This window comes from Ornithinimicrobium humiphilum, assembly GCF_006716885.1.
GTDB classification, from domain to species: Bacteria; Actinomycetota; Actinomycetes; order Actinomycetales; family Dermatophilaceae; genus Ornithinicoccus; species Ornithinicoccus humiphilus.
Genome location: NZ_VFPU01000001.1, coordinates 516,854 through 574,524, shown reverse-complemented (window position 1 = coordinate 574,524; position 57,671 = coordinate 516,854). Strand labels below are relative to the sequence as shown.

49 protein-coding genes, 2 tRNA genes and 2 pseudogenes (2 of these 53 running past the window's edge) are annotated in these 57,671 nt (G+C 73.8%); 15 read left to right on the top strand and 38 right to left on the bottom strand.

What is annotated here, in order from left to right; all coding sequences use genetic code 11:
* The 4 genes from FB476_RS02605 to FB476_RS02590 form a co-directional block, all read right to left on the bottom strand.
* Window positions 1–2,047: the 5' portion of a hypothetical protein gene (locus FB476_RS02605; protein ID WP_141817394.1), read on the bottom strand. The gene continues 80 nt to the left of window position 1, outside the view; the window shows 2,047 of its 2,127 coding nt (coding positions 1–2,047); the start codon lies at window positions 2,045–2,047; the stop codon falls past the left edge of the window.
* Window positions 2,040–2,534, bottom strand: coding sequence for a SigE family RNA polymerase sigma factor (locus FB476_RS02600; RefSeq protein WP_141817393.1), 495 nt, complete (start codon window positions 2,532–2,534; stop codon window positions 2,040–2,042). Before FB476_RS02600 ends, FB476_RS02605 begins: the two co-directional genes overlap by 8 nt.
* 138 nt (window positions 2,535–2,672) lie before the next feature.
* Complete coding sequence (locus tag FB476_RS02595) at window positions 2,673–4,109, bottom strand: hypothetical protein (RefSeq protein WP_141817392.1); 1,437 nt, start codon at window positions 4,107–4,109, stop codon at window positions 2,673–2,675.
* Window positions 4,102–4,602 (bottom strand): SigE family RNA polymerase sigma factor, encoded by a 501-nt coding sequence (locus tag FB476_RS02590; RefSeq protein ID WP_141817391.1) that lies wholly within the window; start codon window positions 4,600–4,602, stop codon window positions 4,102–4,104. Before FB476_RS02590 ends, FB476_RS02595 begins: the two co-directional genes overlap by 8 nt.
* Window positions 4,603–4,817: 215 nt before the next feature.
* On the opposite strand from FB476_RS02590, the gene FB476_RS02585 reads away from it, so the two are divergent.
* From FB476_RS02585 to FB476_RS02575, 3 genes are all read left to right on the top strand, one after another.
* Window positions 4,818–5,429, top strand: coding sequence for a DUF4126 domain-containing protein (locus FB476_RS02585; protein ID WP_141817390.1), 612 nt, complete (start codon window positions 4,818–4,820; stop codon window positions 5,427–5,429).
* A gap of 73 nt (window positions 5,430–5,502) precedes the next feature.
* Window positions 5,503–6,474 (top strand): SPFH domain-containing protein, encoded by a 972-nt coding sequence (locus FB476_RS02580; RefSeq protein WP_141817389.1) that lies wholly within the window; start codon window positions 5,503–5,505, stop codon window positions 6,472–6,474.
* A 3-nt stretch (window positions 6,475–6,477) separates the two neighbouring features.
* The gene (locus FB476_RS02575; protein WP_238329521.1) at window positions 6,478–6,762 is read left to right on the top strand and encodes a type II toxin-antitoxin system antitoxin; all 285 of its coding nucleotides are present in this window, start codon (window positions 6,478–6,480) and stop codon (window positions 6,760–6,762) included.
* Window positions 6,763–6,768: 6 nt separating this feature from the next.
* On the opposite strand, the gene FB476_RS02570 is transcribed toward FB476_RS02575, so the two are convergent.
* From FB476_RS02570 to FB476_RS02550, 5 genes are all read right to left on the bottom strand, one after another.
* Complete coding sequence (locus FB476_RS02570; RefSeq protein WP_141817388.1) at window positions 6,769–7,200, bottom strand: hypothetical protein; 432 nt, start codon at window positions 7,198–7,200, stop codon at window positions 6,769–6,771.
* 92 nt (window positions 7,201–7,292) lie between these two features.
* Window positions 7,293–8,132 carry a 16S rRNA (cytidine(1402)-2'-O)-methyltransferase gene (rsmI, locus tag FB476_RS02565; protein WP_141817387.1) on the bottom strand — a complete coding sequence of 280 codons (840 nt, stop codon included), beginning with the start codon at window positions 8,130–8,132 and terminating at the stop codon, window positions 7,293–7,295.
* A 70-nt stretch (window positions 8,133–8,202) separates the two neighbouring features.
* Window positions 8,203–8,943: a succinate dehydrogenase/fumarate reductase iron-sulfur subunit gene (locus tag FB476_RS02560; protein WP_141817386.1), complete on the bottom strand. Its 741-nt coding sequence runs from the start codon at window positions 8,941–8,943 to the stop codon at window positions 8,203–8,205.
* The gene (locus tag FB476_RS02555; RefSeq protein WP_141817385.1) at window positions 8,940–10,925 is read right to left on the bottom strand and encodes a fumarate reductase/succinate dehydrogenase flavoprotein subunit; all 1,986 of its coding nucleotides are present in this window, start codon (window positions 10,923–10,925) and stop codon (window positions 8,940–8,942) included. Before FB476_RS02555 ends, FB476_RS02560 begins: the two co-directional genes overlap by 4 nt.
* 14 nt (window positions 10,926–10,939) lie before the next feature.
* Window positions 10,940–11,638, bottom strand: a complete 699-nt coding sequence (locus FB476_RS02550; protein ID WP_141817384.1) for a succinate dehydrogenase cytochrome b subunit — start codon at window positions 11,636–11,638, stop codon at window positions 10,940–10,942.
* A 66-nt stretch (window positions 11,639–11,704) separates the two neighbouring features.
* Between FB476_RS02550 and FB476_RS02545 the strand changes: the two genes are divergently transcribed.
* Window positions 11,705–13,309 carry a dolichyl-phosphate-mannose--protein mannosyltransferase gene (locus tag FB476_RS02545; RefSeq protein ID WP_141817383.1) on the top strand — a complete coding sequence of 535 codons (1,605 nt, stop codon included), beginning with the start codon at window positions 11,705–11,707 and terminating at the stop codon, window positions 13,307–13,309.
* Window positions 13,310–13,316: 7 nt separating this feature from the next.
* On the opposite strand, the gene FB476_RS02540 is transcribed toward FB476_RS02545, so the two are convergent.
* The 9 genes from FB476_RS02540 to FB476_RS02500 form a co-directional block, all read right to left on the bottom strand.
* Window positions 13,317–13,706, bottom strand: a complete 390-nt coding sequence (locus FB476_RS02540) for a tetratricopeptide repeat protein (RefSeq protein ID WP_202876879.1) — start codon at window positions 13,704–13,706, stop codon at window positions 13,317–13,319.
* Window positions 13,707–13,714: 8 nt separating this feature from the next.
* Window positions 13,715–15,322, bottom strand: a complete 1,608-nt coding sequence (locus FB476_RS02535) for a PH domain-containing protein (RefSeq protein WP_141817382.1) — start codon at window positions 15,320–15,322, stop codon at window positions 13,715–13,717.
* Window positions 15,319–15,858: a PH domain-containing protein gene (locus tag FB476_RS02530; protein ID WP_141817381.1), complete on the bottom strand. Its 540-nt coding sequence runs from the start codon at window positions 15,856–15,858 to the stop codon at window positions 15,319–15,321. The genes FB476_RS02535 and FB476_RS02530 overlap by 4 nt, the downstream gene beginning before the upstream one ends.
* On the bottom strand, window positions 15,855–16,865 hold the full coding sequence (gene argF / locus FB476_RS02525; RefSeq protein ID WP_141817380.1) for an ornithine carbamoyltransferase: 1,011 nt from the start codon (window positions 16,863–16,865) through the stop codon (window positions 15,855–15,857). Before argF ends, FB476_RS02530 begins: the two co-directional genes overlap by 4 nt.
* 186 nt (window positions 16,866–17,051) lie before the next feature.
* Window positions 17,052–17,127 (bottom strand) — tRNA-Ala (locus tag FB476_RS02520).
* Between the two features lie 64 nt (window positions 17,128–17,191).
* Entirely contained in the window at window positions 17,192–18,226 is a 1,035-nt protein-coding gene (locus FB476_RS02515; protein WP_141817379.1) for a hypothetical protein, read from the bottom strand.
* 121 nt (window positions 18,227–18,347) lie between these two features.
* Complete coding sequence (locus tag FB476_RS02510; protein WP_141817378.1) at window positions 18,348–18,971, bottom strand: GNAT family N-acetyltransferase; 624 nt, start codon at window positions 18,969–18,971, stop codon at window positions 18,348–18,350.
* On the bottom strand, window positions 18,968–19,456 hold the full coding sequence (gene moaC, locus FB476_RS02505; protein WP_272949387.1) for a cyclic pyranopterin monophosphate synthase MoaC: 489 nt from the start codon (window positions 19,454–19,456) through the stop codon (window positions 18,968–18,970). Before moaC ends, FB476_RS02510 begins: the two co-directional genes overlap by 4 nt.
* The gene (locus FB476_RS02500) at window positions 19,453–20,706 is read right to left on the bottom strand and encodes a molybdopterin molybdotransferase MoeA (protein ID WP_141817377.1); all 1,254 of its coding nucleotides are present in this window, start codon (window positions 20,704–20,706) and stop codon (window positions 19,453–19,455) included. The genes moaC and FB476_RS02500 overlap by 4 nt, the downstream gene beginning before the upstream one ends.
* Before the next feature lie 59 nt (window positions 20,707–20,765).
* Between FB476_RS02500 and FB476_RS02495 the strand changes: the two genes are divergently transcribed.
* Entirely contained in the window at window positions 20,766–21,398 is a 633-nt protein-coding gene (locus tag FB476_RS02495; RefSeq protein WP_141817376.1) for a 5-formyltetrahydrofolate cyclo-ligase, read from the top strand.
* A 25-nt stretch (window positions 21,399–21,423) separates the two neighbouring features.
* On the opposite strand, the gene FB476_RS02490 is transcribed toward FB476_RS02495, so the two are convergent.
* Window positions 21,424–24,111: a penicillin acylase family protein gene (locus FB476_RS02490; protein ID WP_141817375.1), complete on the bottom strand. Its 2,688-nt coding sequence runs from the start codon at window positions 24,109–24,111 to the stop codon at window positions 21,424–21,426.
* Window positions 24,112–24,131: 20 nt separating this feature from the next.
* On the opposite strand from FB476_RS02490, the pseudogene FB476_RS17150 reads away from it, so the two are divergent.
* Window positions 24,132–24,311 (top strand): annotated as a pseudogene (locus FB476_RS17150) (FmdB family zinc ribbon protein); the annotation flags it as partial.
* A 14-nt stretch (window positions 24,312–24,325) separates the two neighbouring features.
* Here FB476_RS17150 and FB476_RS17145 read toward each other — a convergent pair.
* Complete coding sequence (locus FB476_RS17145) at window positions 24,326–24,514, bottom strand: hypothetical protein (RefSeq protein WP_337678362.1); 189 nt, start codon at window positions 24,512–24,514, stop codon at window positions 24,326–24,328.
* Between the two features lie 30 nt (window positions 24,515–24,544).
* Between FB476_RS17145 and FB476_RS02480 the strand changes: the two genes are divergently transcribed.
* The gene (locus tag FB476_RS02480; protein WP_141817373.1) at window positions 24,545–25,231 is read left to right on the top strand and encodes an SAF domain-containing protein; all 687 of its coding nucleotides are present in this window, start codon (window positions 24,545–24,547) and stop codon (window positions 25,229–25,231) included.
* A gap of 124 nt (window positions 25,232–25,355) precedes the next feature.
* Window positions 25,356–25,766 (top strand): large conductance mechanosensitive channel protein MscL, encoded by a 411-nt coding sequence (gene mscL, locus FB476_RS02475; protein WP_141817372.1) that lies wholly within the window; start codon window positions 25,356–25,358, stop codon window positions 25,764–25,766.
* A gap of 12 nt (window positions 25,767–25,778) precedes the next feature.
* On the opposite strand, the gene FB476_RS02470 is transcribed toward mscL, so the two are convergent.
* Genes FB476_RS02470 through FB476_RS02460 form a run of 3 tightly spaced genes read right to left on the bottom strand, consistent with a single transcriptional unit; the run spans window position 25,779 to window position 30,879 of the window.
* The gene (locus tag FB476_RS02470) at window positions 25,779–26,003 is read right to left on the bottom strand and encodes a hypothetical protein (protein ID WP_141817371.1); all 225 of its coding nucleotides are present in this window, start codon (window positions 26,001–26,003) and stop codon (window positions 25,779–25,781) included.
* On the bottom strand, window positions 26,000–29,602 hold the full coding sequence (locus FB476_RS02465; RefSeq protein WP_141817370.1) for a hypothetical protein: 3,603 nt from the start codon (window positions 29,600–29,602) through the stop codon (window positions 26,000–26,002). Before FB476_RS02465 ends, FB476_RS02470 begins: the two co-directional genes overlap by 4 nt.
* A complete protein-coding gene (locus FB476_RS02460) occupies window positions 29,599–30,879 on the bottom strand; it encodes an MFS transporter (RefSeq protein WP_238329520.1) in 1,281 nt (426 codons plus the stop codon). Before FB476_RS02460 ends, FB476_RS02465 begins: the two co-directional genes overlap by 4 nt.
* Before the next feature lie 134 nt (window positions 30,880–31,013).
* Here FB476_RS02460 and FB476_RS02455 point away from each other — a divergent pair.
* A tRNA-Arg gene (locus tag FB476_RS02455) sits at window positions 31,014–31,086 on the top strand.
* Window positions 31,087–31,335: 249 nt separating this feature from the next.
* Window positions 31,336–32,668 (top strand): annotated as a pseudogene (locus FB476_RS02450) (ISL3 family transposase).
* 231 nt (window positions 32,669–32,899) lie between these two features.
* On the opposite strand, the gene FB476_RS02445 reads toward FB476_RS02450, so the two are convergent.
* Entirely contained in the window at window positions 32,900–33,958 is a 1,059-nt protein-coding gene (locus FB476_RS02445) for an ArsR/SmtB family transcription factor (protein ID WP_141817368.1), read from the bottom strand.
* Between the two features lie 130 nt (window positions 33,959–34,088).
* On the opposite strand from FB476_RS02445, the gene FB476_RS02440 reads away from it, so the two are divergent.
* Both FB476_RS02440 and FB476_RS02435 read left to right on the top strand, forming a co-directional pair.
* Window positions 34,089–34,781, top strand: a complete 693-nt coding sequence (locus tag FB476_RS02440; protein WP_202876878.1) for a hypothetical protein — start codon at window positions 34,089–34,091, stop codon at window positions 34,779–34,781.
* Between the two features lie 303 nt (window positions 34,782–35,084).
* Complete coding sequence (locus tag FB476_RS02435; RefSeq protein WP_141817367.1) at window positions 35,085–38,909, top strand: cell wall-binding repeat-containing protein; 3,825 nt, start codon at window positions 35,085–35,087, stop codon at window positions 38,907–38,909.
* Between the two features lie 69 nt (window positions 38,910–38,978).
* Here FB476_RS02435 and FB476_RS02430 read toward each other — a convergent pair whose 3' ends face one another.
* Genes FB476_RS02430 through FB476_RS02420 form a run of 3 tightly spaced genes read right to left on the bottom strand, consistent with a single transcriptional unit; the run spans window position 38,979 to window position 42,074 of the window.
* On the bottom strand, window positions 38,979–40,172 hold the full coding sequence (locus tag FB476_RS02430; RefSeq protein ID WP_141817366.1) for an FAD-dependent oxidoreductase: 1,194 nt from the start codon (window positions 40,170–40,172) through the stop codon (window positions 38,979–38,981).
* Between the two features lies 1 nt (window position 40,173).
* Window positions 40,174–40,875: a class I SAM-dependent methyltransferase gene (locus tag FB476_RS02425; protein ID WP_141817365.1), complete on the bottom strand. Its 702-nt coding sequence runs from the start codon at window positions 40,873–40,875 to the stop codon at window positions 40,174–40,176.
* Window positions 40,872–42,074 carry a type III polyketide synthase gene (locus FB476_RS02420; protein ID WP_141817364.1) on the bottom strand — a complete coding sequence of 401 codons (1,203 nt, stop codon included), beginning with the start codon at window positions 42,072–42,074 and terminating at the stop codon, window positions 40,872–40,874. Before FB476_RS02420 ends, FB476_RS02425 begins: the two co-directional genes overlap by 4 nt.
* 91 nt (window positions 42,075–42,165) lie before the next feature.
* On the opposite strand from FB476_RS02420, the gene FB476_RS02415 reads away from it, so the two are divergent.
* Window positions 42,166–42,636, top strand: coding sequence for an OsmC family protein (locus FB476_RS02415; protein ID WP_141817363.1), 471 nt, complete (start codon window positions 42,166–42,168; stop codon window positions 42,634–42,636).
* A gap of 45 nt (window positions 42,637–42,681) precedes the next feature.
* Here FB476_RS02415 and FB476_RS02410 read toward each other — a convergent pair whose 3' ends face one another.
* The 5 genes from FB476_RS02410 to FB476_RS02390 form a co-directional block, all read right to left on the bottom strand.
* On the bottom strand, window positions 42,682–43,611 hold the full coding sequence (locus tag FB476_RS02410) for a cation diffusion facilitator family transporter (protein ID WP_141817362.1): 930 nt from the start codon (window positions 43,609–43,611) through the stop codon (window positions 42,682–42,684).
* Between the two features lie 64 nt (window positions 43,612–43,675).
* Window positions 43,676–46,366: an AAA family ATPase gene (locus FB476_RS02405; RefSeq protein WP_141817361.1), complete on the bottom strand. Its 2,691-nt coding sequence runs from the start codon at window positions 46,364–46,366 to the stop codon at window positions 43,676–43,678.
* Window positions 46,363–47,712 carry a metallophosphoesterase family protein gene (locus tag FB476_RS02400; RefSeq protein WP_202876877.1) on the bottom strand — a complete coding sequence of 450 codons (1,350 nt, stop codon included), beginning with the start codon at window positions 47,710–47,712 and terminating at the stop codon, window positions 46,363–46,365. Before FB476_RS02400 ends, FB476_RS02405 begins: the two co-directional genes overlap by 4 nt.
* Window positions 47,713–47,802: 90 nt before the next feature.
* Window positions 47,803–48,162 carry a CrcB family protein gene (locus FB476_RS02395; protein ID WP_202876876.1) on the bottom strand — a complete coding sequence of 120 codons (360 nt, stop codon included), beginning with the start codon at window positions 48,160–48,162 and terminating at the stop codon, window positions 47,803–47,805.
* On the bottom strand, window positions 48,159–48,545 hold the full coding sequence (locus FB476_RS02390) for a fluoride efflux transporter FluC (RefSeq protein WP_141817360.1): 387 nt from the start codon (window positions 48,543–48,545) through the stop codon (window positions 48,159–48,161). Before FB476_RS02390 ends, FB476_RS02395 begins: the two co-directional genes overlap by 4 nt.
* A 113-nt stretch (window positions 48,546–48,658) precedes the next feature.
* Between FB476_RS02390 and FB476_RS02385 the strand changes: the two genes are divergently transcribed.
* Together FB476_RS02385 and FB476_RS02380 are read left to right on the top strand one after the other, a co-directional pair.
* Complete coding sequence (locus FB476_RS02385) at window positions 48,659–50,101, top strand: hemolysin family protein (protein WP_141817359.1); 1,443 nt, start codon at window positions 48,659–48,661, stop codon at window positions 50,099–50,101.
* Window positions 50,098–51,174, top strand: coding sequence for a hemolysin family protein (locus tag FB476_RS02380; RefSeq protein ID WP_141817358.1), 1,077 nt, complete (start codon window positions 50,098–50,100; stop codon window positions 51,172–51,174). The genes FB476_RS02385 and FB476_RS02380 overlap by 4 nt, the downstream gene beginning before the upstream one ends.
* A 205-nt stretch (window positions 51,175–51,379) precedes the next feature.
* Here the strand turns inward: FB476_RS02380 and FB476_RS16825 are convergent, their stop codons facing one another.
* From FB476_RS16825 to FB476_RS02350, 6 genes are all read right to left on the bottom strand, one after another.
* Window positions 51,380–52,201 (bottom strand): C40 family peptidase, encoded by an 822-nt coding sequence (locus FB476_RS16825; protein WP_238329518.1) that lies wholly within the window; start codon window positions 52,199–52,201, stop codon window positions 51,380–51,382.
* Between the two features lie 495 nt (window positions 52,202–52,696).
* On the bottom strand, window positions 52,697–53,383 hold the full coding sequence (locus FB476_RS02370) for an iron-dependent transcriptional repressor DtxR (protein WP_141817357.1): 687 nt from the start codon (window positions 53,381–53,383) through the stop codon (window positions 52,697–52,699).
* Between the two features lie 43 nt (window positions 53,384–53,426).
* Window positions 53,427–54,113 (bottom strand): pyridoxamine 5'-phosphate oxidase, encoded by a 687-nt coding sequence (gene pdxH / locus FB476_RS02365; RefSeq protein WP_238329517.1) that lies wholly within the window; start codon window positions 54,111–54,113, stop codon window positions 53,427–53,429.
* Window positions 54,114–54,118: 5 nt separating this feature from the next.
* Window positions 54,119–54,514, bottom strand: a complete 396-nt coding sequence (locus FB476_RS02360; protein WP_141817356.1) for a hypothetical protein — start codon at window positions 54,512–54,514, stop codon at window positions 54,119–54,121.
* Window positions 54,515–54,565: 51 nt separating this feature from the next.
* Window positions 54,566–56,326 (bottom strand): gamma-glutamyltransferase family protein, encoded by a 1,761-nt coding sequence (locus tag FB476_RS02355; RefSeq protein ID WP_141819755.1) that lies wholly within the window; start codon window positions 56,324–56,326, stop codon window positions 54,566–54,568.
* Between the two features lie 135 nt (window positions 56,327–56,461).
* Window positions 56,462–57,671: the 3' portion of an MFS transporter gene (locus FB476_RS02350; RefSeq protein WP_238329516.1), read on the bottom strand. It continues 86 nt past the right edge of the window; the window shows 1,210 of its 1,296 coding nt (coding positions 87–1,296); the start codon falls outside the window, past its right edge; the stop codon is at window positions 56,462–56,464.

Sequence of the window (57,671 nt, the reverse complement as noted above, 5' to 3'; positions counted from 1 at the left end):
GCTCGCCCTCGACGTCACCGACCCGCGGCCCAGGAGCACCGGCAGGGTGGACGGCGACCAGTGTCAGCTCTGCGGCGTCCGGACCGCCGGTGAGACGCAGCACGTCGTCGCCGGTACGGCCGGCCTGCAGCTCCTCAGGGTCCGTCGAGCCCTGCGGGTAGAGCAGCCACACGCCCTGGTCCGCCGCGACGGTGACGACCGCCCCCGGGTCGATGACCACATGGGCCGAGACGGCACTGCCGGCCAGCGCCCAGCTGTTCGCGGCGTCCCCCGACCCTCGCTGCACGGCCCCGCCCAGAACGACGGAGCGGCCCTGCTGCGCCAGGCTCACGCTCACCCGCAGGACCGTCAGGGGCTGGCCGCCCAGCTCGACGACGTCCTGGTCCAGGACGGCCTCGGGTGCGGGGCGGACCTGCCCGTCCGACTCCCCGACCAGGGGCACAAACGCCTCACCGGCACCGGTACCCGGCACCACCAGGTAGTCCGCACCCGACCAGGACGCCCCGGCGTAGTGCCGGACACCTCCGAGGGAGCCGTCGTCGAGCCGCTCCAGCGGGCCACCGTCGTGGGGCACCGGCTCGCCGTCCAGCAGACGCATCTCCACGCCACCGACCGTGGTGACCGGAGGCGTCCAGCGCTCGATCTCCCCGCCGACCTGGTGTCCTGCGCCAGCCACCTCGGCCCCGTCCGCCGCATCCACCGTCATCAGCGTCAGCAGCGTGCCGTCCGGCAAGGCCACCTGGGCGACGTCGCTCGGGACGGCCCACCCGGGGAGGCCGTCAGCCCCGACCAGCTCGACACGGCTCGCCGTCAGGACGGCCGGCCCCGGGTCCCAGCCGCTGGCGACCACCACGGTGCTGCCGTGCACGGCACGCGAGACCACACCGTCCCCCAGCTCCTCGGGGGTCAGCTCGACCGGGACCGTGCCCGTCCGGTCCTGGAGCGTCAGCCCCCCGGCGCCGTCCTCGTCCGGCACGACGGTCAGCTGTCCGCCACCGACCGTGTCGAGCGCCACAAGGTCCGCGAGGTAGGCGTCGAGGGGGTAGGTCGCGTCGTCGAGGGTGAAGGTCACGTCGGGCACGACGTCGCCCTCGGCGGCCGTCAGCACCACCTCCCGCCCGTCCAGTGCGGCGCTGTCGACCTCCTCGCCGTCGGCGAGGCCCATGCGGTCCAGCTCGGCACCTTCGGGCAGCACCGTCACGGCACCTCCTCTGCCGTCCTCGGAGAAGGCGAAGGACGCGGGCTGAGCCGGCCAGTGGCCCAGCTGCTCGAGGAACGGGGAGTCCTGGCCGTCGACCGCATACCCCCAGACGCCGCGCTCGCGGTCCGACCACGCGAGGGCACGCACCCCACCGGCCCGCAGGACCTCCGAGCCGACCGCCGTCCCCGCCAGGGACACGACCTCGTCCTGCCCGACGAGATAGACGTCGCGGACCGCCTGCGGCAGCGGCACGACGTCGCCCGCCCACACGGCGTACGCGAGCTCCTCGTCCGCCACCTGCGTGCGCTGCACGGTCGCGGGCCCGCCCGGGTCGAGCGGGCCCACGAGCGGCACCGACGCGACGACGCCCTCGGGCTCGGCCCACACGGCGACGGTCATGCGCTCGCCGGCGAAGACCTCGAGACCGGGGACGGGTGACTGCGCCGGGACCTCCTCCACCACCTCGCCCCCGTCGGAGAGGGTGAGAGTCACCGGGCCGTCCGACGTCACGCGTCCGAGCCGCGCGTCGTAGGCGTGGGCGACCTGGTCCTGGTCGATGGTCTGCAGGCCGGTGAAGAGGGCGGCGTCGACGGTCTCGCCCTCCTCCCAGACGCTCGTGGCCGGCTGGATCTCGGTCGTGCCGAGCAGCGTCCCGTCGCCCCCGGCCAGCCCGCTCCAGACGGCTGCGACGAGCGCCGCGGTGCCCAGGGCGCCACCGATCCCGACGGCCCGCCGACGCCGGACGCGGCCCTTGCCCGCCGCAAGCATGTCGTCGCCGGTGACGTGCATCTGCGGCGCGTGGTTGACGGCGCGGTCCAGCATCTCGGCGAGCTGGCGGTCAGACATGGCGCTCCTCCTCGATCCTGTCGGCGAGCAGCGGGCGCAGACCCGCAAGACCCTTGGACGGGTAGCTCTTCACCGACCCGACGCTGATCCACAGCGTCGCGGCGGTGTCCTTCTCGGACAGGTCCAGGTGGTGGCGCAGCACCACGCACTCGCGCTCGCGCGGCGACAGCGCCTGCAGGGCGCGGACGAGGTCGGTGGTCATCGGGTCGGAGGTGTATGCCGTCTCCGGCACCTCGTCGCGCAGCACCTCCCGCCGTCGCGACCGCCACCGGTCGGTGTGCAGGTTGGACAGCACGCGGCGGGCGTAGGCCAGCGGCTGGCCGCCCCGGACCTTGCGCCAGCGGACGTAGACCCGCACGAACGTCTCCTGCACGAGGTCCTCCGCGGCGTGCGGCTCCCCGGTCAGCAGCCAGGCGTAGGCCAGGAGGGTCGAGCGTGACGCGTCGACGAACTCGACGTACGCCCCGTCGTCCTCGCTGCTGCCCACCCGTGCCTCCTCGGCGTCATCCTGCCCTGTCCTCGCACCGGTAACGGAGCACGGTGGTCAAAGGTTGGGGCCGTCCGGGCACCGGAGACCGGCTCGTGCCGGAACCTCCCGCGCGCGAGCCGGTGTCCCCGGCAGGACTCAGAGGCCGGTGTCGAGCCGGATGACGCCCCGGGTGAGGGGGTGCGGCGTGACGTCGCCCTCGCCCGCGACACCCACCCCGCGGACCGTCTCGCCCTCCCCGACGACCCCGCGGTCCAGGCCCAGGACCACGAGCGGGCGGCCGTCGAAGAGCGCGCCGACGGTGGCGGCCTCCACCTCGACCCACCGCTCGTCGCCGTCGGTGCCGACGAGGACGCGGAGGTCCTCGACGTCCGCGTCGGGCTGCCAGCCCGGGACGACGACGGCGTGGCCGCCCAGGGTCGGCACGGTGAACGCCGTCCCGTCCTGCAGGTCCTCGGCGGGGATGAGCGTGTAGTCCTCACCCCGGCGCAGCTCGAGCGCCTCGGGCTGCGCGGTGACGAGGACCTGCCCGCTGCCGACGGCCAACGGTCGGCCCGTGTCCTGGGCGTAGCTCTCCAGGACGTGCTCCTCACCGTCCAGCGTGAACCGGACCTGCGGGACGGTTTCGGTCAGGCTCGGGTCGGCGGCCATCACGGCGGTGTGCGAGCCGAGCGGCGTCGACGCCAGGGTCGCGGTGCCCGGGGTGACCTCCAGATCTGTCGCACCGGGCGGCAGCACACCCAGCGACGTGGTCACGAGCGACCCTCCCAGCCACCCGGTCAGGCCGGAGCCCGACACGAGCCGCGCCACGTGAGGGGGCCCGAGGTGCTCGCCGAGCGGGGTCGCACCCCACACCCCCCGCGCCTCGTCCAGCATCACGAGCGCCTCCGAGCCGTTGACGCCCATCCTCGTGCTCGCCACCGGCGCGCCGCTGGCGGAGTGTGCTGCGGTCTCGTCGTACCAGTACAGCTCCTCCAGCGCAGCGGTGGCACCGGGGACGAACTCGGCGACGGCATAGCGCACGAGGGCGCCGTCGACCTCCGCCGTCCCGCCCTGGCCTGCGTAGACCCCCGGGGACCACAGCGGGGTCTCGCCGAGGCTGCCCTGCGGCGACTCCCACACCGCCACCCTCAGTCCCTCGACGCCGAAGACCAGCACGTCACCGGGGCCGTCCTGCGCCGGCAGCGGCTCGAGCTGCTCTCCGTCACGGGTGAGCACGAGCTCGGGGAAGGCATCCCCCTCGGCGCTGCGCAGCTCGCCCGTCCAGTGGACCCGGTCGGACTCGTGGACGGGGTTCGGCTCGTTGTCGAACAGGTCGACGGCCACCCCGTCCTGCCAGCTGACCGAGGCCGGCACCGGGTCGCCGGTGGCGGCGAACGGGTTGAGCGGTCCACCCAGCCACAGGGCACCCACGAGAGCCAGCGAGCCGACGCCCGCGGCTGCGGAGGTGCGACGGCGGTGCACCTTGCGGCGTCCCCGGGCGATGACGGCGTCCGGCTCGACGGACATGACGGGCGCGAGTTCGTCGGCGCGGTCGAGCAGGACGAGGGCGGAGCGGTCGAGGTCGTCAGACATGGTTCGGTTCCCCTTCGGTCAGGGCGGCGCGCAGGGCGGCCAGCCCGCGTGAGGTCGAGCTCTTGACCGTGCCGGTCGAGACGCCGAGCGTCGCCGCGGCGTCCTTCTCGGACAGGTCGAGGTAGTGGCGCAGGACCACGCACTCGCGCTCGCGGCGCGGCAGGTCCTGCAGAGCCCGGGCCAGGTCGAGGTCGAGGCCCAGGGCGGCCTGGGGCCCAGGAGCGGGGTCCGTGTCCGGCACGGTGTCCGTGAGCACCTCGCGACGGCTCTTGCGCCACCGGTCGGTGTGCAGGTTGACGAGCACGCGGCGGGCGTAGGCGGTGGGGTTGTCGACCCTCGCCCGCCGCCAGTGAACGTAGACCCGCGCCAGCGACTCCTGCACCAGCTCCTCGGCGACGTGCGGGTCGCCGCAGAGCATCCACGCCGAGGTGAGCAGGCGCGGGGAGGCCGCCCGGACGAAGTCCGCGAAGCCCTCCTCCTGGTCCTTCTTCATCTCACCTCGCGTCGTCCGGTCCGTCGTCGGTGGTCCGTCCCCCTGCGACGGACCCATCCTCCCAACGGCCCGGCATGCCGAAAGGTTGAGCGGCGCGGGCCGTCGCCGCACCCGGAGGGACTCGTGCCGAGCGGGGAACAGGCACCGCACACCCCGTGGTTGTATGGGGCGACCGCCCTCCGCCGGAGGGTGGCCGACACGAAAGCGAGGCACGCATGCTCGCTGCACTGACCGGGGCGGGGCTCTCCGCGGCGGCGGGGCTGAACGCCTACATCCCCTTCCTCCTTGTGGCGCTGGTCGCGAGGTTCACGGATGTGATCAACCTTCCGGCGCAGTACGCCTGGATCGAGTCGTGGTGGGCCATCGGCATCGCCGCCGTGCTGCTGCTCTCCGAGGTGGTCCTGGACAAGGTGGCGCTCGTCGACCACATCAACGACGCGGTCGGCACGTTCGTGCGCCCCGCGACGGGCGGACTGATCTTCGCCGCCACGACGGCCGCCGAGGACTTCGAGCAGAGCTCGTCCTTCATGGCCGCCAACCCGTGGATCGGGGTGCTGCTCGGCATCATCACGGCCGGCATCGTGCACACCGGCAAGGCCGTGACCCGACCGGTCGTCAACGTCGGCACGGGGGGCCTGGGCACCCCCGTGGTCTCCGCCGCGGAGGACGGCGCGTCGGTGACCCTGTCGCTGGTGGCGATCTTCCTGCCGGCGCTCGTGATCTTCCTGCTGCTGCTCCTGCTGTGGGGCGGCGTCGCCCTCTGGCGGCGGCGCTGGTCCAGGCGCCGCGAGCGCGACCGGATCATGAGCGAAGCGGGCTACGACTGACGGGTACTGGCTGCTGGGCCCCGTCGTAAAAGTGATATCATTCAGTTATCACCGCTACGAAGGGGTAACCACCATGAGCACGAACGTTCCCGCACCCGCCGTCGACGAGTCGATGGGTGGTGACCCGGCCGGCCGCCCCGTGGGGGTGGACGGCACCCGCGTCGACATCTCCGAGCGCCCGGCGTGGTCCGTCGACGGATTCCTCGCCCTGGTGGTCGCCCTGGCGGTCCTGGGCGTCGGGGGCTGGCAGTTCGTCCTGGGCGCGATCGCCAACGACGCCGGCGAGGGCGGTGTGCCGCAGCTCGTCGGCGGCGGCGCCGTCACCCTCCTGGGCATCCTGCTGCTCGCCTCGCTGACGATCATCGCGCCCGGCCAGACCAAGGTCGTCCAGTTCTTCGGGCGCTACTTCGGCACCGTCCGCAAGCCTGGCCTGCGCATGGTCGTGCCGCTGAGCACCCGCAAGACCGTCTCGGTGCGCGTCCACAACTTCGAGACCAACGAGCTCAAGGTCAACGACGCCGACGGCAACCCGATCAACATCGCCGCGATCGTGGTCTGGCAGGTGGCCGACACCGCCAAGGCGACCTTCGCCGTGGAGGAGTACGAGGACTTCGTGGCCGTCCAGGCCGAGTCGGCGCTGCGCCACGTGGCGATGAGCCACCCCTACGACAACGACGCCACCGAGGTCACGCTGCGCGGCGACACCGACGTCATCTCCCGCGAGCTCGCGGCCGAGGTCGCCGAGCGGATCATCCTTGCCGGCCTGGAGGTCATCGAGGTGCGGATCTCCGCCCTGGCCTACGCCCCCGAGATCGCCCAGGCGATGCTCCAGCGCCAGCAGGCCTCGGCGATCATCGCGGCCCGCGAGAAGATCGTCGACGGCGCGGTCGGCATGGTCGACAGCGCCCTGCGCCAGCTCGAGGCCCAGGACATCGTCGAGCTCGACGACGAGCGCAAGGCCGCCATGGTCTCCAACCTGCTGGTGGTGCTCTGCTCCGAGCGGGGCACGACCCCCGTCGTCAACACGGGGTCGCTCTACACCTGACGGGTGAGCAGCGTGGACGACGACATCGGAGCCACCGAGGAGCCGCGGCAGCGGCGGCCGAAGCCGCAGCGCAAGTCCGTCCTGCTGCGGCTCGACCCCGCCGTGCACGAGGCGCTGCAGCGCTGGGCCGCGGACGAGCTGCGCTCCGTCAACGCCCAGATCGAGATGGTGCTGCGCGACGCCCTGCGCTCGGCGGGACGGGCGCCCCGCGACGCGGACCCCCTGCCCCGGCGCGGCCGCCCGCCGAAGGACGCGGCGTCGCAGGACGGGCCGCATGAGGACGGCTGAGCGACGTCAGACCAGGGCTTCCCGCTCGCGCTGCAGCGACGCGGGCTTGAGCACCGCGGCCGTCGTGCCGCAGACGGTGACGAGCGCGAGCAGGCTGAGGCCGAGCATGAGCACCGAGGCCACGACGAGCTGCCAGACGCTGAGCACGGGGGAGACCGAGGACGCCCACGCGGCGGTCGAGCCGAAGGCCCCCATCAGGGAGACGATCGCGGCGATGCCGCCGAGCCCCGCCTCGCGCCGGGCGTTGAGCCCCCAGCCGAGAGCGGTCGCGGCCACGCCCCCGGCGAGTGCGGCGCCGGCGGCCCAGAGGATGCCCGAGCTCGTGTAGGAGTCGGGATGGCCGACCAGCCCGGTCGTCAGGGCGTAGCTGCCGACCATCGCGGCCAGCAGGCCTCCGACCAGCCCGGCGGCGATCGCCCGCCAGTTGATGTGCAGCAACGACGTCCTCGCTTCCCCGCCTCTCCGTCGAGACGACGTGCACAGTCTGCCGCACGCGACCCCTCGGTGGGAGGGTCGAGAGTTGGAACCGGCTAGCGGGCCGCGACCGTCGCGGCGTAGATCTCCTTGACCGGCAGGCCGGTGCGGGCGGACAGCTCGCGGCAGACGTCCTTGAGACGCTCGCCCCCGGCGACCCGCTCGAGCACCTCGGGCAGCACGTCCTCGACCGCGACCGCCGGACCGGCGGCAGGGTCGGCGCCGGAGACGACGACGGTGATCTCGCCCTTGACCCCCTCCTCGGCCCAGGCGGCGAGTTCGCCGAGGCCGCCCCGGCGGACCTCCTCGTAGGTCTTGGTGAGCTCCCGGCAGACGGCCGCCGGGCGGTCCTCGCCCAGGGCCTGCGCCATCGCGGCGAGGGTGGCGGCCAGCCGGTGCGGAGCCTCGAAGAAGACCATCGTGCGCGGCTCCGCCGCCAGCGCGGCCAGGGCCCGGGCTCGCTCCCCCGGCTTCCGCGGCAGGAACCCCTCGAAGCAGAACCGGTCGACCGGCAGCCCAGAGACCGCCAGTGCCATGAGCACCGCCGACGGGCCGGGGACGCAGGTGACCGGCAGGTCCTGCTCGACGCAGGCGGCCACGAGTCGGTAGCCCGGGTCGGAGACCGACGGCATACCCGCGTCGGTGACGAGGAGGACCCTGGCCCCGCCGGCGATGCGCTCGACCAGCTCCGGGGTGCGGGAGGCCTCGTTGTGCTCGTGATAGCTGACGACCTCGCCGCCGACGACGACGCCGAGCCGGTCGGTGAGGCGCCGCAGCCGGCGGGTGTCCTCGGCCGCGACAACGTCGGCGCCGACGAGCTCCTCGACCAGGCGCGGACTCGCGTCGCGGGCGTCGCCGATGGGGGTGGCGGCGAGGACGAGCGCTCCGGTGGTCATGGCCTCAACCTAGACGACGACCCCCTGCCCGACGGGGTCGGGCAGGGGGTCGTCGACGGTGCGGGGATGCTCAGCGGCCGTAGCCCGCGCGCCGCAGGTCGGCGTTCATCTGGGAGATGACGTTGAGCGGGATGCCCTTGGGGCAGGCACGGGTGCACTCGCCGAGGTTGGTGCAGCCGCCGAAGCCCTCCGAGTCGTGCTGCTCGGTCATGGCCGCGACGCGGCTCCAGCGCTCGGGCTGGCCCTGCGGCAGCTCGCCGAGGTGGGTGATCTTGGCACCCATGAACAGCGAGGCCGAGCCGTTGGGGCAGGCCGCGACGCAGGCGCCGCAGCCGATGCACTCGGCGGCCATGAAGGCGCGGTCGGCGTTCTCCTTCGGGACCGGGGTGGCGTGCGCGTCCGGGGCGGAGCCGGTGTTGGCGGAGATGTAGCCGCCCGCGGCGATGATGCGGTCGAACGCGCCGCGGTCGACGACGAGGTCCTTGATCACCGGGAACGGGTCGGCGCGCCAGGGCTCGATGACGATCTCGTCGCCGTCCTTGAAGGACCGCATGTGGAGCTGGCAGGTCGTGGTGCGCTCCGGGCCGTGGGCCTCGCCGTTGATGACGACGCCGCACATGCCGCAGATGCCCTCGCGGCAGTCGGAGTCGAACGCGACCGGCTCCTCGCCCTTCTCGGTGAGCTGCTCGTTGAGCAGGTCGAGCATCTCGAGGAAGGAGCTGTCCTCGGACACGCCGTCGACGTCGTAACGGACCATCCGGCCCGGCGCGGAGGGGTTCTCCTGGCGCCAGATGCTGAGGGCAAGCTTCACTTGTAGCTCCTCTGCTTGAGCTCGATGAATTCGTAGACCAGGTCTTCCTTGTGCAGGATCGGGGCGCTCTCGTCGCCGCCCCACTCCCAGGCCGCGACGTAGGCGAACTCGTCGTCGTGACGCAGCGCCTCCCCGTCCTCGGTCTGGGACTCGGCGCGGAAGTGACCGCCGCAGGACTCGCGACGGTGGAGGGCGTCGATGCACATGAGCTCGCCGAGCTCGAGGAAGTCGGCCACGCGGCCGGCGCGCTCGAGGGTCTGGTTGAGGCCCTCGGGGGTGCCGAGCACGCGCACGTTGGACCAGAAGTCCGCGCGCAGCGCCCGGATCTCCTCGATCGCCTCGCGCAGGCCCTCCTCGGTGCGCTCCATGCCGCACTTCTCCCACATGATCTTGCCGAGCTCCTTGTGGTAGGAGTCGACGCTGCGGGTGCCGTTGATCGACATGAAGCGATCGATGCGCTCCTGCACCTCGCGCTGGGCCTGCACGACCGCCGGGTGGTCCTCCGAGAGCTTCTCGAAGGGGCCCTTGGCCAGGTAGTCGCGGATGGTGTTGGGCAGCACGAAGTAGCCGTCGGCGAGGCCCTGCATCAGCGCCGAGGCACCGAGGCGGTTGGCGCCGTGGTCGGAGAAGTTGGCCTCGCCGGTGACGAACAGGCCGGGGATGGTCGACTGCAGGTCGTAGTCGACCCACAGGCCGCCCATCGTGTAGTGCACGGCCGGGTAGATGCGCATCGGCACCTGGTAGGGGTTCTCGCCGGTGATGCGCTCGTACATGTCGAAGAGGTTGCCGTACTTGGCGCGCACGGCGTCCTCGCCCAGCCGGGCGATGGCGTCGGCGAAGTCGAGGTAGACACCCCGGCGCACGCCGTCGACGGCCGGGCCCACGCCGCGGCCCTCGTCGCACATGTTCTTGGCCTGCCGGGAGGCGATGTCGCGGGGCACGAGGTTGCCGAAGCCCGGGTAGATGCGCTCCAGGTAGTAGTCGCGGTCCTCCTCGGGGATGTCCCGCGGGTCCTTGTCGCAGTCCTCGGCGCGCTTGGGCACCCAGATGCGGCCGTCGTTGCGCAGCGACTCGCTCATCAGCGTGAGCTTGGACTGGTGACCGCCCGACTGCGGGATGCAGGTCGGGTGGATCTGCGTATAGCAGGGGTTGCCGAAGTAGGCACCCTTGCGGTGCGCGCGCCAGGCCGCCGTGACGTTGGAGCCCATCGCGTTGGTGGAGAGGAAGAAGACGTTGCCGTAGCCACCGGTCGCCAGCACGACGACGTCGGCCAGGTGGGTCTCGATCTCGCCCGTGACCAGGTCGCGGGCGATGATGCCGCGGGCCCGCGGGCCGTCGCCCTCGTCGACGACGATGACCTCGAGCATCTCGTGGCGGGAGTACATCTTCACGGTGCCGGCGCCGACCTGCCGCTCCAGCGCCTGGTAGGCGCCGATGAGCAGCTGCTGGCCCGTCTGGCCGCGGGCGTAGAACGTGCGGGAAACCTGCACACCGCCGAAGGAGCGGTTGTCGAGCAGACCGCCGTACTCGCGGGCGAAGGGCACGCCCTGCGCGACGCACTGGTCGATGATGTTGGCGCTGACCTCGGCCAGCCGGTAGACGTTGGTCTCGCGCGAGCGGTAGTCGCCGCCCTTGACCGTGTCGTAGAAGAGGCGGTGGACCGAGTCGCCGTCGCCCTTGTAGTTCTTGGCGGCGTTGATGCCGCCCTGGGCTGCGATGGAGTGCGCGCGGCGCGGGCTGTCCTGGTAGCAGAAGGACTTGACGTTGTAGCCCGCCTCGCCCAGGGTCGCGGCGGCCGAGGCGCCGGCCAGACCGGTGCCGACGATGATCACGTCGAGCTTGCGGCGGTTGGCGGGGTTGACGAGCGCGGCGTCGAACTTGCGCTGGGTCCACATCTGCGAGATGTCGACCCCCTTGGGCGCCTTGGTGTCGGCGATGGGCTCGCCCTCGCGGTAGAGCCCGTCGATCAGCGTGTCTGTCATGTCTCTGCGGGTCCTTAGTCGACGAGGCCGAACAGGATGGCGAACGGCGGGATGAGGAAGCCGACGACGATGATCGTCGTGACCACGATCGAGGTCAGGCGGATCTGCTCGGCCCGGCGCAGGGAGGTGTTGAGGCCGAGGGTCATGGCGGCGCCCCAGATGCCGTGGAGCAGGTGCATGCCGAGGAAGATCATGGCCAGGGCGTAGATCGCCACGCCCCACCAGTGGCCGAAGCTGTCGATGACGCGCGCGGCCGGGCTGGCGTGCGCCTCGCCGATCGTCACCGTCTGCCAGGTGAAGTGCATGAGGTGGAAGATCACGAAGGCGAGGATCGCCAGGCCCCCCCAGCGCATGGCCTTGGCGTAGAAGTTACCGTAGCCGCTGCGCTTCTTGACGTAGCGGGTGGTGCGGGCCTGCTGGGCCCGGCGCCACAGCGCCATACCCGTCCAGACGTGCGCGACCACGGCCACGATCAGGCCGACGCGCAGCACCCAGAGCAGACCCTTCTCCGGGAGCATCGGCTCGCCGAAGGTGCGGATGTGGTGGGCGTACTCGTCGAACGCCTCCCTCCCCGACAGGATCATCAGGTTGCCGTACATGTGCAGCAACAGGTAACCGATGAAGAACAGTCCGCTGGCCGCCATGACCGTCTTCAGCACGATGCTGGAGGTCACCTTGCGGTCGGCGCGCGCAGGAAGGGTTGATGTGGCCACGGGGGCAGGTTACTACCCGTGACGCACGGGAAGGTCAGCGACCTCCCAGCACCTACGATGGCCGTCATGGAGTTGTTGCGGGCACGGCTGCTCGGGCCGGAGCCCCGCACCCTGGTGCGCTCGAACCGGATCGCGTGGGTGGGGATCCTCCTGGTGACCGTCGTCGGCGGCGCCCTGCGGCTGTGGCGCCTGGGCCATCCGGGCCGCCTCGTCTTCGACGAGACCTACTACGTGAAGCAGGCCTGGTCGCTGCGGCTCTACGGCCACGAGCGCGAGATCAAGGACGCGATCGAGGACCCCAACGCCCTCTTCACGAACGGCACGATGGACATCTGGGACGACGTCCCCGATCTCGTCGTCCACCCACCCGTCGGCAAGTGGATGATCGCGCTCGGCGAGATGCTCCTCGGCCCGGACTCCCCCACCGGCTGGCGGCTGTCGTCGGCCGTCGTGGGCACGCTGTCGATCCTCGTCCTGGGGCGGATCGCCTGGCACCTGTGGCAGAACGCCCTCCTGGCGATCAGCGCGGCCGCCCTCCTCGCGATGGACGGGCACCACTTCGTGCAGTCGCGGATCGGGCTGCTCGACATCTTCGTCATGTGGTGGGCGCTGCTGGCCTTCCTCTTCCTGCTCCTCGACCGTGAGCAGGGCCGGAGGCGGCTGGCCACCCGCTGGGGACCCTGGCTGGAGCGGGTGCGCGCCGACCCGGCCCCCACCTCGACCGTGCGCCGGTGGGTGCGGCGCTGGGGGCCGGGACTCGGCGTGCGCTGGTGGCGGATCGCGGCGGGGGTCAGCCTGGGGCTGTGCATCGGCACCAAGTGGTCGGGCCTCTACTTCCTGGCGGTCTTCGGGCTGATGACCGTCTGGTGGGACCTCGGGGCGCGCCGCACCGCCGGGGCCCGAGGCTGGTTCGTCGGCGGGGCGGTGCGCGACGGCATACCCGCGTTCCTGGCGATGGTGCCCGTCGCCCTGGTCACCTACGTCACCACCTGGACCGGCTGGTTCGTCACCGACAAGGGCTGGAAGCGGAACTGGGCGGTCGACCACCCGGCCGGCCCGGGCTCGCTCGCGGCGCTCGTGCCCGACCCGCTGCGCTCGCTGTGGGCCTACCACGTGGAGATGATGACCTTCCACGTCGGGCTGCAGAACGAGCACGCCTGGAAGTCCAACCCGTGGAGCTGGAGCGTGCAGTGGCGCCCCACGCTCTTCTACGCCGAGTGGCCCACGCGGGGCGAGAAGGGCTGCGAGGCCGCCAGCTGCGTGGAGTACATCGCCTCGCTCGGCAACCTCTTCGTGTGGTGGGGCGCCACGCTCGGCCTGCTCGTCGTGGCCTTCCTGTGGCTGCTGCGTCGCGACTGGCGCGCGGGCGCGGCCCTCTCCGGGGTGGTGGCGGGATGGTTCCCGTGGTTCCTCTACCAGACCCGCACGATCTACAGCTTCTACGCGGTGGCCTTCGTGCCGTGGCTCGTGCTCGTCGTGGTCTGCTGCCTCGGGCTGGTGCTCGGCCGGGCCGACGCGTCGCCGGAGCGGCGCCGGTGGGGCGCGGTCGCCGTCGTCGTCTACGTGGTGCTGGCGACCGCGTGGTTCGTCTGGTACTTCCCCGTGCACACGGCGCAGGTCATCCCGCGCTCGGAGTGGAACCTGAGGCTGTGGTTCGACTTCTGGACCTGACGGACCGTCAGGCGTCGAGCCCCATGGCCTCGGCGATCTTCAGGTGCGGGGCCCCCTCCTGCGCCCGTCCGGCGCGCTGCAGGGTGCGCGCGAGCATGAGGTGGGCGTAGGCGTCGCTGGGCCAGCGCTCGATCATCGAGCGCAGCACCTCCTCCGCCCGGCCGAGGGCGGCGGCGTAGTAGTAGGAGCGCGCCAGCAGCAGGGCGACCTCGGCGTTGTGGGGCTCGGCCTCCACCAGGGGCTCGAGCAGCGCGGCCGCGCGGCTGTAGCTCTTCGTCTCGAAGAGGAAGGTGGCGCGGTCGTAGCGGGCGTGGTCGTCGAGGTCGCCGTCGTCCGGGATCCCGACGGGCCCGTCCCCCTGGCCGAGGCCGCGCAGCATCTCCTCGAAGTCGCTCATACGAACGACTACGTCAGGAGGTCCTCCAGCATTCCCGGTGTCGCCCGGCGGGCCAGGCGGACGGCCAGCTCCACGGGGATGTCGGGAGCCGTGACCTGCTCGGCGCCGGCGGCCGTCGTGGCGACCAGGTCGCACAGGTCGCGGCGGCGCTGGAAGAAGGACTGCTGCACCACCCAGCCGATGACTCCGGCCACCTCGAGCACCTCACGGGTGCGGATGAAGGCGCCGGTCTGGACGACGAGGTGGCGTTCGGTCAGTCCGTGGCCGAGGTTGCGCCAGGCGCTCTCGGCGACGACCACGTTGAGCAGCCCGAGGACGGCCAGGACCGCCAGCGGCGTCCACCCGGGTATGCGGTCGAACCACCAGACGTCGGTCACCCACGTGGGGACGGCGACGAGCGCGGCGAGGATCAGGGTGCCCCACTGGTGACGGACGTGGATGCGCCGGCGGGCCGCGGGGCCGTGCCCGGTGAGCGCCATGCTCAGCGGCCCGGTCTCCTCGAGCAGCTCGTGGCCCACGGCGGTCACGACCTCGCGCGGGGCCGGTGGCAGCACCTTGATCGTGCCGCCGGTGCCCACGCCCGTGGCGATCGCGGTCAGCTCGGCGCCGCGGACGAGCCGCAGCAGGAAGGGCTCGCCCATCCGCGCACCGCGGACCTTGGCCCGCTCCACGGTCTGGCTGTGGGTGGTGAGCAGCCCGCGGGTGATGCGCAGGTTGCCGTTCGGTTCGCGCACGACGCGCAGGTTCCACCAGGTGAGGACGTAGCTGAGCGTGGAGACCACCACCCAGCCCACGACGATCGCCAGCAGCGCGGCCACGAGCAGCAGGAGCACGGCCTGGGCGACCACCCACTGCCAGGCCTGCTCGGCGACCTCGAGCTCGTAGATCGGCAGGTCGTCCCCGAACTGCGAGAGCACACCGGCGACACCGGCGACCACGACGAGGCTGGAGAGGCTGAACGGCGCGAACCGCAGCCAGCTCCAGTCGATGCGGGCCAGCTCGACCTCGTCCTGGCGGAGCGGGGGCGCCTCCTCGGCCACCTGCTCGCCGTGCGACGTCTCCACCGGCGCCGCGGGACCGTCCTCGGCCTCCGTCGCGCGCTGCAGCAGGTAGGTCCGCAGCTCGGTGGCCTGCGCGGTGCTGACGCCGTCGAGCTCGATCCTGGTCGAGTCGACGCCGGTGCCGACCTTGACCTTGGCCAGCCCGAGGACCCGGTGCAGCGGGGACGACTCGATGTCGACGCTGCGGACGCGGTCGAGGGGGGCGGTGAGGATGCGCCGGCTCAGCAGGCCCGTGCGCAGCTGCAGCTGCTCGTCGGTGAAGCGGTAGCGGGTGATGAACCACGACGCGACACCGGCGCCGACTGCGATCACCGCACCGGCTGCCGCGACGAGCAGCCACCAGGGCCCACCCTCGTCGTCGGAGCCGCGGGAGACGCCGAACATGCCCACCACCAGCGGCACGGCGAAGCTCCGGAGGATGCGCAGCGGGTGCACGAGCAGCATCCGCGGGCTCTGCCGCCGCCACCCGCCGTCGGCACCGTCCGGCGGAGGGGGCGGGGCCGCCTCCGGCGCGACGGGTGCACCGGTCGGTGGCGGCAGGTCGCCTGCGGTCACGTGGCGTCCCCGTGGGTCTGGCCGGTGATCCGGGCCAGGTCGGCCGTCACGCGGTCGGCGAGATCGCTGTCGAGGCACGGGATCGTGATGGGGCCGGCCGCCGACGCTGTGGTCACCGTGATGTTGGCCAGGCCGTAGAGGCGCATGACCGCTCCGCGATGGGTGTCGACCGTCTGCACCCGCGACAACGGGGCGATGCGCTGGTCGCGCGAGAGCCAGCCGGTCTGCACGAAGACCTTGTCGCCGGCGACCTCCCAGCGGGTGCGCCGGTAGCGGATCGTCGGCTCGACGAGGACCTCGACCACGTTGACGGCCATGATCACCACGAACAGCCAGCCGAGGGCGTCGGCCCACCAGCGGTCCGGCAGGAACCAGTAGACCGCGAAGAGGATCGCCCACACGACGACATTGCCGATCAGCGAGTTGACGACCCAGTAGCGGACCGCGCGCGGGCTCACCCGGTGGGCGGGCTCGCGCAGCCGGTCGCCCGCCGCATCGGTGGGCGCCTCCGGGACGGGGGTGGCGGTGGACGTCATACCAGGGTGGCGACCATCAGCGCCTTGATCGTGTGCAGGCGGTTCTCCGCCTGGTCGAAGACGATGCTCGCCGGCGACTCGAAGACCTCGTGGGTCACCTCGACACCCTCGGCGAGGTCGGGCCGGCGCTCCATGAGCGCGGCGCCGACCGCCGTGCGGTCGTCGTGGAAGGCGGGCAGGCAGTGCATGAACTTGGCCTCCGGGTTGCCGGTCGCGGACATCAGTGCGGCATCGACACGGTACGGCAGCAGCAGGTCGATCCGGTGGTCCCACGCCTCGGGCGGCTCGCCCATCGACACCCACACGTCGGTGTGCACGTAGTCCACACCGCGGACGGCCTCGTGCGGGTCGGCGGTGATCGTCAGGCTGGCACCGGTCTGCGCGGCGACCGCGCGGCACAGGTCGACGACCTCGGCCGACGGCTGCAGCGCCTCGGGCGCCGCGATGCGCACGTCCATCCCGAGCTTGGCGGCGAGCAGGAGCAGGGAGTGCCCGGTGTTGTTGCGGGCGTCGCCGAGGTAGGCGAAGGAGGTCTCGGCCAGCCCGCGGCCCTCGGCGTTGTGCTCGAGCATCGTCAGCGCGTCCGCGAGCATCTGGGTCGGGTGCCACTCGTCGGTCAGGCCGTTGTAGACCGGGACGCCCGAGTAGTGAGCGAGCTCCTCGACGGTCGCCTGGCTCGCGCCGCGGTACTCGATGGCGTCGAACATCCGGCCCAGCACGCGAGCGGTGTCCTGGATCGACTCCTTGTGCCCGATCTGGGTGCTACCGGGGTCCAGGAAGGTGGTGGTCGCGCCCTGGTGGGCGGCGGCGACCTCGAAGGCGGAGCGGGTGCGCGTGGAGGTCTTCTCGAAGACGAGCGCGATCACGCGCCCCTCGAGCGCTCGCCGCTCCTGGCCGGCCGCGCGGGCCGCCTTGAGCTCTCCGGCCAGGTCGACCAGGTGCCGGATCTCCTCCGGCGTCTCCTCGATCAACGACAGCAGGCTGCGTCCCTTCAGGTTGACGGCCACGTCGTGCGTTCCTCCTCGTGCGGCGGCATGGTGCACCCGCCTGCGTTGGGCCAGCGTACCGAGGCGGTCGCAGCACATCTATGCGGGATAGTGCATGAGTATGCAGCATGCGGGGCGCCGGCGCTGCATCTCCCCCTGGGAACGACGAAGGACCCCGCCCTCCCTGAGCGGGAGGACGGGGTCCGGTGGTGGAGCTGAGGGGATTCGAACCCCTGGCCTTCTCATTGCGAACGAGACGCGCTACCAACTGCGCCACAGCCCCGTGATGCGGATCCAGACTATACGCCGGGGGCGGGCCTCACAAAATCGCCCCCGGCGTGGACCGGTCAGCCCACGCGGTCGATCCGCGGCAGCTCCTCGAACTCCTCGTCGAGGGCCATCTCGGTGCCGTCGGCGGGCAGCGAGGAAGAGCCGGTCGGCGACGGGCGGGGGGCCCGGGCCTTGAGCGTGTAGGTCGGTGGGGGCACCGGCACCGGGTCCCACGTGCCGTCGGCCGGGCCCGCGGCGCGGTCGTCGGGAGCGGCTTCGGGGGCGGTGGCCCCGGCGTGGACCGGGGTGGCCGACAGCGCCGCCTCGACCTGCTGCACGTCGTAGAGCTCGGGGCCGGGAGGGCTGGAGCGGGCGGCGGGCGCCTCCTCCACGACGGCGTCCTCGCGGACGAGCTCCCGGCGCGAGGAGCCGCGCAGCGTGATCGCGACCGACTGCGCCGCGAACTCGTGGCCCGGGCGGACCGGCTCCTCGACGGGGGCGGCGACGGGCCGGGCAGGACGGCGCGCGGCCGCCGGACGGCCCGTGGCCGAGCGGCCTGTGGGACGCGTGCGGGCCGCCGGACGGGCCGACGGGGCGGCCCGTCGGGCGGCGGCGGCGCGGCGGGCGCGGCGCGTGCGGGCCACGGACCAGCGGACGTAGGCCACCGAGAGAGCGCAGAGGGCGACACCGACGAGCGCGCTCCACGGCGGCAGGACGCGGGCGATGCCGAGCCCCACCAGGACGACGAGCGCGAGCCATCCGGCCGCGAGGACGGCCGCACGCACGCGGGCGGCGCCGAGCGCGCGGCGGTAGTCGCGGGTGGGGCCGACGGCGGTCGCGGCGGGCGCCGACCGGCCGTGCTTGACGACCACGACCTCCGGGGGTCCGGGACGGGCCGGTCGCAGCGGCGAAGCGGCGTAGGACCGCGGGCGGTCCTCGGCCTCGGGCACGGCGAGCGAGCGCCGGCGCTCCAGGACGCGCATGGCCTCCGAGAACCGGTCGACCGAGCGCGCGGTGGCCAGGTGGTCGCGGCGACGGATCCAGTGCTGCACGAGGTAGACAGCCCAGACCGCCACGATGACGACGAAGACGAGGCTGCTGAGGGGTGGCACGGATGTCACGCTAGGTCGCGCGTCCGGGCGATCGGAGCAGGCGGACGGAGTGTCGCAGAAGTTTCTGGTGTGACTGACGTGATTCATGTGCCGGCAAGCTCGCGACCCCTCCCAGGAGGCCTCAGCCGCTCCGACGCAGCAGCGCGACGAGACCGCCCTCGGCGAAGCCGCCGGGGCCGAGGTCCTCGGCGAGGACGGCGAAGCACCGGTGGTCGCGCCACGCCCCCTCGACGTGCATCAGTCCGCGGCGCAGCCCCTCCTCGGGCAGCCGCAGGCGGGCGACGACGGCGAGGCTGGCGGTGTTCTCCGGCCGGATGCCGACCTCGACCCGGTGCAGGCCGGCGATGAGCAGTGCGTGGTCGAGGAGCGTGGCCAGTCCCCAGGTCGCATAGCCCCGGCCCGTGGTGGCCTCGTCGAGCCAGTAACCGGCCCACCCGCCGGCGCGCGATCCCCAGACCACGTCGAAGAGCTGCATCTGCCCGACGATCCGGCCGTCGACGTCGATCACGAAGGGCAGCAGCACGCCGTCGCGCGCCGCGAGGTCGAAGCCCCGACGCAGCCTGCGGAAGGACATCGGCCGTCGGGGCTCGCCGGGCACGGTCGACTCCCAGCGGGACAGCCACGCCCGGTTGCGTCGGCGCAACGACTCCCAGGCGACCCGGTCGCCGCGCTCGAGCGGGCGCAGCGTCAGCACCTCGCCGGAGGGCAGCACCGTCCGGCGGGTGACCGGCCAGCGCCAGCTCACGCCGGTCGGGTCCAGTCCCCGGACCGGCCGCCGGACTTGGCGGTGACCCGCACGTCGGTCACGACCGCCAGCTTGTCGACCGCCTTGACCATGTCGATCAGCGCCAGCGCGGCGACGCTGACGCACGTCAGCGCCTCCATCTCCACGCCCGTGCGGTCCGCGGTGCGGACGGTCGCGGTGATGTCCACGCCCTCGTCGCGGACCTGCAGGTCGACCTCCACGGCGTGGATGGCGATCGGGTGGCAGAGCGGCACGAGGTCGGGGGTCCGCTTGGCCGCCTGGATGCCGGCGATGCGCGCGACGCCCAGGGCGTCGCCCTTGGGCACCGTGCCGCCGCGCAGCGCGGCGACGGCCTCCGGCGACAGCAGCACCGTGCCCGCCGCCGAGGCGGTGCGGACGGTGACCCGCTTGGCGGTCACGTCGACCATGTGGGCGGTGCCGTCCGCCCGCAGGTGGGTCAGGCCGTCCGGGCCGGCCGTGCTCACGCCCCCTCCCCGGCGAGCCGGCCGTCGATCTCCCGGCGGGGGCGGAGCAGCATCAGCTCGACCCGCGACCCGGCCTCCACCTCGGTCGCCTCCTCGGAGGAGACGGCGAGGGCGTCGGCGAGCGCGAGCCCGGCCACCATGTGCGAGCCGTGACCGCCCACCGGCTCCACGGCATACTCCCCCGTGCTGTCGCGGGTGACGCGCACACGGGTGTAGGTGCGGCGGTGGGCCGCGCTCGGCCAGGAGGTCGTCGCCAGGCCGGTCGTCGTGGTGTCGCCGACGAGCCGGCCCGCGCGCTTCTCCAGGGCGGGGCGGACGAAGACCTCGAAGCTGACCAGCGTGCTCACCGGGTTGCCCGGGAGCGTGAAGACCGGCACGCGGCGCTTGCCGAGGAGGCCGAAGCCCTGCGGCTTGCCCGGCTGCATCGCTACCTCGACGAACTCCATCGTGCCCTCGCCGGTCAGCACCGCCTTGACGATGTCGTAGGCGCCCTTGCTCACTCCGCCGGTCGTGATGATCGCGTCGGCGTGGTCGAGGTGGTGACGCACCTCCTTGCGCGTGACGTCCTCGTCGTCCGGCAGGTGGCCGACGTGGACGGCGAAGAAGCCCGCCTCGCGCACGAGCGCCTCGAGCATCGGGCCGTTGGAGTCGACGATCTGGCCGGGCCCCACCGGCTCGCCGACCCGCACCAGCTCGTCGCCGGTGGAGAGCACGACGACGCGCACCGGGGCGACGACCTCGACCTCCTCGATCCCGGCGGAGACGAGCGCGGCCAGCTGCGGCGCGGCGACGCGGGTGCCGGCGGGCAGCACGACCTCGCCGGCCCGGATGTCCTCACCGGCCCGGCGGATGTTGGCACCGGGCTCGGGCTGCACGCGGAACTTCGCCTCGCGAGGGTGGCCGTCGGTGTCCTCCACCCGCACCACGGCGTCGGCGCCCGCCGGCACGGGCGCGCCGGTCATGATGCGCCAGGCCGCTCCGGGCACGAGCTCGTGCGTCGCCTGGTCACCGGCCGCGATGTCGCCGACGACGGGCAGCAGCACGGGGTTCTCCGGGGAGGCGCCCTCGAGGTCGGCCCGGCGCACGGCATAGCCGTCCATCGAGGAGTTGTCGAAGCGTGGCAGGTCGGCGGTGCTGGTCACGTCGCTCGCGGTGACGAGCCCGTGGGCGCGGGTCACCGGCACCGTCTCGGGTGCGAGCGGCTCGATCTGGCGCAGGATGTTCGCGAGGTGCTCCTCGACGGAGATCATCGACGGGCCCTTTCTGACGGGGACGGGCCCAGCGTAGCCACGCGCGCCACAATGGGCGGGTGAGACCCGACCCCCTGCCGCGCTACGCCCCTACCGGCGACGTCGTCGCCGACAAGACCGAGTGGCGCCGCCTCGTGCGCGCCGCACGGCGCGAGCTCGTGGACGGCTGGGACGAGCGCGACCGCGGGGCCGCGGCGCAGGCCCTGGGCCGGGCGGCGCTCGACCTCCTCCAGAGGTATGCCGTGCGTGCGGGCCGGGACAGCGTGGCCGGGCTGTGCGTGACCGCCTTCGAGCCGATGCGGACCGAGCCGCCCGTCGACGGCCTGACCGCGGCCCTGCAGGAGGCGGGCGTGCGGGTGCTGGTGCCGATCACGCTGGAGCGGCCCCGGCTCGACTGGGCCGACCTGGACGACCCGGACCGGACGCCGTTGGGTGAGAATGCGCTGGCGGCGGTCGACGTGGCCTTCGTGCCCGCCCTGGCGGTCGCCCGGCGGGGCGTGCGGCTCGGCCAGGGCGGCGGCTACTACGACACCACGCTCCCCCGGCTGCGCGAGCTCTCCGGCGGGGCCCCGGTGGTCGTCGTCCTCCACGACCACGAGGTCGTCGAGGACGTGCCCGCCGATACCCACGACGCCGTGGTGGACGCCGTGCTGCGCCCGGCGAGCGGTGTGGTCGAGGTGCCGGTGCCCTGACGGTCGACCGGGACCGCGCCCGGCGTCAGCGGGCGGCGGTGTCCGGGACGAGCGTGAGGGTGTCCTCGGCGGCCTCCTCGACCGCGGCACGGGTGAAGGGCCAGGCGTAGGTGCGGCCCTCGACCCAGGCCTCGGTCTGGTCCTTCCAGTGCGGGTGGAAGGGATGGCCCGACTGGCCGGTCTGGTTGACCCACCGCGAGGCGTCGAGGTCGGCCAGGTCGACGACCATCCGCATCGACGGGGCCGAGGTGACCTCGAAGCTCCCCGAGGAGGCGTCCCAGTTGAAGGCGTTGACGAGGGAGCTGCCCCCGCCGACCGGCAGCGGCGGCTGCCCGAAGATGCCCGCGACCAGGCCGGGGGCGGCGTCGGAGGAGAGCACCTCGTGCTCGAGGCGCACCGTGTGCAGCTGGCCCCACGTCCAGTCCGAGGGGTCCTTGGACAGCGTCCGGGTGAGGTCGTTGCGTGCGTGGATCATCGCGGTGCGGATCACCTCGTCGCGCGACTCGACGACACCCGGGGTGCGCCGGTCGTCCCACCACGCGCTGTCGGGGCTGCGCAGCAGCTCCTCCAGCAGCAGCATCGAGCGCGAGTTGCCCGTGGCCGCGAGGTCCGGCGGCAACTCGTCGTCGAGGACGGTCTCGAGGAGGTTGGCGTAGACGGCGTAGAAGTAGGCGGCCGCGGCCGACTGCTCCCCCTCGGCGGGGGCCGTGAGGTCCCAGTGGCGCAGCAGGTCCTGGGCCTCGGTGTAGAACTCGTTGCCGAGGTCGGTGCGCACCAGGTAGGGGACGAGCACCTCGGCGAGGGCGTTGTGGTCGTCCAGCTGGATCTCGGTCATCTCCTCGACGTCGAGCGGGATGCCGCCGTCGATCCGCTCGGTGATCAGCTCGAGGATCCGCGCGGAGCGGTAGCCCTTGTCGAACTCGGTCGTGAGGAACGGCTCCCCGCCCCGCACCACGGCCTGGTTGGCGGCGACGACGACGCCGTCCTCCGGGTTGAGGGCCCACGGGAGGTCCTCGAAGTCGACGTAGCCCTGCCAGGCGTAGGCCTCGTCCCAGCCCGGCGCCGGCAGGTAGCCGGGGGGCGTGCCGTGGGTGGCGGACCGACGGATCGGCACCAGGCCCGGTGCCTGGTAGCCGATGTTGCCCTCGGTGTCGGCGTAGAGGAGGTTCTGCGAGGGCACGGTGAAGAGGCTCGCGGCCTGGCGGAAGTCCTCCCACCCGCTCGCGACGTTCATCCGGAAGACCGCCTCGGCCGTGGTGCCCGGCTGCAGCGCGGTCCAGGAGAGCGCGACGGCGTAGTCGTTGGAGGTGCGGACGCCGCCCAGCGGCGCCCCCTGCCCGAGGTCGGCCACCGAGTCGACGACGTCGGAGAGGATCGGGCCGTTGGACGTCTCGCGCACGGTGATCTCGACGTCGTCGCCGCCCGCGACCGAGATGGTCTCGGTCCGCACGATCATCGGCACGTAGTCGTCGCCGCGGCGCACGCGGTCGTCGCGCACGTCCTCGAGGTAGAAGTCGGTGACGTCCGGGTCGAGGTTGGTGATCCCCCAGGCCATGTCGCGGTTGTGGCCGATGATCACGCCCGGGAAACCGGCGAAGGTGAAGCCGGTGACGTCGAAGGGGCAGCTCGCGGAGACCTGCCGGCAGTGCAGGCCGGCCTGCAGCCAGATGCCGGGCTGCGAGACGCCGAGGTGCGGGTCGTTGGCCAGCAGGGGCTTGCCGGAGGCGGTGTGCTGCCCGGAGACGACCCAGGAGTTGGAGCCGATGCCCTCGCCGCGGCCGAGCAGCTCGGGCACGGCGCCCAGGGCGAGCTCGGTCGCCTCGAGGGCCTCGTCGACCCCGGCGTCGGCGAGCCAGTTGCGCGTGGTGCCGAAGGTCGGGCCGGGGGGCGCGACCGGGTCGGTGAGCAGCGCGCGGTCCGCGGGGTCGTCGGAGTCGGGGTCGGGTATGCCGCTCGTGCCGCCGCGTCCGCCGGCCCCGTCCGCGCCGGGCGCCCGCTCGGGCGACCACTCGTCGGACGAGAGGATTGGGGGGTGGTCGTCGGCGGGGTAGTCGGGGTAGAGCTCGCCGAGCTGCGCCAGGCTCACCTGCCCGACGAGACGGCCGCGCGCCAGCTCCTCGGAGTAGTTGCCCCGCAGGTCCCAGGCCATCGCCTTCAGCCAGGCCAGCGAGTCCACCGCGTCCCACGGCTCCACCTGGTAGCCCGGCGCCGAGGTGGCCAGCACCGCATACTCCAGACCCATGCGGGAGGGGGCGCCCTGCTGCTCGATGTAGGCGTTGACCCCGGCGGCGTAGGCCTGCAGGTAGCCGCGCGCCGTCGGGTCGAGCATCGCCAGCTCCTGCTCGGCGACCCGCCGCCAGCCCATGGTGCGGATGACCTTGTCGGTCTCCACGCCACCCGGGCCGACCAGCTCGGCCAGGCGGCCGTTGACGATGTGGCGCCGCAGGTCCATCTGGAAGAAGCGGTCCTGGGCCGCGACGAAGCCCTGCGCCCGGAAGAGGTCGTCGGGGGTGTCGGCGTAGATGTGGGTGACGCCGATGGAGTCGCGGACGACCTCGACCTCGCCGGTCAGACCGGGCATCGTGATCTCGCCCGTCGTCTGGGGGAAGGCGCGTCGGGTCAGTCCGACGCCGAGCACGGCCGTGGCCACGACGACCACCACGAGGATCGCCACCAGCGGCACGGCCGCGCGCTGCCACACGGGTCGGGACACGCGGCCCAGCCTAGGTCACGATGTCGGAGCCGCCCCGGAGGGCACGTAGAATTGCCGTCGTGCCCACCTACTCGTACTCCTGCAAGGACTGCGGCCACGCGTTCGACATCCAGCAGGCGTTCTCCGACGACGCCCTGACGGTGTGCCCGAACTGCTCCGGAGCCCTGCGCAAGGTCTTCAGCGCCGTCGGTGTCGTCTTCAAGGGGTCCGGCTTCTACCGGACCGACTCCCGCGGGTCGGGGTCGAGCACGACGACGTCCACCACCACGAGCTCCGCGTCCTCCAACGGGACCGGCTCGTCGTCCAACGGCACGGGTTCCTCGTCGAGCTCCTCCTCGTCGTCGTCCACATCGTCCACCTCCTCCTCGACGTCCTCCACCGGCGCGGCCTGAGCCGCTGACACGGCGCACGCCGGACGCCTAGCGTCCCGGCCGTGCTCCTCCCACGCCGCCACGCCTCCCGTCCCCGGTCGCCGCTGCGCCCCTCGCGTCGCGCCACCCTGCGCCGGGCGCTCTCCGCGCTGCTCGTCTGCGTGGCCGTCGCAGGTCTGGGGTATGCCGTGCAGGCCCGGGCCGCACCGGGCGACCTGGCCGTGCTCGTGGCGACGCGCCAGCTGCCCGTGGGATCGGTCGTGGCCGCGGGCGACGTCGACGTTCGCCAGCTGCCCGCCGGAGCCGTGCCCGGCACGGCGGTGACCGATCCGGCGGCCGTCGTCGGCCGGCCCGTCGCCGCCGTCCTGTCCGAGGGCGAGGTGCTGACGGTGCACGACGTGCGGGCGGGCTCGACGCTCGCGGGTCAGCCGGCGGGCTCGGTGGCGGTCTGGCTGCCGGTGCCCGACCCCCCGGTCGCGCGGGCTCTCTCCCCGGGCGACCGCGTCGACGTCCTGTCGCCGGTCGACGGGGCCGCTGTCGTGACCGACGTTCTGGTCGTCGGGGCCGCGACGGGCGAGGGAGTCGGCGCGTCGTCGGGGCTGCTCGGGGCTGGCGCCGGAGGTCGGGAGCCCGGCGGGGTGTGGCTCGCGCTGTCCCCGGGCGAGGCAGGCGCCGTCGCCGCCGCGCGGGGAGCCGACCCGGCGGGGGCGGCCCTCCTCCTGGCCGTCCACGCCGCGCCGCACCGCTAGGCGGACCCGGCGACCTCGGCTACGCTCGACCGCGGCCGGTCGCCCTGGCGGCACGCGGGGGGAAGGGCCGTCACAACACCCATACCCGGACCAGCACCACTGCGTCCGGCGGAAAGGACAAGCCATGCTCAAGGGCTTCAAAGAGTTCATCATGCGCGGCAACGTCATCGACCTCGCCGTCGCGGTCGTCATCGGCGCAGCCTTCGCCGCGGTCGTCGAGCAGGTGGTCACCAGCCTGGTCACCCCGATCCTCAACGCCGCGGGAGGCGCCGAGGTCGGTGGCCTGAAGTGGCGGATCATCTCCGACCGGCCGGACACCGCGATGGACTTCGCGGCGATCATCAACGCGCTCATCGTCTTCCTCATCACGGCGGCCGTCGTCTACTTCGTCCTGGTCATGCCGATGAACAAGTACAACGAGATGCGCATGCGCGGCAAGGAGGCCCCGGAGGAGGTCAGCGAGGAGCTCGCCACGCTGCGCGAGATCCGCGACCTGCTCGCCACCCGTCGTCCCGAGGGCGGCGCAGGGCTCTAGCCCGCCGCCCCGTCAGTCCCAGTGGGGCGGGCGCTGCTCGAGGATCCAGGCCTCACGGCCGTCCTTGGGTCGCCCCGCCCCCGGCTCCTTTGCGCCCCGCTCGGACCGGGGCCCGGGGACGTCGTCGGAGGGGTCGGCGGCCGGGTTGGTCGGCGGCGCGACGACCCGCCGGTGACGCCGCCGCCGGCGGCGGGGAACCTGCTCCTCGGGCGGTCCGGCCGGGGTCTCCTCGGTCACTCGCCCTCGCCCGACGAGCCGCGCGCAGCGGTGCCGCGCAGCGCCTCCAGCACCCGGACCACCTCGCGGGCCGGGTCGGTGAAGACGTCGGTGGAGCGCACCCGGACCGGGCGCCACCCCATCCGGGTCAGCTGCTCCGGGCGCAGACGCAGGTCGTCCCGGCCGGGCTCGGCACCCGGCGACACGTCGCTGTCGACCGCGACGACCATGCGGGACTCGTCCTCCCCCACGGCCAGGTCGATCGCGTGGGGGCCGTGGGCGTAGCCGTCGACGACCGTCAGCCCCTCCTCCCGCAGCCGCCGGCTCAGCTCGGCGAGCACCGCGGAGCCTCCGCCCCGGGCCGGCTGCTCCCGGAAGGCCACGGCCCGGCGCACGACGTCGGTGCCGTCGCCCTCCGGCCAGTCGGCGACGGGGACCGGGGTGACGATGTCGAGGCCACGCCGGGCGGACCCGATGACGGCCCCCGGGACGCGTGGGTCGGTCGCCACGCCGCCCCCGAGCCCGGTCACCCACAGCACGCGGTCGCGCACCTCGCCGGCCACCCGCCGGACGGGTCGGACGAGCAGCGGCTCGATCGCGGAGGGGTCGTCCGAGACCGCCGTCGCCCCGGCCGCGCTCCGGCCGCCGGCCAGCGCGGCCCGCAGCGCCACGTCGACGTCCTCGGCCGTGGCCTCGTCGTCGGTGACCACCAGCAGGCTCTCGTCCGGGATCGACCGTGCGTGGTCGAGCAGCAGCTCGACGGTGCGTCGGACACGGGCGTCCACCGGACCCTCGACGACGTGCTCCCGCACGGCCGCCGAGCGCGCGGCACCGGGGAAGCTGTGGACCGGCACCGGCATGAGCCCCGCCAGCGGCGCGACGAGGCTCTGGTCCAGGGCGCGGTAGTGCGTCGAGAGGTGACGCACGGGCAGCACCGCGGCAGCGTCCTCGAGCAGCGAGTGCTCCGCGACGTCGGTGGCGGTCTCGCCCTCGAGGCGCGGGTCGGCGACGACCGAGAACTGCACCGGCCCGGGGCCGCCGCTGTCACCGACGACCACGACCTGCCGCCCGTGGGCGAGGGCGGGCACGGCGCGGGCGGTGGTGGTGCGTCCGGCCCGGTCGACGACGACGAGGTCGAAGGTGGTGTCCGGCGGCAGGAGCGAGGGCACGACCAGCGGGGAGGCGAGCACGACGGGCTGCGCGGCCAGGACGACGTCGGGCGCGCGGCTGACGATGTCGCGTAGGTCGATCGCGCCCACGCGGGCACGCTCGAGGGCGCGCTCCCAGGCGGTGAGCTGGGAGGCCTGGGCGGCGAGCGTGCGGCGCAGCCGGCGCAGCGCGGCGCGGCGCGCGCGCAGGGCGTTGCGCCGCAGGTGGGCTCGGTCGGCACGGCGGAAGGTGCGCTCGGCCTCCCTCACGGCGTCGGCGGACAGCTGCTGCGGCACGTCGTCGGAGCGCAGGTGCGCCAGGAGCGAGGATCGGTGCACGAAGCGGACCTCGGCCGCGACCCGCTCGGGAGCGACGCCGCGGCGCGCCAGGTCGTCGACCAGCTCGCCCAGGCCCTTCTCGCGCAGCGGCTCGAGCAGCGGGTGGGCCGTCGCGGCGACCGGGGCCCGGTCGGCCCGGGCGTCCAGCATGACCAGCCGCTCGAGCACGGTGTCGAGGTGGACGGTCGAGAGGTCCTTGCCGAGCGGGCGCCCCTCGAAGACCCGGGCGAGCCAGGCGAGGTCCTCGCCGATCGGGGTGAAGGCGGCGAGCGCCTCCTCCCAGCCCTCGGGGGCCGCCGGGCGGGCAGCGCGGCCGGCGACCGACTCCCACTCCTCGCGCTCGTCGCGGGCCAGGCGGACGCGACGCGGGAGGTCGGAGGGTGGCGTGCCGGGGCGCAGCAGGGAGCGCACCTGGCGCCGCAGGCGGGCACGGGCGACGGCGCCCGGACGCTCGGTGACCTCGTCGCGGTCCGCCGTCGCCGCGACCATGTCGTCGAGCGGGGCGTCGTAGATCTGCGGGGTGAAGATGTCGAGGGTCTCGCTGGCGCGGGCGACGAGCCCGAGCCGGTGACCCCACTGATGCAGGTTCGCCGGCGGCGGCATCCCGGCCGCCCGCGTCACCGCGTCGGCCATCTCGCGCGCGTCGGTGAGCTCCCCCGTGACGAGCCGGGCCACGATCTCGGTCGCCCGTGCCGCCTCGTCCGCGGAGGTGAGGCGCGCGGACCACCAGGGGTCCTCGGCCCTGCCCCGCGGCCAGGCGTCCGCGGCGGCGGCCTCGATGAGGGCGTCGGTCGTGGCCGAGAGCTCCTCCTCGCCGACGGTGCGCAGCACCTCGAGGGGCAGCCGCACCCGGGACGCCGGCGGGTGATCGAGAGCCGCGAGCGCGGCGAGGTCGTCCTGCACCTGCGCGAGCGAGAGTCCCCAGGGCTCGTGCACGTGGTGCAGCACCTGACGGTCGCGCCGCAGCACGTCGAGCGCGTCGGCGCGGGCCGGCAGCGGGTCGGTGCCGAGGTCGGGCTCCTCCTCGCGGGGCAGCCGGTCGAGCGCGTGGTGCACCGCCGCCACGGCTGTCCGCATGGAGGCAGGGTCCTCGGCCAGGTGCAGGCACAGGTCGCCGAGCCCGACGTGGTCGAGCCGGCGCCGGAGGGCGTCGAGGGCCGAGCGCTCCTCGGAGGTGACCAGCACGGTGCGCCCCTCGGAGACGGCCGCGACGACGAGGTTGGCGATGGTCTGCGTGGCCCCGGTGCCGGCCGGGGTGTCGAGCACGACGCTCGCGCCGCGCACGGCCTCGTCGAGCACGAGCCGCTGGCTGCGGTCGGCGTCGAGCGCGGAGAGCTCCTGGGCGGGGTCGTCGGCCCGGTCGGGGTCGGGACCGGGCGAGCTGATCGGGACGTCGGCCCCGGCGAGGGCGGCCACCACGTCGTGCCCGGCCAGCCCCCGGACGTCACCGGTGTAGGTGGTGACGAGCGGCAGCTTGGCCCAGGGGAAGGTGCCCACGACCATCTGGGGGCCGATGGCGAAGCCGGCCATCTCGCGGCAGATGTCCTCCAGCGCCTGGTAGGTCAGCCGGGGGTCGAAACCGTGGTCCTGGGCCGAGAGCCCGGCCAGCATGGTCGGGTCGAGCTCGAGGTGGACCTCGCTGCGCAGGTAGTGCTCGAGCACCGGGTTGAAGACGACGTCCTCGTGCAGCTCCAGCAGGTAGTCGCCGTGCACCGCGTCGGTGGGGGTGATGCGGCAGCCGCGCAGCAGGACCGGTGCCCGCGGGGGCACCGGGACCCGGTGCAGGGTCCAGGTCGCCAGGCCGATCGCGAGGAAGCCGGCCTCGACACCGTGCTCCCGACGCAGCTCGGAGACCTTGTCGCGGATGGCCCCGATGCGGCGGCCGGCGTCGGTGAAGGCGACCTGCTCGCGCACCAGCTCCGAGAGGAGCGTGGGGCGGCCCGAGAGGAGCTTGGCGACCCCGCCGGGGTGGGCCAGGTTGAGGTCGAACGTGCCGGTCAGGGAGGTGCGGTGCCACAGCAGCGTGTTGGGGCCGCCGAGCTCGGCCACCTCGTGTCGCCACCGGGCGCGGGAGCGCTTGACGGCCTCGACCCGGGCAGGGTCCAGGGCGAGCGAACGGCGGGGTGGGGTCACACCTTCAGGCTAACCACTCGACGTCGCGCAACCGTGAAGGCGCCGAGGGCGAGTGCGGCCACCGCGGCGAGCGCGCAGAGCGTGCTGTAGCTCCACAGGTCCATGACCACGCCCGCGAGCGCTCCGCCGGCCGCGGCGGACAGGCCCATGACCAGGTCCGCAGCACCCTGGACAGCCGCACGTTCGGCGACGGGGACCGACCCCGCGACCGTCCCCGAGCCGGCCACCATCGTGCAGGACCAACCGAGCCCGAGCAGGATCATCCCGGCGGTCAGGCCGCCCGAGAACCCGTCGGTGGACAGCCCCGCCAGCAGGCAGGCGAGCAGGAGCAGCACGACCCCGGCGAGGACGACGGCGGGCGAGCCGAGCCGGTCGGTGAGCTGCCCCGCCACCGGCGAGAGGCCGTACATCCCGAGGATGTGCAGCGAGATGACCAGGCCGATGATCTCGACCACGGCACCACCGTGACGCATGTGCAGGGGGGTCATGACCATCACCGCGACCATGACGACGTGACCGGTGGTCACCGCGAGCGTGCCCCACAGCGCCGCCGGGTTGTGCGCGATGACGCGCAGGCCCTCGGCCACGCTGCCGCGCCGGGCGGCGACCGGCAGCGCCTGCTCCTCCGCCGGCAGGGCCCGGTGGGCGAGCTCGCGCGAGAGCTGCAGCGGGTCGGGGCGCAGCAGGAGCTGCAGCAGCACCGCCGCGATCAGGAAGCCGGCGAGGGAGAGCACCCAGGCACCCGCCAGCGGGGCGACGCCGATGCGTTCGGCCACCCACTTGCCGGGGCCGATGAGGTTGGGGCCGAGCACGGAGCCGACCGTCGTGGCCCAGACGACCCAGCTGAGCTGCCGCCCACGGCGCTCGGGCGGGGCGAGGTCGGTGGCGGCATACCGGGCCTGGCTGTTGGCGGTCGACGATGCTCCGAAGAGGGTCGTCCCGAGCAGCAGCAGCCAGAAGCTGCCGATGGTGGCAGCGGTCACGGCGAGCAGGGCGCCGAGCGCACCGATCAGGTATGCGGTCACCAGGCCGGGCCGACGGCCGCGGGTGGCCATGATCGCCGCCACGGGCACGGTGAAGAGGGCGCCGCCGAGCACCTGAGTCGTGTTGGCCAGCCCGGACAGGGCGTCACGTCCGCTGACGTCCGCCGCGACGATCGCGGCGACCGCGATGCCGGAGGCGACGCCGACCCCGCCGAGGGTCTGGCTGCCCATGAGGGTCAGGACAGTCCGTCGCTGGACGGCGGCGGCCTCGTCGAGGCCGGGGGTCGAAGTCACCCCGGCACTATCGCAGGTGCCGCCCCAGGCTGACGGGGTGGCCCGGTGATCCCACTTGCTCCCCGCGCCCGCGCGTGCGGGCCCGCGGATCGTTCGTGAGAGGATTTCCCGTGGCGCCCGACCGTGGGCGCCCCGCCCTCGTAGCTCAGGGGATAGAGCACCGCTCTCCTAAAGCGGGTGTCGCAGGTTCGAATCCTGCCGGGGGCACTGTCCGTCGTTGCACGGTCGACCTCACCCCATCCGGGGACGTGTTGGGGGGGTTCACCCTGTCGATCGCTGCCCGGCCGGACGTCGACCCCAACTCATCGGCCACCTCGCCGTCGGGGCATTGCCGGCTCTTCGTCTTTGAGGGTGGGGTGAGGGCGGCGCGCCGACGCGCTGGGTGAGGCCGGGACGGGGTCGAGGTCCTCGATGATCAGGGGACTTCTACCTCTCCCGATCGCCAAGGACCTCGACGTGTCTGAGCCTACGTCGTGCTGCCGTGCCCTGGGCACCGGCGGCGCGTACTGCCACAACTGCGACCTCCTCGTCGGGCTGGACGGTCTGCACGTGACCGCCGTCCGGCGCCCCTGACCTGCTGACCGTGACCATCGAGTCGGCCCCGGCACTGACCGGGTGCCCGGCCTGCGGGACGGTGGCCGAGGCACACAGCCGGCGGGTCGTTCGACTGGTCGACGCACCCTGCTTCGACACCCCGGTCGTGCTCATCTGGCGCAAGCGCCGCTACCGCTGCCGCGAGCACGCTTGCACGACGAAGACGTTCACCGAGCAGGTGCCCGACCTGGTCCGTCCGCGCGGCCTGCTGACCACCCGCGCGGCGCGGTGGGCGATCGGTCAGGTCCGTTCCGAGCACGCCTCGGTGCAGGGCGTGGCCCGCCAGCTCGGCGTGCGGTGGCGCACTGTGTGGTCGGCGATCAGGCCGATCCTGGCCGCGGCAGCCGCGGACGAGACCCGCTTCGGCGGCGTGAGCACCCTGGGGGTTGATGAGCACGTGTGGCACCACGTGTCCACCAAGGCGCCGCAGGACGGCGGGCGTGGTCCGAAGGAGCTGACCGGGATGGTCGACCTGACCACCGACGAGAACGGGCAGGTCAGGGCGCGTCTGCTCGACCTGGTCCAGGGGCGGACGCGGGCCGCCTACGCCGACTGGCTGCAGGCCCGCGGCAAGGAGTTCACCGCCGGGGTGGACGTCGCGACCCTCGACCCGTTCCAGGGGTACAAGAACGCGATCGACGACGAGCTCGCCGACGCCACCGCCGTCCTGGACGCCTTCCACGTCGTCGCGCTCGGCACCAAGTGCGTCGATGAGGTCCGCCGGCGGGTGCAGCAGGACACCACCGGCCACCGTGGCCGCAAGGGCGACCCGCTGTACGGCATCCAGACCATCCTGCGCGCTGGTGCGGAGAACCTCACCGACAAGCAGCGCACCCGGATCGAGCGAGCGTTCGCCGCCCACGCCGAGCACGAGAAGGTCGACCTGACCTGGCAGTGCGCCCAGCAGCTGCGCTCGGCGTACAAGCACGTCGATAAGGCAGAGGGCCGCAAGATCGCCGAGCGCATCGTCGCGTCGTTCCCCTCCTGCCCGATCCCCGAGATCGCACGCCTCGGCCGGACCCTTCGCAAGTGGAAGGAGGCGTTCCTGGCCTACTTCGACACCGGCGCCACCAACGGCGGCACCGAGGCCATCAACGGCCTCATCGAGCTCCACCGCCGCATCGCCCGCGGCCTGACGAACTTCGAGAACTACCGCCTCCGCATGCTCCTCATCGGCGGAGGGCTGAACCTATGACCCCACCCTCAAAGACGAAGAGCCGCAGAAGGGGTGGTGGATCGCGGTCCACGTCTTCCTGACGTTGATGGCACTCGGCTGCTAGCGCTTGCTCCTACGTCGCCGCGATACCCCCGTCGGAGTGCAGCACCTGGCCGGTGATTCCGCGGCCTGACGCTCAGCAAGGAGCCCGCCAGGTCGGCGGTGTCCTGGGGAGTGCCCAGCCGGCCCGCCGCGGTGCGCGCCCTCGGGTCACCCCCTGCCCTGCCCTCCACCTGACGCGAGCGCCGCGCCCAGCTCCGTCCGCCGGTAGAGCACGCGCCGACCCTCCCGCCTCCGGGACACCAGCCCGGCCCGCAGCAGCACCCCCAGGTGGTAAGAGGTCGTCGCCTCGGCCCAGCCGCCCCGCCGGCTCAGCTCGGTGGTCGTGCGCGGTTCGTCGAGCAGGAGGAGCACCCGTGCCCGGGTCGCCCCGACCAGCTGCTCCAGCCCCCCGTCCGGCTCGGGCACGTCGCGCTGCCACAGCCGGGCCACGCCGCGCGCGGCGTAGATCACGACGGGCGGGTCCGGCTCCTCGGCAGCGAACCGCACCGGCCCGACGTGCACGGTGGACGGGACGAGGAGCATCCCGTCCCGGGCCCAGCCGACGGTGCCGTCGTAGGGCCGGTCGAGGACGGCCTCGGACCCGGTCCAGGTGAAGCCCTCCCCCAGTCCGGTGAGCAGCGCCTCGGCGCCCTGCCTCACGACGACGTCCCCGCGGTGGGCGATGTCCGCCTCGAGGACCGCGCGGACGTCAGCCCAGTCGGGGGCCAGCACGTTCTCGAAGAGTGCCGACACGGCGTCCGCGGCCCGCCGCGCCACGACTCCGTGCCCCTCCTCCACGAGCCGTCGGAGCGCCGGGGGCGGGGTGCGGCGCCACCGACGGTATGCCGCATCGTCCGGCCACTGGGCCGCCACCTCGGGACGCACCGGGCGGCCGTCGACGGAGATGTCGAGCTGGTAGGAGACGACCTCCTCCGGCGTCGCAGCGATCCGCTCCACGACGGACCCGACGGGCTCGTCCACGCCCAGCGGCGGCGGGGTCAGCCAGTCGGGGACGTGCGGGTGCTCCTCGGCCGCGGGCACCAGCAGGTGCAGGACCTCGAGGTGGCCCCCCGGCACCCGCCGGGCCGCCTCGGCGTACCACCGGCGCACGTGGGGCAGTCCAGAGCGCCCGCGGCTGCGCACCACGCCGACCACCTCGAGGGCCGGCGAGGTGCCGAAGGTCGACCGGGCCAGCGCGCGGGCGTCCATCCGGATCCGGATCGCCACGACCCCACCTTTCGAAGCACGTCGAATCTCTTGTCAGTCGCGGCACCCGCGTGGTCGCCTCGGCGGGCGGCCGGCGACACGGCCGCACCGTACCCCTACCGAACGCTCTCGCACGAGAGGAACAGCAGTCATGACCCGTTCCCGTATCGCGACCCAGCCCTCCTCCCGGCCGGGCGCCGTCGGCCGCCGCAGCGTGCTGCTCGGCGCCGCGGCGACCGGGGCGGTGACCCTCGCGGGCCCGAGGGCGGCACTCGCCGCAGAGAGCCCCGCCTCCGACCCGGCCACGAGGAAGCCGGTCCTGGTCGGGGCCAACCCCGGGCTCCAGCTGTTCGACGAGGACGGGGCGTGCACGGCCTACGCCTCCGTGTGGCGGGTGGACTGGTCCCCGCACGGCACCGGGGACGCGCTAGTCCTCTGGCAGCCGGACGGCGTGACCGTGTGCTCGTCCCGGCGCGAGCTCGCCCGGTGGGTGACCGAGGACTTCACCCGTCACTTCCCGGAGCTGGACGGGCTGCCCTGGCACGACCCCGTCTACCGGCCGTGGCCGGTGCTGCTGCACCTGGGCCTCGCGGACGGCCTGGTCGCGCGCGCCGGCACGATCGAGGTGCGTGCCTCGGGAGTGCTCGACGTGCGCAGCTTCACCACGGACACCTTCGACCTGGGCGGGTCCGAGCACAGCCTGCACCTGGTGCTCGGTCCTTGCGCGGAGGGGTCCGTCCGGGTGGGCGGTCGCCGTCTGCCCGGGCAGATCACGCGCGGCGGGACGCCCGAGCGCCCCTCGTCGTCGGCCTTCGTCACCGAGGCCGAGGTCTGGCGCGTCTGAGCCCGTCGGGCCCGGGTCGCACCGATCCCGGTCCGGGCCCGGCGCGTCTCCGCACGTCACCGTTGTCAACGACTCAGTAACGGTTTGGTCAATGTCGTGGCTTTGCCCTTCCCCGAAGGGGAGACTGGTGACGTCCATGTGTCCGGGATCTTTCCGGGCAGCCACAGGGACAACTCCTTACGTCTGAGTAGAAGAGGTAATCCTGTGCGTTCCAGATCAACCGGGCCGACGAGGCGCATCGCTGCGCTCTCGGCGGTCGCGGTCGCGGTCACCACTCCGCTTGCGTACGGCACGACGGCCGCGATGGCCGCGCCGACCGAGCTGAGCAGTGAGAAGGCGACCTACATCGTCCAGCTGAAGGACACCCCCATCGCGGCCTACGAGGGTGGGATCCGCGGCCTGTCCGCGACGAAGCCGCAGACCGGGGACAAGGTCGACGTCGAGAGCAGCTCGGCGCAGGCCTACGCCGACCACCTGTCCAAGCAGCGTCAGAGCACGCTGAAGGCGGTGGGCATCGCGAGCGACCGCGTGGTCGCCGAGTACGACACCGTCTTCAACGGCATGGCGGTCGAGCTGACGCAGAGCGAGCTCGCCCACCTCCGCAAGCAGGGCAACGTGGTCCAGGTCTGGGAGGACGAGGTCCGCCACGCGGACACCGTCCAGACCCCCGACTACCTCGGCCTGAGCGGCGAGGGCGGCGTCTGGAACTCCTACTTCGAAGGCCCGGAGAACGCCGGTGAGGGCATCATCGTCGGCGTCATCGACACCGGTATCGACCCGCTCAACCCGAGCTTCGCCGGCGACGGTTTCGCTCCCGCGCCCGCGGACTGGAACGGCGACTGCGCCGAGGCCGGCACCGACTGGTACGGCGAGTTCGAGTGCAACGGCAAGATCATCGGCGCACGCTGGTACGGCGCCGAGTACGGCAACAACGTCATCGACGGCGAGTACACCTCGGCCCGTGACCGCAACGGCCACGGCAGCCACACCGCCGGCACCGCCGCCGGCAACCACGGCGTCGACCTGCGCATCGGCGGCATCCCGCTGGGGCAGGCCTCCGGCATGGCGCCGGCCGCCTACCTGGCCGTCTACAAGGGCCTGTGGCAGACCGCCGACGGCAACGGCTCGGGCACCACCGCGGGTCTCGTCCAGGCCATCGACGACGCCGTCGCCGACGGTGTCGACGTGATCAACTACTCGATCTCCGGCTCGAGCACCTCGGTGACCGGCCCGGACGAGATCGCGTTCTTCTACGCGGCCGCTGCCGGCATCTTCGTGGCCACCTCCGCCGGAAACTCCGGTGACACGGTGGGCGAGTCCTCGGTCGCGCACAACGCCCCGTGGACCACCACGGTCGCGGCGAGCACCCACTCCCGCGGTGCCGAGATGGACGTCACCGTGGGTGGCCCCGCCGTCGAGCGCTGGTCGGGCAGCGACCGCTACGCCACCGCCGCCCGCATCGCGGACGAGTACACCGCCCCGGTGGAGCGCGTCTACCTCGCGAGCGGTCGCGACTTCGCGGACGCCCTGGCGGCCGCCCCGGCCGGTGCCGCGGGGGGCTTCTCCCCGGCCGCCGAGCTCTGGGAGACCTCCGAGAGCCCCGTCCTGCTGACCAAGCAGGACGGCCTCCCGGCGGTCACCGCTGACGCGCTGGACATGCTGCTGCCCCAGGAGGTGGTCATCCTCGGCGGCCCCGTGGCCGTCAGCCAGGACGTCGAGGACCAGCTGGTCGACGCCGGCTACACCGTGCGTCGCGTCTTCGGCGCCAACCGCTACGAGACCGCGGCCGAGCTCGCGCTGCAGCGTGAGGGTGGTGTCGACACCGTCTACGTCGCCACCGGCGAGGCCGGCGCCTTCCCCGACGCCCTGTCCGGCGGTCCGCTGGCCAGCGTCGACGGCGCCCCGATCCTCCTGACCCGTCGCGACCACGTGCCCGCGGCGACCCGTGAGGCCATCGCGGAGCTCGCCCCGAGCAACATCGTCGTCCTGGGCGGCCCGGTCGCCGTCTCCGAGGCGGCCTACGCCGAGCTCGGCGCGACCGAGCGCATCTCCGGCGCCGACCGCTACGCCACCTCCGCCGCCATCGCGGCCCGTTTCGAGGCCAGCGTCAGCATGGCCCTGGTCGCGAGCGGGGAGAACTTCCCCGACGCGCTCTCGGCGGCCGCCTTCGCCGGCTCCCGCGGCGTGCCCGTCGTCCTGACCAAGTCGTCCTCGCTGCCCAACGTCGTGGTGCCCGAGCTCGAGCGCCTCGACCCGGCCCTCGTCCCGCTGGCCGGTGGCGAGATCGCCGTCGGCACCACGGTCGAGACCACCCTCACCGAGATGTTCCCCGGCGAGGAGGCCCAGACCTTCTCCGGTGTCGGCAACGGCTCCGGCACGGTCGGCGAGCTCGTCGACGCCGAGGACATCCCGGCCGCCGGCTTCACCGCAGCCGACTCGCGCCTGTGCCTGCTCGGCTCGGTGGACGACGCCGCGGCCGCGGGCAAGATCGTCATCTGCACGCGTGGCTCCAACGCCCGCGTGGAGAAGTCCCAGGAGGTCCTGGAGTCCGGCGGCATCGGCATGATCCAGGTCAACAACAACGACACGGAGTCGCTCAACGCCGACTTCCACTCGGTGCCCTCGATCCACCTCACCGGCACCGACGGTGCGGCGGTCAAGGCCTACGAGGAGAGCTCGGCGCGTCCGGTCGCGCGCATCTCCGACCAGTCCACCGACCCGGTGAACGCCCCGGAGATGGCCGGCTTCTCGTCCTACGGCCCGGCCCTGGCCGGTGGTGGTGACCTCCTCAAGCCGGACATCACCGCCCCCGGTGTCGACATCGCGGCCGCCTACCACGGCGACTGGGACGACCCCGGCACGCCGACGTTCGACCAGATCTCCGGTACCTCCATGTCGTCGCCCCACATCGCGGGCCTCGCTGCCCTGATGAAGCAGGAGTTCCCCGGCTGGAGCCCCGCCGCGATCAAGTCGGCCATGATGACGACCGCTCGCGACACCGACGACAACGGTGGACCCATCCAGCGGGCCGGCTCCGACGCCTCCCCGCTGGACTACGGCGCCGGTGAGGTCCGCCCGGGTGCCTCCTACAACCCCGGCCTGGTCTACGACGCCGGTGTGATCGACTGGCTGGACTACCTCTGCGCCGTCGCGCCGGCCGCGGTCGACGGGTGCACCGGCGGGGAGGACGCCAGCGACCTCAACTACCCGAGCATCGCGATCGGCGACCTCGCCGGGTCGCAGACCGTGACCCGTACCGTCACCGACGTCACCGGCGTCGGCGGCACCTACGCGGTCGAGGTCGAGGCCCCCGAGGGCACCACCGTGTCCGTCTCCCCCGAGGTCATCGAGGTCCCGGCGAACGGCACCGCGACCTTCGAGGTCACGATCACCGTCACCACCGCGGCCCCCGGTCAGTACACCTTCGGGCAGCTGCGCCTGGTGAACGGCGACATCGTCGTCGAGAGCCCGATCGCGGTGCAGCCGGTGTACATGTCGGCCCCCACCGAGGTCACCGGCGAGGGCGTCGAGGGCTCGACCGGCCTGTCGTTCACGCCGGCCTTCGACGGCGAACTGGACCTGCAGGTCGCCGGGCTGGTCGCCTCGCAGGTCGCCGACCGCACGGTCGTCTCCGACGGTCCCGAAGGCGGAGCGGGCGTGGGAGACAACATCTTCCAGATCACGGTTCCGGCCGGGACCAAGACCCTTCGGGTCGGGTTCTTCGACGAGGAGATCTCCGTGCCCGGCACGGACATGGACCTCTACCTCGCGACGAGCGCTGGGTCGATCATCGCCCAGAGCGCCAACGAGGGTTCGGACGAGAGCATCACGATCCAGGACCCGACCCCGGGCACCTACCTCGTGGCGATCGACTACTGGAACGGTGCCCGCGGCGCCAGCGCGACGGTGCCGACCCACATCTGGGCGGTGTCCTCGTCGGCGGGCAACCTGACGGTCGACCCGTCGAGCGTGAGCACGGTGTCCGGCGAGCCGGTCGACGCCACGCTCTCGTGGACCGGTCTCACCGCGTCCCGCCGCTACCTCGGCCTCGTGTCCTACCTCACCGGTGGCGAGGAGGTCGGTCGCACGATCGTCGACGTGACGACCGGCGCGCCCGCGGCCAGGTGACCTGACCCGGTCGTTCGCAGCAGGGCCCGTCTCCCCCTCGGGGGAGGCGGGCCCTTCCGCTGTCCTCCGTCAGCCGGCGTGCATCGTGAACGCCCGGGCGAGCCGGTCCCGGGCGGGGGTCGCCAGCAGGGCCCGCACCACGCCGGCCCGGGTGGTGTCGAGCGGCAGGGCCATCGGCCGGCCCGCCTCCATGTTGAGCTCGGCCCGGCGGGCAGCACGCCGGGCGGCGGCCAGCCGCTCGCGCTCCACCTCCCGCAGCGCCGCCACCCCCTCGAGCGGACCGGTCCGCCCGCTCCGCACGACGTCGACCACCGCCGGTGCCAGCGCACGGGCGTCGGCCCAGCCGAGCGTGATGCCCTGGCCCCCGATCGGGCTGATCTCGTGGGCCGCGTCGCCGACCACCACGGACCGCCCGGCGACCATCCGTTCCGCCAGCCGGCGCCTCACCCCGAACGCGCTGACCATCGTCGAGGTCGGCACGTCGGGACGGTGCCCCGTGCGTCCGGCGACGAGGTCGGCGAGCAGCTCCGGACGCTCGGGAAGCATGGCACCGGCGGTGTGCACCACCCATCGGCGCACCCCGTCGGGCAGCGGGAAGGACTCGACGATGCCCTCGCGCTCGAGATGCAGGACGGCCGTGCTGCCGTCGTCGGTGCCGTCGGCGAAGTCCCCCATGAGGTAGGTGTGACCGTAGGTCCGCTGCTCCACCCGGATGCCGGCCCGCCGCCTCACCAGGCTGCGGGCACCGTCCGCGCCGACGACGAGGGCGGCCCTCCACCGCCGGGTGCCCGACGCCCCCTCGCCGTCAGGGGCGCGGGTGACGAGACGACGGACACCCGCCGGCACCACGTCGATCTCGACCACCTCGGTCCCCTGCTGCAGCGCGTCCGGCGCGAGGACCGCGAGCCGGGCCCGCAGGAGCGCCTCGGTGCGGTCCTGCGGCAGGGACAGCACGAACGGGCGGTCCGGCCAGGCCCGCTCGAAGGTCAGCGTCCCCAGGTGGCGACCCCGGCAGCGGGCCGTCCCCGCGCGGATCGCCACGCCCCGGGCCACCGCCTCCTCGTCCAGGTCCAGCACGGCGAGCGCGTCCAGGGCCGGCGGGTGCAGCCCGATGGCCCGCGGGTGGGAGCTGGGCTCGGTGCGACGCTCCAGCACCACGACGTCCAGCCCCTCCTGGGCCAGCAGGCAGGCCAGGTAGAGACCGCACGGCCCCGCCCCCACCACGACGACGTCGCAGGTGCGGTCCTCGCTCGGGGGCGCCACGTCATACCCCCACGTCGTGGACGAGCAGCGTGCGCCAGGGCGCCTGGGGGCGTGCCTCCCACCCGGGTGGGGCCGCCGCGCCGAGCTCGTCGACCGTGTAGCTGCGGCGGATCGACACCAGCCCGTCGGCGCGGATGAAGGAGCCGGGGAAGAACGGCAGGGTGCCCACCGAGAACAGCAGGTATGCCGTGCGGCTGCGCCGGATGTCGCTGTGCACCACCCGCCGCCCGGCGAGGCGGCGCGAGTGGTCGAGCACCGCGGCCAGCTCCCGGTCGTCGAGGTGGTGCAGCACGTGGTTGGAGACGACGAGGTCGAAGCGGGCGCCCTCGGCGACCAGGTCTCCGGTGGTCGCCCGGCGGAAGGTCACCCCGGGGCGGGCCGGGCGCGACGTGGCCCAGGCGTGCGCCCGCGGGTCGGGGTCGATGCCGGTGACCTGCAGCTCGTGGCCGTCCCGGGCCGCCCAGCCGGCCAGAGCGCGGGCGAGGTCTCCCCCGCCGCTGCCCACGTCGAGGAGGGTCGTGGCCGAGCCGTCGCGCAGCAGCGGCCGGAGCAGCGTCGCGTAGGTGGTGCGCCACCCGGCGACGACGGCGTTGACGACCCGGAAGGCGGCGTAGGTGCGCCGCAGCGCGGCCTCGTCGCAGGCCGGGTCGTCCATTCGCTCGCGGGCGTCCCGGTCCCGCGCATCCAGGGGCGGCAGGATCACCGCGCCCCGGCGGGCTCCGGCTCGACCGCCCGGGGCTGCACCTCCGGCAGGTCCGCCTCGGGTGCCACGTCGGCGGCGAGCTTGGTCATCAGGGCGGTCTCGACGGTCAGCCCGGGGCCGAACGCCATGGCGCAGACGCGTTCCGACCCCGCCCCGAGCGGCTGCTCGAGGATGTTCCTGAGCACGAAGAGGATGGTCGCGCTGCTCATGTTGCCGAAGTCGCGCAGCGTCTCCCGGGACGCGGTGACCTGCTCGGGCCGCAGCTCGAGCCGGGCCTCGACCTTGTCGACGATGCTGCGTCCGCCGGGGTGGACCGCCCAGTGCTCGATCTCCTCGTAGGCGCGGCCCGCCAGCGACGGGTCGCGTGCGAGCAACGGCTCGAGGGCGCCGGTGATGTGCTCATCGATGATGTGCGGCACGTAGGTGCCCAGGACCATCTCGAAGCCGTGGTCGCCGATGTTCCAGGCCATCGCCTCCTCGCCGACCGGGGTGAGCACCGTCTCGAAGTGGTCGAGACGGAGCACCGGCCTCGTGGAGGGCAGGTCGCGACCGGTGACGACGGCGGCGCCCGCACCGTCGCCGAAGAGCGACGCACCGAGGATGGTGTCGGGGTCGTCGGTCACCCGCACGTGCAGCGAGCACAGCTCGGTGCTGACGACGAGCACGACCGCGTCGGGGTCGGCGCGGCAGATGTCCGTGGCCTGGCGCAGCGCCGGGAAGGCGGCGTAGCAGCCCATGAAGCCCAGGTGGTAGCGCTGCACGGCCGGGTTCAGCCCGAGGGCGCGCACGATGCGGTAGTCCGGCCCCGGGCAGAAGAAGCCGGTGCACGACACCGTGATGACGTGGGTGACGTCGGCCGCCTCCACCCCCTCGCAGGACGCGAGGGCGGCTGCGGCGGCCCTCGTGTAGAGCTCGGTGGCGACCTCGACGTAGAGGTCGTTGCGCGTGGCCGTGCTCGGGTTGAGGATCTGGCGGGTGCGCGCGTCGAAGAAGACGGGGTCCTCGACCGTCCGGGAGAGATCCATCTCCGAGACGGCGGTGTGCCGTCGCTCGATGCCGGACGTGGCGAAGGCGGCGGTGACGAGCCGGGAGGCGAGCCGGCTGAGCCCGGGCTGCGCGGCGAAGACCTCCCGCACCTCCTCCTGGCGCAGCACGGTGTCGGGCACGGCGACTTCCAGGGACCTGAGGGTGACAGCCATGGACCATTCTCACGGCAGATCCCCCGCCGTCTCCTGCCGAAGCGCCCCCGGCGGCCGGCGGGGTCTCGCGCGCAGGTGCGAGAGTGTCGCCATGGCGACGCACACCTACGAGCTCGACGTGACGTGGACCGGCGACCGCGGCACCGGCACCTCCGGCTACCGGGCCTACGCCCGCGACGTCCTGGCGCGCAGCGAGGGGCGGCCGGACCTCCTGCTCTCGGCCGACCCGACCTTCCGCGGCGACGCCCGGCGGTGGAACCCCGAGGTGCTGCTGCTGGCGTCGTTGAGCGAGTGCCACCTGCTGTCCCTGCTGCACGTGGCCGTCATGCACGGGGTGACGGTGACGGCCTATACCGACTCCCCCGTGGGATGGATGGAGCAGGAGGGCATCGGCGGCCGGTTCACCCGGGTGCTGCTGCGGCCGCAGGTGACGATCACCGACCCCGAGCACGTCGACCTGATGCCGCGGCTGCACGAGGAGGCGGGGAGGGCGTGCTTCATCGCCTCCTCGATGAACTTCCCCGTCGACCACGAGCCGACCACGCTGGTCGCCCCCGCCTGACGGCGCCAGGTATGCCGCCGCGCGGCGCGGCCTGAGGCCGGCCCCTCAGGCGTGGGTGGGGTGCTCGTGGTCGGCGTGCCCCGCCGCCTCGAACTGGATCGTCGAGTGCGTCACGTCGAAGTCGTCGGACAGGCACCCCTGCAGCTCGTCGAGCAGCGAGGCGAGGTGCCCGTCGTGGAAGCAGGACTCCTCGACGACGACGTGCGCCGTGAGCACGGGCAGACCCGTCGCGACCAGCGTGGCGTGCAGGTCGTGGACGTCGGTCACGTGCGGGACGCCGAGGATGCGTTGCCGGACCCGATCGAGGTCCAGGCCGCGCGGGGTCGACTCCATCAGCACGTGGACCGTCTCACGGAGCAGGGCGACCGTGCGGGGGACGATGAGGGCCCCGATGAGCAGGGAGGCGAGGGCGTCGGCGCGCCACCAGCCGGTCGTGGCCATGACGACGGCGGCCACGATCACCGCCACCGAGCCGAGCGCGTCGGCCAGCACCTCGAGGAAGGCCGCCCGCAGGTTGAGGTTGCTCCCCCGCGCCCCGGCCAGGAGCGCGAGGCCCACGAGGTTGCCGACCAGGCCGACGACGCCGAAGAGGAGCAGCAGCCCCGACGGGACCTCCGGCGGCGCGACCAGCCGTCGCACGCCCTCGACGAGGATGAGGACCCCGACGACCAGGAGCACGGCCGCCTGCAGCGCGGCCCCGAGGACCTCGGCCCGGCGGAAGCCCCAGGTCCGCGACGAGGTGGCCGGGCGGGTGGCGAGGTGGGCCGCGACGAGGGCGGTGGCGAGCCCCGCGACGTCGGTGAGCATGTGCCCGGCGTCCGCCAGGAGCGCCAGGCTGCCCGTGAGGGCGGCGCCCACGAGCTCCGCGACGAGGACCCCGACGGTCACGGCGAGGACGACCGCCAGCCGGCCCCGGTGCTGCCCGACCTCGACGGCGTGGGCGTGGGGGTGCCCGGGGTGCGACCGCTCAGCCACGGCCGCTCCCCCGCTCCGACGGGTCCGCGGCGACCATGCTGCCGATGCTACGCCGGACGCCCGGTCAGGCCGGGAGGCGGACCGTGCTGGCCTGCGGGACCGCGGCGTAGCGGTCGGGGGTGCAGGTCAGCAGGATGACCTGCACCTCGGCCCCGGCGGCGCTGGCACCGAGCACCTCGCCCATCTGCCGCAGCCGGTCCGGGTCGGTGTAGCCGAGGGCGTCGTCGAGCACGACCGGCACGCCCTGGTCGGGGTCGACCAGCCGGGCCACCGCGAGCCGGGCGAGGATGCCGAGCTGCTCCTTGGCGCCGCCGGAGAGCTCCTCGAAGGGGACGGTCCGCCCGTCCAGGGTGCGGGCCCGGACCACGAGCTGGTCGTCGACCGTGACCCCGAAGGTCGGGCCGTAGACCCGCCGGCCCAGCTCCTCGAGGGCCCGGGTGAACGGACGGGCGTAGGTGGCGTGGGCCCGGTCCCGGTGCTCGGTCAGCGTCCGCCACAGGTGGCGGGCCGCCCGCGCGCGTCGGTCGACCGAGGCCAGCCGGCGCTCGCACTCGTCGAGGGCCGCGACGGCCTGGTCGTAGAGCTCGCGGCGCCCCTCGCTCTGCGCCATCTCGACCTGGCCGGAGAGCGTGTGCAGCGTGACGCCGGCGGCCTGGCAGGCCCGCTCGGCCTCCTCGAGGCGACGCGCCGCAGACGCCAGCCGGTCGGCGACGGCCTGGACGTCGGCCTCGGCGAGTGCCCGCCGCGCCCGGGCCTCGGCCAGCTCGGCCTCGGCCAGGACTGCGGACCGACGCTGCAGCTCCTCGTCCAGCGCCTCGTCGGGCATGGTCTCGCGCGCCCGGTCGAGGTCGGCCCGGGCCTGCTGCTCCTGACGGCGCAACGACTCCAGCGAGCCGTCGGCCCGGTCGAGCCGGGCCCGCAGCGTCGCGACTCCCCGCAGCCGCTCGCGATGGGCCTCGACGGCGGCGCGGCGTGTCTCGCGGAGCACCTGCACCTCGGCGGCGGCCGCGCGGGCGACGGCCCGGGCGGTGGCGACGTCGTCGGGCAGCGGATGGTCGCGGTCCGGCCGGTCGCCCGCGGCGGCCAGCTCGCGGACCTCCGCGAGCTCCGCCACCAGGGCGTCGGGGACGGCCCCCGCGAGCGCCTGGCGCAGGACGGTCGCCGGGCGCCCGGCGAGCAGCGTCTCGAGGTCGCGGGCGAGGTCGCGCACGGCTCCCTCCGCGGCGGCGGTGGCGTCGGCGGCCGCAGCCAGCTCGTCGACGCTCCGGGCGCCCGCCTCCGCCAGCAGCTCCTCGAGCTCGGCGCGGACGGCCGCCAGCTCCTCGCGGCGCTCGCGCCCACCCGCCTCGGGCTCGAGGACGACACGCACGGCACCGGGGACGGTGAGGACCAGCTCGTCGGTCAGGGCCCGGTCGAGCACCTCACCGGCCGGCAGCACAGTGGGTGTCCCGGTGGCCTCGGACCCCACCTCGACGCTGCCGTCGAGCGACTCGACCCGGACCCGGGCGCTGGCGGCCTCGTGGCGCGCGGCGAGGACCTCGGCACGCTGGTGCAGCTCGCGCGCCCGGCGGACCTCCCGCGGACCGACAGCACGCGCCGGCACCGACGCCCGCGCCGCGGCCAGCCGGTCGACGACGTCGCGGACCCGCTCCACGAGGGTCTCCAGACCGCGCACCTCCTCGAGCTGGCGCAGGTGGTCGACGTCGGCACGGGCGAGGTCGGCGACCGCCTCGGCCCGCTCCAGCTCCTCGTCGGCGCGGGCGACGGCGGCCTCTGCCTCGGCGAGGGCGGGGCCGAGCCGCTCCAGCGCAGCCGCGTCGTCGGCCCGGCGCTCCTCGGTCTGGTGCAGCTCGGCGGCGAGCCGCCCCAGCTGCGCGGCCTGCTCGGCGCGCTGCGACCGGTCGTGCGCGATCGCGCGGGAGCGCTCGCGGGCCTGCCCGAGCACGGCGCGGGCGGTGGCGTGCGCCTCCAGCAGGGCGTCGGCGCGGGCCTGCGCCTCGAGGGCGGCCGCGTGCTCGGCCCGGACCTGCTCCAGCCGCTCCTCGGCGGCCTCGAGCTCGACCCGGGCGGCCTCGCGGCGGTCGAGCAGCCGCTCGGCCTCCTCGAGGCGGCGGTGGGCCTCGCCGACGGCGTCCTGGGCCTCGGTGTGGTCGGTCATCGCCCGGCGGTAGTCACTCGTCGGGCGACCGGTGCGGGTGAAGTAGGTGAGGTACTCGCGCTCCACGAGGTCGAGGACCTGGTCACCGCCCTCGGCGTGCAGCTCGGAGCCGGAGGCGGCGTCGAGCGCAGCGCTGAGCACGGCGCTGTCGGCCAGCGGCGCGACCCGGCCGTCGTCGGACTGGGCCAGGCGCAGGGCGTCCCACAGGGTGCGGTCGAGACAGTCGCGCAGCAGCTGCTCCATCCGGGCGTGGGCGGCCTCCCCCGACAGCTGCTCCGGCACCGGGGAGAGCACCTCGAGGGTCGTCGTGGGCTGGCGCAGCCAGCGCTTGGCGTAGCGGACCCGGTGGCCGCCGATCGTCAGCTCGGCCTCGACGTAGGGGCCGACGTCGCGGCCCACGGGCTGCAGCCGGCGGACCTCCTTGCTCGAGGAGGTGGACTTCAGGCGCGGGTCGAGCAGCTTGTCGAAAGCCTCGAGCAGCGTCGACTTGCCGACCTCGTTGGGCCCCTCGACGACGACCACCCCGGTCTCGGGCAGCTCGACCGTGCGCTCGCGCACGCCCTTGACGTCGCGCACGGTGATGCGGTGCACCCTCATGCGGCACCCCCGCGGGTGAGGCGGTAGAGCAGGGCGAGCGCGTCGCGGGCGCTCTCGGCGTCGTCCTCGCGGCCGGGAACGAAGGCGGACCCGGTCACGGGCTCGTCCTCCGTGGGATCGCCCTCGCCGGTCGGGGCGAGGAGGTCGTCCCGGCGGTCGTCCGCGACGGACGCGGCACCGACCCCGCCCTCCCGGACGCCGCCGACGGGCGCCACCGGCCGGGCCCACGCACGGATCTCCTCGACCGCCGTGGCCAGGAAGCCGCCGAGGCCGAGGTCGGCCCACTCGGTGTCGTCGTCGAGGACGGCCAGGTCGGTGTGCCTGCCCCAGCGGTCGAGGACGGCCAGGGTGTCGCGGTGCCGGGTGCAGAGCTCCTCGAGGCGGGCGTGCTGGGCCACGGTCAGCTCGCCGGTGAGCGCGAGCCGCACGATGGCCCGGTCCTTGTCGGAGATCGCGGTGAGCACGGAGTCGAGGCGGTCGAGGTCGGCGTCCGAGCCCAGCCGCTCGGAGACGAGGTGGAAGGCCCAGGTGCCGACGTGGTGCGGGGTGACCCGGGCGGGCTCGCCGGGGGCGACCTCGACGACCAGCACGTCGCCGGGCCGGTCCTCGCGCCAGGAGGTGGGCTCGGGCGCCCCGGGGTAGCCGATCGCCGCGGTGCCCGCCACCTCGGTGCGCGAGTGCCGGTCGCCCAGGGCGACGTAGTGGATGCGCCCCTCGGCGAGCGCCGCGAGGAGCGGGCCGGTGGCGATCGTCGCGGGGTTGCGGCGGTCGGGGTCGAGCTCGTCGACCGCGCCGTGCCCCACGACGACGCGCACGACCCCCTCCGGGGCAGGGCCGACGGGAACGGTGGCGAGGGCCTCGGCCACCAGGTCGCGGCCCGGGTGCTTGCTGCGCCAGGGCGCGGCGACCAGCTCCACCCCGGGCGCCACCTCGCGGGGACCCGTGGCGTCGAGGACGTGCACGTGCTCGGGCGCCTCGCCGTGCAGCACCGGGGAGGTCCAGACCGACATGGCGTCGAGCGGGTCGTGGTTGCCTGGCAGCAGGTAGACGGGCACGGGCACCTCGCGGAGGGCGTCGAGGGCGCGGCGCACGGTCTGCGGGGTGAGCTGGTTGCTCTCGAAGACGTCGCCGCAGACGACGACGAAGGCGCACCCCTGGTCGCGGGCCACCCGCCCGAGCCGCCGGATCGCGTCGACGCGCGACTGCGCGAAGCGGGCCTGGGCCTCGCCCGCGAGGAAGCGCCGCGTCATGCCGATCTGCCAGTCGGCGGTGTGCAGGAACCGGACCACGGGGCGCTCCTTCCTCCGCTCGGACCAGCGGCGCTGGGGGATCGTCTGCGTGCCCACCACGGTAGGAGACCGCTCCGACAGACCCGGGGAGGCCGGGGTGCTGTGTCGGTCACGCCCGTGCTCGGTCGGCGGGCGCGCGGCGGGCGGTCAGGACAGCAGGTGCAGCGTCAGCAGGGCGGCACCCAGGCCGAGCACCAGCGTCACGCCCAGGTATGCCGCGGCCCGGCCGGGCGAGCGCCTCGCCAGCTCGGCGGTCTGGAGGGCCAGGGTGCTCCACGTGGTCAGCGCCCCGCACAGGCCGGTCCCGAGGAGCAGGAGGAGGACGGGGTCCTCGACGAGGGCGACCAGGGCCCCGAGCAGGGCGGCGCCGGTGGTGTTGGCGACGAGCACGCCCCGCAGCGGACCCCAGGGTGCGGTCGAGAGCAGCTGACGGACCACCGCCCCGGCGGCGCCGCCGACGGCGACGGCCAGGACGGCCCAGCCCCACGCCATACCCCCGCCGCTCATGCGCCGGCCTCCCGCCGCACCGCACGGCCGCCCAGCCAGGCGCACCCCACGCACAGGACCGGGGTGAGCAGGGTGTAGAGCAGGGCGGTGGCCGGCGCGACGGCCCCCAGCGCGGCCACCTGGACCGCGAAGGTGGAGAAGGTCGTGAACCCGCCGAGCAGACCCGTCGTCCAGAACGCCCTCCTGGACGCCTCCACCGACGGCCCTGCGAGGAGGACCGCGAGCGCGCCGATCAGGAGCGACCCCACCACGTTGACGAGCAGCGTCGCCACCGGAAGCCCGCCCTCGGCGGCAGGGAGGACGCCCTCGACGCCCCACCGCAGCAGGCTCCCGACGGCCCCGCCCAACGCGACGGCGGAGAGGATCCGGGGGTCGGGGAGCACGGTGCGAGCCTAGTTGCGCCGTACACTTGGCGGATGACGTCCTCGAGTGCTGATTCCTCAGACAGTCCTAGGCCGGGCAGTGCCCGGCTCCCCAGAGGTGGCAGGGGCACCTCGTGCTGATCGCGACCGGGATCGCGGTCATCGTCGTCCTCACCCTCTTCACCGGCTACTTCGTCGCCCAGGAGTTCGCCTACGTCAGCGTCGACCGCGGCCGGCTGCGCCAGCTGGCCGACGAGGGCGACCAGGCCGCCGCCCGCGCGCTGAGGATCACCTCCCGGCTCTCCTTCACCCTCTCCGGCGCGCAGTTCGGCATCACCGTCACGGCGCTGATGGTCGGCTACCTCGGCGAGGAGCTGCTCGTCCGGGGCCTGACCGAGAGCTATGCGGACATCGGCTGGCTGGCCCGCGCCGCGATGATCTCCCTCTTCTCCATCGGCACGCTGGTGTTCTCGACCGTGCTGCAGATGGTGATCGGCGAGCTCGGCCCCAAGAACCTCGCGATCGCCCGCCCGGTGCCGCTGGCGCGGGCGCTGTCGCGCACCACCCTGATCTACCTGACGATCCTCGGCCCGGTCATCCGGCTCTTCGACATGGCGTCCAACGCGCTGCTGCGCTCGGTCGGCATCGACCCGGTCGAGGAGCTCCCCCAGGGGGCGACCCCGGAGGACCTGACCCGGATCATCGCCGAGTCGCACAGCGGCGGCACCCTCGACGAGGAGCTCTCCACGCTGCTGGGCCGGGGCCTGGCCTTCCGTGAGCGGGTGGCCCAGGAGGTCATGACCCCGCGCACGTCCGTCCACACCGTCCAGGCCGACGAGACGGCCGCCACGGTGCTGGAGGCGCTCCACACCGGGCACGCCCGCTTCCCCGTCGTCGGCCGCGACATCGACGACGTCGTGGGCGTCATCGGCCTGCACGGCCTGCTCCAGGTCGACCCCGAGGACCGGGCGACCACGGTCATCCGCGACCTGTGCGAGGACGCCGTCATCCTGCCCGAGTCGCTGCCGCTGCCCAAGGTGCTCGAGGCGCTGCGCACCCACCACCAGCAGCTGGCCGTCGTCGTCGACGAGTACGGCGGCTTCGCCGGCATCGTCACCTTCGAGGACGTGGCCGAGGAGGTGGTCGGCGAGATCTGGGACGAGGACGACGCCGAGGAGTCCACCAGCCAGGACCGCGGCGACGGCATCTGGGACCTGTCGGCGCGGCTGCGCATCGACGAGGTCGCCCAGCTCACCGGCATCGAGCTGCCCGAGAGCGAGAACTACGACACCCTCTCCGGCCTGGTCCTGGACCGCCTCGGTCGGACCGCCGAGGAGGGTGACTCCGTGCTCGTGCGGTGGACCAGCCGCGACGGCGAGGGCGACGAGTACGTCCACCAGACCCGCCTCGACGTCGTCACGACGCAGCGGTTCGTGCCCGAGACGGTCGTCATGCACCCGCAGGTGACGCGGACGATGTCTGCCTGGGCGGCCCTGACCGAGGAGGAGCGCGAGCAGCTCTCCTCCGACGCGACGCCCGTCATCGTGGCGGCCGAGACCCCGGAGGTGGCGCGATGAGCACCCCCGTCGCCCTGATGGTCAGCGTGCTGCTGCTCGTCGCCAACGGCTTCTTCGTCGCCGCCGAGTTCGCCATCGTGGCGGCCAAGCGGCACCGGCTCGAGGAGCGTGCGGAGGAGGGCAGCCGCGCGGCCCGCGCCGCCGTGGAGGCCTCACGCGAGCTGTCGCTCATGCTGGCCGGCGCGCAGCTCGGCATCACGCTGTGCACGCTGGCCCTCGGTGCGCTGGCCAAGCCGGCCGTCGCCCACCTGCTGGAGCCCGTGATCTCGACCGTCGGCGTCCCCGACGTCGCGGTGCACGCCGTCGCGGTCGTGCTCGCCGTCTCCGTCGTCGTCTTCCTGCACATGGTCGTCGGCGAGATGGCCCCCAAGTCGTGGGCGATCTCGCACCCCGAGAGCTCGGCGATCCTGCTGGCCCTGCCCTTCCGGGCCTTCACCTGGGTCTCCCGCCCGCTGCTGTGGCTGATGAACGAGCTGGCCAACGTGCTCCTGCGGCTGGTACGCGTCGACCCCGTCGATACCCTGGCCAACGCGCAGACCCCGGCCGACCTGCAGCTGCTGCTCGCCCAGTCCTACGAGCACGGCGTGCTCGGGGACGCCGACCACCAGATCCTCTCCGGCGCCCTGCGCCTGGAGGAGAAGACGGTGGCCGAGGTGATGTTCCCGACGACGGCGGCCGTCACGGTGCCCCGCACGGCCACGGCGGCCGACGTCGAGCGGATCAGCCGCGACAGCGGCCGCTCCCGCCTCTTCGTCGTCGAGCCCGCGGGCCGGGCCGGCCAGCAGCGCATCCGCGGCATCGTGCACGTGCGCGACGCCATCATGGCGACCGCCGAGGGACGGGCGGACGACTCGCTGCTGTCCTTCCTGCAGCCGGTGGCCTCGCTCCCCTCCTCGATGCCGCTCATCGACGCCGTGACGAGCCTGCGCCAGCAGCGCGCCCAGCTCGCGCTCGTGCGCGACGAGCAGGGCCGGGTCGTGGGCATGTCCTCGATGGAGGACATCCTCGAGCAGATCCTCGGTGAGTTCGACGACGAGTCCGACGAGGCGACGACCGAGCACGCGTCGGCCTGAGCCTCCCACCGGCGGCCGGCGCCCCCACGGGGGCGCGAGCAGGTCGGGGCGCACCCGAGGTCGTCGACCTGGAGGGTGCACGTGAACCCTCCAGGTCGACAGGGCCGGGCGTGTCCCGGCCTGAGGTGACGTCCGCCCCAGGCCCCGAGCACGACGAAGCCCCCTCCCGGATCCGGGAGGGGGCCTCGTGAAGGTCGTGCGTCGGTCAGCCCACGCGGCCGTAGCCGGAGACGCCGCTGAAGACGGCGCGCAGCTGCGTCGGGATGCCGGGGCGGCCCGAGTCGTACATCATGCCGTTGCCGGCGTAGATGCCCACGTGGTAGGCCGGGTAGCCGAAGAACACCAGGTCGCCCGGCTGCGGGTTGCTCACCGGGGTCGCGGAGGCCTGCTGGGCGGCCGCCGTGCGCGGCAGCGAGATGCCGACCTGCGCGAAGACGAACTGGGTGTAGCCGGAGCAGTCGAAGCCGGCTGGGGTGGCGCCGCCGTAGACGTAGGGGATGCCGGTGTAGGCGGCGGCGACGGACAGGACGCCACCGGTCGGGGCCGGGGCGGCGGCCGGGGCCGGGGCCGGAGCGGGCTCGGGCGCCGGGGCGGCCTGCTGGGCCGGGGCGGCCTCGGCGGCGGCCGGCTGCGCCTCGGCGGCCGGGGCGGCGGCGCGCTCGTTGCTGCGGCTCGCGGCGACCTCGGTGCGCGCCTCGACGGCGGCCTCCGCCGGGGTCGGCTCGGTCACGATGCGCACGGCGGTGAAGCCGGAGGTGCCGAAGCTGGCGGCCTCGTCGACCTTCTCGGGTGCAGGGACGGCCTTGGCGGGCTTCTCGGCGGCGGCGACGGTCTCGACGGCGCGGACGAGGGTCTCGGCGACCGGGACGCCCGACAGGGACTCCGAGGAGCCGGTCGCGGGGTCGGCCGACGCGGCGACGGCGGTGCCGGCCAGCAGACCGGTCGAGGTCGCGGCGACGGCGGCGGAGCGGGACAGTGCTGTGGTGCGGCTCGGCGCGCGGTGGCGGCCGTGGGGGCGCAGGGTCACGTTGGGGTCCTCCAGATGCCTACGGGGTGAGCTGTCGGGCTGCGGATGGAGTTTCCGCCGGTGTCGGTGGGCGCCGGCACCGTGAGCCCCAAGGGCCGTCACGGGTAACGGCCCGAAGGTGGGTCCCCCGCTCCTGTCTGCGGTATGTCGTGCTGGTCCCCAGGGCGCGCTGACAGGACTCGGCAGAGAGCGCTACGGGGGTCCCTCCAGGGGAGAGGAACGGTTCGAAAGACTACACAACCGCCCGGAGCAATGTCACGGTCAGGTAACGAAACTGTGGACAGACTGCTCCCAGGTGGCCTCCAGAAAGCCGCTGACCTGGGATGACACTATCTACTCGGCAGTCACCTCCGTGACCGATGTCACATCCGACACGTGCAACCTCGAGTTGCCGGACGACACAGGGGCGGGCCCGGGCAGGGCCCGGGTGCGCAAGGGGTCCGGAGAGGGGTCGCAGGGCGGCGGTGGGCCGCCCGAAGGGCCCGGGCGCAGCCGTCAGCCGCAGAAGATGTGGGAGGCGACGTCGACCGGCAGCGAGACGGCCTCGCCGCCCACGGCCTCGACGATCGTGCGCTCCGACTCGCCCCAGACGATGACCTCGGCACCGGGCCGCACGCCGGACTCCAGCAGGAGCCCCAGGACCTCCGGGTCGACCTGCACGGGCTCGCCGATCCGCACGACGCGGGTGGAGGTGCGCACGCCCTCCCCGGCGGCGGCGGCGATCTCGTGGCTGGGGCGGCCCGAGGCCGGGGGCGCGGCGGGGTGCCCGAGCTCCTCGAGCCCCGGGACCGGGTTGCCGTAGGGCGAGGTGGTGCCGTCCTGCACCAGGTGCAGGATGCGCCGCTCGACGTCTTCGCTCATGACGTGCTCCCAGCGGCACGCCTCCTCGTGGACGTAGGCCGGGTCCAGCCCGATGACGTCGGTGAGGAGCCGCTCGGCCAGGCGGTGCTTGCGCATGACGCGCACCGCGGCGAGGCGACCGTCGGGGGTGAGCTCGAGGTGGCGGTCGGGCGCGACGTGGAGCAGCCCGTCGCGCTCCATGCGGGCGACCGTCTGCGAGACGGTCGGGCCGGACTGCGCCAGGCGCTCGGCGATCCGGGCACGCATGGGGACGACCCCGTCCTCCTCGAGCTCGAGGATGGTCTTGAGGTACATCTCCGTGGTGTCGATCAGCTCGCTCACGACCGCCATCCTACGTAGCGGAAAGCGCACCCGGGCCGGGCGGTCACGGGGCGAGCCGGACGCGACGCCAGGCGGTGGGGTCGTCGAGGGCCCCGGGGCCGACCCGTTCCCACACGAGCCGGTCGTGCAGGCGGCTGGGCCGACCGGCCCACAGCTCCACCCGGTCGGCCACCACGCGGTAGCCGCCCCAGCCCTCCGGCACGGGGACGTCGTCAGGGCTGCCGGTGTCGGGATAGCGCGCCGCGGCCTCGGCGTAGGCCGCCTCCAGCGTGGCCCGGTCGGGCACCGGCTCGGACTGCGCGGAAGCGTGGGCGCCGATGCGGGCGCCCCACGGCCGGCTGCGGAAGTAGGCGAGCACCTCGTCCTCGGGGAGCAGCTCGGCATACCCCCGGAAGCGCACGGCGCGATACATCGAGGGCCACGTCAGCGAGGCGGCGACGCCGGGGTTGGCCGCCAGCTGCCGCCCCTTGGTCGAGCGGGTGCTGGTGTAGAAGGCCGGACCCCGGTGGTCCAGCCCGCGCAGCAGCACGGTGCGCACGTCGGGCACGCCGTCGGCGTCGACCGTGGCGACCGACATCGCGGTCGGCTCGGGCACGTCGCCCCGCTCCGCCGCGCGCTCGACGGCCGCCTCGATCCAGGCCTCAACGATCTCCAGCGGCGCCTCCGGGGCGGAGTCCTCCGACAGACCCTCGCCGTCGTACTCCTGGCGGAACCTCCGCAGCGGGTCCACGCGGCTCACTTCTTCGGGCGCCGGGGCAGGGTGATCGTGCGGCGCAGCTCGGCCGGCGAGACGCGCTTGGACGGGTCGGCGTTGAGCAGGAGCACGTCGAAGGAGGCGTCGGTGTGCGGGTGGGTGCCCACCGGCTCACCGCGGGAGAAGACGACCCAGTAGGGCTGACCGCGGTGGAAGACCTGCTGCAGCGTGCCCTCGATCACGGAGTCGGCGTGCTCCAGGGCCCGCTTGCGCGGGTTGTTGCGGACGCGGTCCGTGCGCTCGCTCACGAACGCCTTGGCGGGCTCGCGGTTCTTGAGCATCTGCTCGACGAGCTTCGGCCCGTACTTCTGCGCCAGCGTGTAGACGACCGGGCCGTACTTCAGCGCCAGCTTGGTGTAGTTGGTAGCGGCTGCCACACGTCCTCCTGCTCGAGATGCTGCTGGACCACCGTAGGCGATGCCCGGCGGCTACCGGCCGACGGCATAGCCCTGCATGCCGCGCGGGTTGGCCGCCGCCGACACGATGCCCGTGCCGGGATCGCGCCCGACGGCGCAGAGGCGACCGAGCGTCCACGGCCCCTGCTCCAGCACCTCGTGCCCGCGGGCGCGCAGCCCGTCCAGCAGCTCGGCCCCGAACCGGGACTCGGCGAGCACGACGCCCGGCTCGCTCGCCCGCGGGTGGAAGCTGCCGGGGAAGCTCGTGGTGTGCAGCTGGGGGGCGTCGACCGCCTCCTGCAGCGCGAGCCCGTCCACGAGGTGGCGCAGCAGGAAGGTGCTCTGCCACTGGTCCTGCTGGTCGCCCCCCGGGCTGCCGCAGGCGAGCACGGGTATGCCGTCGCGCAGCACGAGCGTGGGTGTCAGGGTGGTGCGGGGGCGGCGGCCGGGCACGAGCGAGCTCGGCAGGCCCTGCTCGAGCCACATCATCTGCAGCCGGCTGCCGAGGGCGAAGCCGACCTCGGGGATGAAGGGCGAGGACTGCAGCCAGCCGCCGCTGGGGGTGGCGGAGACGAGCATGCCCCAGCGGTCGACGACGTCGACGTGGCAGGTGTCGCCGCGGGTCTCCCCCTCGGCGGTGACCTGCGGCTCGGCCGGGTCGCGCCCGACGGTGGGCTCCCCCACCGTCGCGTCCGCGTCGCCCGCGCCCTCGACGAGGAGCGCCTGGGCGGCGACGCGGGGGGTGCGCCCTCCCGGCGAGCCCGGACGCAGCTCACGGCTGGCCTCCTCCGTGATGAGCGCGGCGCGCCCGGCGGCGTAGGCCGGGTCGAGCAGGTCGGCCAGCGCCACCTCGGCGCTGTCGCCGTACCAGGCCTCCCGGTCGGCCATCGCCAGCTTCCAGGCCTCGACGAGGGTGTGGAGCCCCTCCACCGTGCCGAGGTCGTCCGCCCCGGCCGCGTCGACCGTCTGGAGCACCTGCAGCAGCGCGGGGCCCTGCCCCCAGGCACCGGTCTTGGCGACCGTGACGCCGCGCCAGTCGAGGGTGACGGCGTCCTCCCAGGTCGCCTCGAAGGCAGCGAGGTCGGCGCCCGTCAGGACGCCCGGCAGCACCTGGCCGCCGGAGTGCCGGAAGGGTCGGCGCGCGAAGGCGTCGACGGCCTCGGCGACGAAGCCCTGGGACCACGCGCGGCGCAGCGCGTCGATGCCCTGCTCGCGGGTGCCGCCGGCGGAGGCCTCCTCGACGAGCAGCCGCTCGAGCGTGTCGGCCCAGGCGGGGTTGGTCACCAGGCTGCCCGGCTCGGGCGGCGCACCGTCGACCAGCCAATGGTCGGCCGAGGTCGTCCAGTCCTGGGTGAAGAGCTCGGCGACGGCCTCGATCGTGCGCGAGACCCGCTCCAGGACGGGGTGACCGTGCCGGGCGTAGTGCAGCGCCGGCCCGGCCACCTCGGCCGCGGACATCGTGCCCCGGTCACGGAGCAGCACCATCCAGGCGTCGAAGGCCCCGGGCACGGCGGTCGCGAGCGGGCCGGAGCCGGGGATGCGGTCGAGGCCCGCGGCCGCGAAGTGCTCCGGGGTGGCGCCGGCGGGCGCCGGGCCCTGCCCGCAGAGCACCCGCGGGGTCGGGTCGTCGGCGGAGGCGACGATCAGCGGGAGGTCGCCGCCGGGGCCGTTGAGGTGGGGCTCGACCACCTGCAGGACCAGTCCGGCGGCCACCGCGCCGTCGGCGGCGTTGCCGCCGAGCTCGAGCACGCGCATCGCGGCCGAGGAGGCCAGCCAGTGGGTGCTCGACACCATGCCGTAGGTGCCGGTGAGGGTCGGTCGCGTCGTGAACGTCACGCGCGCCTCAGCCGAGGGTCGCCAGGACCGGCACGAGGATCAGCGCGGCCAGCGCGGCCAGGACGACGATGCGTCGGGTTCGGGCGGTCATCATCAGGTCACCTTCTCGGGGATGGGCTCGGTCAGGGCCGGACCGCGCTCGAGGTAGAGCGGGCGCGCCCAGCTGGCGCGGATGCGCAGTCGCAGGTTGTCGTGGCGCATCAGGTAGATGATCGCAGCCGCGGCCGTCAGTCCGCACGCGATCGTGGCGATGAGGATGGTCCAGCGGGCGCCGAAGGTCTCGCCGACCCAGCCGATGATCGGCGAGCCGATCGGGGTGCCGCCGAAGAAGACGGCCATGTAGAGGGCCATGACCCGGCCGCGGACCTCCTGGTCCACGGAGAGCTGCACCATCGCGTTGGCGCTGACCATGACGGTGAGCGCGGTCAGGCCGGTCGGCACCAGCAGCACGGTGTAGACCGCGAAGGTCGGCGCCATGGCGAGGAAGAAGCTGAAGATGGCGAACAGCCCCAGCGAGCCGAGCAGCAGCCGCCACCGGGGGCGCTCGCGCCGGGCCGCCATCAGGGCGCCCGCCAGCGAGCCGATCGCCATGACCGAGCCCGTGATGCCGTACTCCTCGACGCCCTTGCCGTAGATCTCGGTGGCCATGAGCGCGTTGGTGATCTGGAAGTTCATGCCGAAGGTGCCGTGCATGAAGGCCACGATCATGATGAGGATGATGTCCGGCCGCCGGGCGACGTAGCGGACCCCCTCGCTGATCTTCGCCCGCCCCTTCCCCGTCCGGTCGGGGCGCTTGGCGAGCAGACGGGTGTCCATCATCAGCAGGGCGATGATCACCGCGATGAAGGTGAAGGCGTTGATGATCAGCGTCGGACCGGTGCTGAAGGCCGCGATGAGCAGGCCGGCGGTGGCCGGGCCGAGGAGCCGGCCGAAGTGGAAGGAGGCACTGTTGAGGCCGACCGCGTTGGTCAGCTTCTCCTTGGGCACCATCTCCGAGACGAAGGCCTGCCGCGCCGGGGCGTCGACGGCCGAGGCCACGCCCGAGAGGGTGGCCAGGACGTACATGTGCCACAGCTCCATCGAGCCGTGCAGCACCCACACGCCCATGAGCAGCGCGAAGAACGCCATGAACGACTGGCTGACGAGCATGACCTTGCGCTTGGAGAAGGCGTCGCTGAGCGCGCCGGCCAGCGGGGTCAGGAGCACGGTCGGCAGGAACTGCAGGCCCGTGACGATGCCGAGGGCAGCGGCGGAGTTGTCGGTGAGCTCGGTGAGCACCACCCAGTCCTGGGCGACGCGGCCC

What these genes read in the sequence shown, in the direction of transcription:
- FB476_RS02595 (WP_141817392.1), bottom strand. Translation starts at nt 4,109, where the DNA reads ATGTCTGACGACCTCGACCGCTCCGCCCTCGTCCTGCTCGACCGCGCC.
- FB476_RS02590 (WP_141817391.1), bottom strand. Translation starts at nt 4,602, where the DNA reads ATGAAGAAGGACCAGGAGGAGGGCTTCGCGGACTTCGTCCGGGCGGCC.
- FB476_RS02585 (WP_141817390.1), top strand. Translation starts at nt 4,818, where the DNA reads ATGCTCGCTGCACTGACCGGGGCGGGGCTCTCCGCGGCGGCGGGGCTG.
- FB476_RS02580 (WP_141817389.1), top strand. Translation starts at nt 5,503, where the DNA reads ATGAGCACGAACGTTCCCGCACCCGCCGTCGACGAGTCGATGGGTGGT.
- rsmI (WP_141817387.1), bottom strand. Translation starts at nt 8,132, where the DNA reads ATGACCACCGGAGCGCTCGTCCTCGCCGCCACCCCCATCGGCGACGCC.
- FB476_RS02555 (WP_141817385.1), bottom strand. Translation starts at nt 10,925, where the DNA reads ATGACAGACACGCTGATCGACGGGCTCTACCGCGAGGGCGAGCCCATC.
- FB476_RS02545 (WP_141817383.1), top strand. Translation starts at nt 11,705, where the DNA reads ATGGAGTTGTTGCGGGCACGGCTGCTCGGGCCGGAGCCCCGCACCCTG.
- FB476_RS02540 (WP_202876879.1), bottom strand. Translation starts at nt 13,706, where the DNA reads ATGAGCGACTTCGAGGAGATGCTGCGCGGCCTCGGCCAGGGGGACGGG.
- FB476_RS02530 (WP_141817381.1), bottom strand. Translation starts at nt 15,858, where the DNA reads ATGACGTCCACCGCCACCCCCGTCCCGGAGGCGCCCACCGATGCGGCG.
- FB476_RS02500 (WP_141817377.1), bottom strand. Translation starts at nt 20,706, where the DNA reads ATGATCTCCGTCGAGGAGCACCTCGCGAACATCCTGCGCCAGATCGAG.
- mscL (WP_141817372.1), top strand. Translation starts at nt 25,356, where the DNA reads ATGCTCAAGGGCTTCAAAGAGTTCATCATGCGCGGCAACGTCATCGAC.
- FB476_RS02440 (WP_202876878.1), top strand. Translation starts at nt 34,089, where the DNA reads ATGACCCGTTCCCGTATCGCGACCCAGCCCTCCTCCCGGCCGGGCGCC.
- FB476_RS02435 (WP_141817367.1), top strand. Translation starts at nt 35,085, where the DNA reads ATGGCCGCGCCGACCGAGCTGAGCAGTGAGAAGGCGACCTACATCGTC.
- FB476_RS02420 (WP_141817364.1), bottom strand. Translation starts at nt 42,074, where the DNA reads ATGGCTGTCACCCTCAGGTCCCTGGAAGTCGCCGTGCCCGACACCGTG.
- FB476_RS02415 (WP_141817363.1), top strand. Translation starts at nt 42,166, where the DNA reads ATGGCGACGCACACCTACGAGCTCGACGTGACGTGGACCGGCGACCGC.
- FB476_RS02405 (WP_141817361.1), bottom strand. Translation starts at nt 46,366, where the DNA reads ATGAGGGTGCACCGCATCACCGTGCGCGACGTCAAGGGCGTGCGCGAG.
- FB476_RS02395 (WP_202876876.1), bottom strand. Translation starts at nt 48,162, where the DNA reads ATGAGCGGCGGGGGTATGGCGTGGGGCTGGGCCGTCCTGGCCGTCGCC.
- FB476_RS02380 (WP_141817358.1), top strand. Translation starts at nt 50,098, where the DNA reads ATGAGCACCCCCGTCGCCCTGATGGTCAGCGTGCTGCTGCTCGTCGCC.
- FB476_RS02355 (WP_141819755.1), bottom strand. Translation starts at nt 56,326, where the DNA reads ATGGTGTCGAGCACCCACTGGCTGGCCTCCTCGGCCGCGATGCGCGTG.